Raw genomic sequence first — 57,671 nt, 5'->3', positions numbered from 1 at the left:
CAGGCCGGTCGATATCGGTGCGCTGGTGAACGGCATGGCCGACATCGTCGGCTGCACGTCGGGTCCGCAGATCAAGGTGGCGATCACCGTGGATCACGGCCTGCCAACCGCGGTCGCGGACCCCAATCAGATCGAAATGGCGATCCTCAATCTGGCGGTGAACGCGTGCGATGCGATGCCGCAGGGGGGCACGCTGCGCATTTCGGCTGTCGATGAGATCATTGGCGGCAACCACCGCACCCGGCTCGATCCCGGTCGATATGTCTGCCTGTCGGTCGCCGATACCGGCACGGGGATGGACGAGACGACGATCAGGCGGGCGGTGGAGCCGTTCTATTCGACCAAGGGGGTCGGACAGGGTACCGGGCTGGGACTGTCGATGGCGCATGGCCTTGCCGCCCAGTTGGGCGGTGCGCTGACGATCGACAGCAAACCGGGTGTCGGCACCGATGTTCGTATCTGGCTACCGGCGGTCGTCGGTGATGCGCCGGACGCACCGGACGACGCTGTCGACGCGCCGCCGCCGGGCGCCGCGGTGCGAACGGTACTGCTGGTCGACGACACCGATATGGTCCGCGCGAGCACCGCCATGATGTTGAGCGACCTGGGCTACACCGTCGTGGAGGCGGGGTCCGCCGCCGATGCCCTACGTCTGGTCGAGGATGGATTGCACATCGACGTGCTGGTGACCGATCATCTGATGCCGGGCATGTCCGGCACCGAACTCGCCCGTAGCCTGCAACAGCGGTTCCCGTCGCTGCAGGTGCTGATCGTGTCGGGGTATATCCACGTCGACGATGTCGCGCCCGATCTGCCGCGCCTCATCAAGCCGTTTCGCCAGTCGCAGCTCGCCGCCAGGCTTGCCGAACGGGATGGTTGAGCACCCGCCGGCGATGCCCTCAAGCAAGGCCCGGACCATCGTCGTTCTGCTGTTCGCCGGCATCTTCGCCGTCATGGGCGGCCTGTTCGTGGCATTTCCCCGACCATCCGCCGCCTTTTACGGAAATGCCACCGCCGACCCGGACGCCCTGTTCTATGTCCGGGCGGTCGGCCTGCGCGATCTGGCGTTGTCGGCCTATCTGGCGGGGCTCGCCCTTGCCGGTCAGCGACGGGCGCTGTCGATCCTTTTATCTGCCACGCTGCTTATTCCCATGGGCGACCTGTTTCTGTTGATAGCGTCCGATTCCGCAACGATGGTCCATTATGCGCTGCATGGCATCAGCCTGCTATGCTTTGCCGTTCTGGCATGGTGGCACCGCTGCGGCGGGGCATGGTGAAGGGCGTATCCTTGCCGGTGAGCGCCGTGTCGATCCGGTACGGCGGCGAGCGGACGAGTGGCCTTGTGGTGCGACTTTACGACGGCGAACCTGGACCATCGCGTCCGCCAGCGCGAACCGCCGAGATCATCCGCCGCCCCGCGCGTTGAGAGGGCAAGATGACGCTGCCGCCCGCTGCCACCACCCCCATTCCTGCCGCCACGCTGGTGATCCTGCGCGATGTACCCGGCCGCGCGCCCGACCTGCTGATGGTCGAACGGGCCAGATCGATGGCCTTTGCCGGCGGCGCGATGGTGTTTCCGGGCGGGCGCGTCGATCCCGGCGATCACGCACTGGCGGCGGCGATCGGCGCTGCGGATGACGATGGCGCCGCCCGCATCGCCGCGATCCGCGAGACGCTGGAGGAGGTGGGGCTGGCGATCGGCCTCTCCCCCCCGCCCTCGCCGACCGTGACGCGGCGGCTGCGTGCCGGCCTCCATGCCGGTCAGGGGTTCGCCGGGTTGCTGGCGCAGGAGAATCTGACGATCGATCCGGCGGTCATGGTCCCCTTCGCGCGCTGGTGCCCGGCGCATCGGGTGTCGCGCATCTTCGACACCCGCTTCTATCTTGCGCGGCTGCCCGACGGACCGGCGGCGGCCGAGGTCGACGGGACGGAGAATGCCCGGCTGGTCTGGCTGACCGCGGCAGCGGCGCTGGCCGAGGCGGCGGCCGGGCGGATGACGCTGATCTACCCCACCCGGCGCAATCTGGAACGGCTGGCGCAGTTCGGGTCGTTCGCGGCGGCGGTCGCCGATGCCGGGGCGTATCCGGTGACCATGATCGTGCCCTATATCGAACGACGCGGCGATATCGATCATCTCTGCATCCCGGCGGGATGCGGCTATCCGGTCACCGCCGAACCGCTCGGTAACGTGGTACGCGGCTGATGCGCGGCGTGCGGCGGATCGCCGGCCTGCTGGTGTGGGGCGGTATCGCGCTGGCGCTGCTGTTCGTCGGCTGGGCGATGCTGCGCGGCCGGCCGCAGGATCTGCCGTGGACGGCGCTCGACCTGGGTCGGCCGATCGGGCTGTTCACCGGCCGCAAGCTGACCGCCCTGACCGATGATTTTCCCGCCTGCCGCGTGCTGCTCGACCGCGCGGGGGTTCGTTACACCGCGCTGCCGCCCCGATCGGGAGAGGGGCAATGCGGTTACGCGGATGGCGTGCGCTTCACGGCCGGGGGATCGCGACGGATCGACTTCGCCCCCGCCGGGCTAGGGGTTGCCTGCCCGGTCGCCGCGGCGCTGGCGACGTGGGAATGGCATGTCGTCCAGCCGGCCGCCGAGCAACTGCTCGGTTCACGGGTGACGCGGATCGATCATTTCGGCAGCTATAGCTGCCGTCGCCTCTATGGCCGCGACGCCGGCAACTGGAGCGAACATGCTACGGCCGACGCGGTCGACATCGCAGGGTTCCGGCTGGCCGATGGCCGGCGGATCAGCGTGGTGGGCGACTGGCGCGGCGACGACGCGAAGGCGCGGTTCCTGCACAAGGTGCGCGACGGCGCGTGCGACCTGTTCGCGACGACGCTGTCGCCCGATTACAACGCGGCGCACCGCGACCACCTCCACCTCGATCAGGCGGCGCGGGGGGCGATGGGCTGGCGCGCCTGTCGCTGATCCCCGACTTCACGGCGGCGGTCAGTTCGCCAGTGATTGCCCCGTGTCCACCTTTTCCACCCAATAGGGGAAGAAGGCCGGCTGACGGTTCGACCAGCCCGATGCCGTCGCCGCCGCTTCGCTGATCGACTGGAGCAGTTTGCGCCGCAGTTCGGGATGCAGGTGCGGCAGCGCCGCCGCCGCGCAGAAGGCGGCGGGTAGCCATGGCCGTACCTCGGCCCCGACCAGTCGTTCGTACAGGAAGCGCGCGGCGGAGAAGCTCGGCAATCGCCCCTGCCCCAGATCGAAGGCGACGATGGTGATGAGTGGCGCGATGAACGGTTCGATCGAGTCGAGCCCGCTATCCTCGGGTACCAGTTCGCGCAGCGCCGGGAGCGAACGGTACAGGCGGGCCTGCGCGCGGATGCTGGCCGCTTCCACCACGTCGCGCGACCAGCGGGTCATGGCATCGTCACGGTCGAGTCCGATATCGAGCGACCGGCGGATATATCGCTGGGTCGCTGCGGGAAAGCTGGCGAATTCCTTCATCTCGGCCAATGTCATCGCGCCTTCGGCCGGTCTCTTCCTCGATCCCATCGCATCACCCCGCCCACTGGTTGCATCAACCGGGGGGATCGTGCCGCAAGAATGGTTAACACCAGCCTTCCGGTCCGCTCACCCGGCGAATCACAGGGAACGACGAAACCGGTTGCGCTGCAACATGCGATGCGACGAGCCGAGTGACGCGGGGCCGCGATATGCGGCCCCGCGTCCGGACGATCACTTGTCGGCGGGCTTTTCCGCCTCGTCATAACCCGATGACGGCACGAAATCGCCGCGCCCGTTGGGCTCGGAAATCGCGACGGGATCGCTGCCGTCCATCGTTTCGTCCAGCCCGTTGTCCAGTCGGGCGTCGATGCTGTCGGGGTTCTTCTGGAGGCGCTTGGCGATCGACTTGTCCTGCCCCGCGTCCTGACGGGGGCTGCGGCCTTCGCGTTCGTCGTCGGCGGGGGCCACGGACAGGCTGTCGAGCGCGCGGTCGTCGATGTCGGTCATCTTGGCGTCCTTTCAAATCGTTACCGCTCGAAAACGATCGGAGGACGCCCCCGTTCCTCTCAACCGTCCAAGTGATGCACCGTCACCCGTTGCGCCTGGAAGAAGGCGGTGCCGAATACGGTCATGAACGCGATATCGGTGGCATCCCGGCCGACGCAGATGCGGACGATCTCCTCCACCCGCGCCATACCGGTCGGATCGACCAGCCGCCATGCACCATCCAGCCACAGTTCGACCACGGCATGGAAATCGGGCGGCTCCACCCCGGGCGCATAGGCGCCGACGCAGCGGGCGGGGATTTCCGCCGCCCGCGCCAGCGACACCAGCAGATGCGCATAATCGCGGCACACCCCCATCCGGCTGGCGAAGGTGTCGAGCGCGGTCGTATCCCCCTGACTGACGCCGGAGCGATAGATCAGCGCACCCCTGGTCCATTCCAGCAGCGCCTGCGCCATCGCGCCGCCACTCAAACCACCGAACTCACGCCGCACGAAGCCCTCCAGCCGGTCGGACTGGCAGTAGCGGCTCGGCAACAGATAGGGGATCACCGCGCCGGGCAGCGCCCGCGGGGGGGTAGGCGGCAGCGCCGCGATATCGACCGCGACCCGGTCGACCGTCACGGTCGCGCGGTACTGCGCCATCAACCGGTACTGCGTGCGCGCCCAGCAACGCTGGCCCATCCCCTCGTCACCGTCGGTCGCGGCGATCGGATGATCGGACCAGACCGTCAGCGAACGACTGTCCAGTCGCTGATCGGGCAACGCCGCTGCCTCCAGCTGCAGCAATATGTCGGCGGGTTCGGGTAGCCAGTAATCCAGGTCGGCTTCGATCGCCAGACGGACGGGCATCGGGGATTCCTTGGTCGGAGGCGGCGAAGATCGGGCACATAAGAAAAGAGGCCCGGCGGTCGCCCGCCGAGCCTCCCGATATCAGTCCATCATCCGATCAGTCGCGGCTGGCGCCGAACAGACGCAGGATGAACAGGAACATGTTGATGAAGTCGAGATACAGGCTGAGGGCCGACATGATGACGACCTTGCCCTGCATGTCGGTACCGGCGACCTGCGCATACAGGCTCTTGGTACGCTGCGTGTCATAGGCGGTCAGCCCCGCGAACAGCAGCACGCCGACCGCGCTGATGAGCATGCCGAGCGGCCCGGACTGCACGAACATGTTGATGACGCTGGCGACGAGCAGGCCGACGACGCCGATGATCAGGAACGTGCCGAACGCCGACAGGTCCTTCTTCGTCGTATAGCCATAGAGGCTAAGCGCCACGAACCCGGCCGAAGTCGCGAAGAACGCCTGAGCGATCGCCACCGGGCTGTACTGCAGGAAGATCGTCGAAAGCGACAGGCCCATCAGGACCGCGAAGCCCCAGAACATCGCCTGCATCGTGCCGGTCGACATCCGGCCCTGACCGAAGCTCATCGCGAACACGATCGCCAGCGGCGAGAACATGATGACGTATTTCAGGATGCCGGGCTGCGTGAACACCGTCTCCGCATAGCCGCTCGTCGCGAACAGCAGCGCGACGATACCCGTCAGCAGCACGCCCGACGCCATGTAGTTGTACACGGACAGCATGTATGAACGCAGACCCGCGTCATAGGCCGCGTCACCCGCCCGCGCGCGCGTCGTCCCGAACGGCGCGGCGGTGGGCCGAGGATCAGACCAGTTTGCCATCTGAAGAAATCTCCTTGGTGCCGGCCATATGCCGACTGGTTGCAATATCGCCCTTGCCCCTGCCGTTTTCAAGCGAAAGCGGTCGTGCGGTTTGGCCGTATCGGTGTTAACAACGCTGTCATGATGCGCTTGTTCATCGCGCTGCGCCCGCCGCCGCCGATCCGCGAGATATTGTTCGACCTGATGGACGGCGTGCCGGCGGCGCGCTGGCAGGATGACGAGCAATTGCACCTGACGCTGCGCTTCGTCGGCGAGGTGGAAAGGCCGCAGGCGGAAGACCTCGCCGCCGCGCTGGGCCACGTCCACCTGCCCGCCGCGCCGGTCGTCGCATTGGCGGGGGTCGGATCGTTCGGGCAGCGTGGCCGGGCCGATACGCTATGGGCGGGCATCGCGCCTGCGGCGGTGCTGGCGGACCTTCATGCGCGGGTCGAGCGAGCGTGCGCGCAGGCGGGGCTGCCGCCGGAGCGACGGCGATATCACCCGCACGTCACCGTCGCGCGGCTGGCGCGATCGGCCGGTGCGGGGCCGGCGCTGGACGCATGGCTCGCCCGCCATGCCGCCCTGGCCAGCGAACCGTTCGTGCTGCCGCACCTGATCCTCTATCGCAGCCATCTGGCGCGCGGCGGTGCCGCCTATGAAACGGTGGCGCGCTGGCCGCTGGGAACCGGGGCGACCACCGCTGGTTCGCATCGGTACGATATCTGAGACGGGGAGAAGACGATGCGGACGATGACGACGGGCATGGCGATCGGGCTGGCGGCGCTGGCACTGGCCGGCTGTCAGCGCGACGACGCCGGCAAGGTGGAGATGGGCGAGCAGGTTCCCGGCGGCCGCACCGCCGTCGCGCTGCTGCGCACCGCGGCGGGAGCCGATGTCGGACGGGCGACCGCGACCGAGGTCGGCGGCGGCGTGCGCTTCACGATCGACGGCAAGACGATGCCCCCCGGCACGCATGGTGCCCATGTCCACATGGTCGGCCGCTGCGATGCGCCCGATTTCACCACCGCCGGCGCGCACTGGAACCCGGCCGGCACGCAGCACGGGACGATGAACCCGCAGGGTCCGCATAACGGCGATCTGCCGAACCTGATCGTCGGCACCGACGGGCGCGGCACGTTGGGCGTGACGGTGCCGGGCGCGACGATCGACGGCGTGCTGGATGCGGATGGATCGGCGATGGTCGTCCACGCCAATCCGGACGATCTGAAGACCGACCCGTCCGGCAACAGTGGTGGCCGGATCGTCTGCGGCGTCTTCCGCCAGAGCTGATCCTATATAACTTCCCCTGCCGCCCGTGCCCGCGCCTCGCGCGTGGCCTCGGCGGCGGGGACGAGACGATAGGCGGCGATCGCGGCGGCCAGCGTGATCGGCACGCTGAGCAACAGCGACAGCATCCCGGTCGACAGACTGCCCGACAGCGACGACACCCGCCCGGCCAGATAGGGGCCTAGCGCCAGCCCTAGCAGGGTCGTGCCGATGAAAAAGGTCGCGGTCGCAGTCCCGCGCATCCGGGGCAGCACCAGATCCTGCGTCGTCGCGGCGGCCGATCCCAATGCGCAACTGGCGGTGATCTGCGCCAGGAACAACATCGGATAAAGCATTGCGGTGCTCGACGCGGTGAACGCCATCACCAGGAAAGGGACCGGGACCACCGCGCCGAAGATCACCACGATCAGCCGCCCCGCCGGATGGCGCGCCCGCAACCGGTCCGCGATCATCCCGCCCAGCGTCACGCCCAGAAACCCCGCCAGCGCACCGGTGCCGCCGATATAGAAACCGGCGGTGGCAGGCGACGCGCCCAGCACGCGCAGCGCATAGGGCGCGGCCCAGAAACTGGCGGCATAGGCGAGGAAAGCATTCAGGCCATAGGCGACCACGGTGCAGATGAAGGCTGGCGTCCCGACGATCAGCGCGAACGCGGCAGGGTCGCGCCGCCGCAACGCGCAGGCCCATGAGAAGACGGCATAGGCCCCGATCCCGACCGCGGTCCATTGCGGCCATGGCTCACCGATGGCGATCAGGCCCGATACCACGGCGACGGTGATGCCGGCCGCCAGCAGGTTGACCGCCAGCGCCCGCACGCCGCCCGCCCATGCGCCGATCAGCGTCAGTGGCGGGATGATCGTGACGAGTTCGGCGCCGAACGCGCGGAACGGCGCGGGATGCGGGGCGGGCGGAGGCAGTCCCTCCACCGCGCCGCGCACCGGTTCGCGCAGCGTGGCGATCCACAGCGCGACGATCAGGCCGGGGATACCCACCGCCATGAACGCCGCCTGCCAGCCGACCAGCCCGAACGGCCCGCCGGTCGGCCATGTCCGGTTCCAGTTCTGGACGATCAGCCCGCCGATGAACAGCGACACGCCGCCCCCGACATACAGGCCGGCCGAATAGATCGACAGCGCGGTGGCGCGCAGCCGCTTGGGAAACCAGTCGGAGATCAGCGAATAGGCGGAGGGGCTGGCCGTCGCCTCGCCGATGCCGACGCCGATCCGTGCGGCGGCGAGATCGCCGCCCGATCGCGACAGGCCCGACAAGGCGGTCATCGTCGACCACAGCGCCAGCCCGATCACCATCAGCCGCCCGCGATGCCAATTGTCCGCCAGTCGCCCCAACGGGATGCCGAACAGCGAATAGAAGACGCCGAACGCGGTGCCGTAGAGGAAGCCCAGATCCTCGTCGCGCAGGTTCAGGTCGCGCTTGATATCCTCCGCCAGGATCGAGATGATCTGCCGGTCAACGAAGTTGAGGACATAGACCAGGAACAGGATGCCCAGGACGTACCAGGCATAACGCGAGGCATGGGGCGAAGCGCCCGCATCCGATACGGCGGCGTCGAGGGGGACGGCCATGATCTCTCCCGGTGTTCTTGTTCCACCGAGCATACCAAAGGTTCGAAACGCGGCAAGCGGTTTTGCGGATCAGCTTTCCGGCCGCAGGCCCCGGCGACGAATCGACTCGAACGACACCGAGGGGATCGAGTTCGGATCGAACGCCGACAGGGGCTGATTGAGGTCGGCAGGCAAGGGCCGCGCCCTGGGGGTTGGGGCGGGAATATCGACCGCCGCGATCGGCCATTGCGCGCGCGGCCGTGGCTGGGCGGCGAGCCGGTGCGCCAGTCGGCGTGGCGGCGCGATCGGTCGTCCACGCCGGGCGGGATCGAACACGCCACCCCTGCCCCATAGCAGGTACAGCACCGCCCAGCATACCGCACCTACGATGACGGCCGCGACGATCGCCAGCGTCGTTCGGTCGGGCAGACCCGCCAGCCCCACGATACGGATCATGTCATCCAGCGAAGCCGGCGGCATGGCCACGATACCCATCGCACCGCCACCCGCCCCCGCTACGGCCCCTGCGGCCGGTAACCAGCGGATATATCGGGCACGGGCGGGTCGGGTCATACGATCAGCCTAACGAACGGCTTCAACCAGCCGCTGGTAGATGTCGTTATACCGCATTTCTGTTGACTGCCAAATTCACATTTATCGCCATCATCGGGGAACGGCGTCAGGCGGGCTCGTCGGCCAGTTCCTCGACCAGCGCGTCGATGATCGCGCGGTTGAAGGCGGGCAGATCGTCCGGATTGCGGCTGGTGATGAGGTTGCCGTCGACCACCACCTCGCGGTCCACCACCTTGGCCCCGGCATTCTCCAGATCGGTGCGGATGGATGGATAGCCGGTCAGCGTGCGCCCATCGACCACGTCCGCCTCGACCAGCAGCCATGGGCCATGGCAGATCGCAGCGACGATCTTGTCGTCCTCCATGAACTCCGCGACGATCTCGACCGCGCGCTCTTCCAGCCGCAGCTTGTCCGGGTTGCAGGTGCCGCCGGGCAGCACCAGCGCGTCGTAATCGTCGGTATCGACCTGCTCCAGCGTCAGGTCCGGGGTCGCGGTCTCGGCCTTGTTCAGGTCCTGCTCCATCCCCTGGATGGGGTCGAGGCGGATCGAGGCGAGCGTGACGGTCGCCCCCGCCGCTTCCAGCGCGCGGCGGGGTTCGAACAGTTCCACCGTTTCGAAACCGTCGGCGGCCAGCATCAGCACGCGGGCGTTGGATAGATCGGCCATGGGGCACTCCAGCAATAGGTGAGTGGCTTCAACCCACCGCCGGGGTCGCCTGTTCCGGCGCATCGCCGGAACGAAGCCAGCCGCCCGCGCATTGGCCCGGTCGAAGCGAAGGAGCACCGATGGCCGCGCGGATCGTGTATGCGGACGACTCTAAACCGGGGATCACCCGCCGCAAATGGCGCGACGGATGGGCCTATCACCGGCCGGACGGCGACCGGATCGCCGACCGTGACGAGATCGACCGGCTGAACGCGATCGGCCTGCCCCCCGCTTACGGCGATGCATGGTTCAACCCGAACCCCAACGGCCATATCCAGGCGGTCGGCTGGGATGAAAAGGGTCGCAAACAATATCGTTATCACACCGGTTTCCGCGAGGCGCAGGAAGCGGCGAAATACGAACGCTGTGCCGATTTCGGCCATGCCCTGCCCAAAATCCGCCGCCGCATCGACGTCGACCTGCACGAGCATGGGCTGACCCGCGACCGGGCGATCGCCGCCGTCGTCCGCCTGCTCGACATCGGCCATATCCGCGTCGGCAACGAGGCCTATGCCGCCACCAACCGCAGTTTCGGCGCGACGACGCTGCGCAAGCGGCACGGCGAGGTGAAGGGCGCGACGCTGCGGCTGCGCTACAAGGGCAAATCGGGCAAGGAGCGCGACATGGCGGTGACCGACCGGTCGCTCGCCCGCACCGTGAAGAAGATGCAGGATTTGGACGAACAGCATCTGTTCGCCTGGGTCGATACGGAGGGGGCGGCGCACCCGGTCAGTTCCTCCGACGTCAACGACTATATCCGGCGCGCGAGCGGGCAGGATTTCACCGCCAAGCATTTCCGCACCTGGGGCGCTAGCGTCGCGGCGTTCGAGGCGCTGGCCCATGCCGAACGCGATCTCAGCCTGAAGGCGATGCTGGAACCCGTGGTCGAGCGTCTCGGCAACACGCCCGCGATCGCGCGCAAAAGCTATGTCCACCCCGCGCTGATCGGCCTCGTGAAGAAGGGGCAGTCCGCGTTCCGCCAGGCGCTGCGCCTGCCCCGCGCCAAACGCTACATGTCCCGCTGCGAATGCGGGCTGATCGCCTTTCTGGAGGCGGGCACCCCCGCCGCCGTAACCGCCACGCTCGCCAAAGCCGCCTGAAGAGTCTCACCCATGTCCACTACCACCGCCGCCAACGCGCAGGAGCCGTTGTTCGACGCCGGCGACATCGCCGTCCAGACCCGCGGGATCGTCGCCGCCAGCGGTGAATGGCTGCACACCCACTGGCTACAGATTCTGATCGCCTTCGCGATCGGTGCGACCATCGTCGTCGCGCTGCACGGCGCGCGCCGGCTGGCCGGGCGGCTGGCGGTGCGCGATCCGCAGGGGCGGGCCGGCTGGGCATCGATCATCGGCCGGGCGCTGGTGAAGACGGGCAATTTCTTCATCCTGATGCTCGCCGCCAAACTGGTGGTCGGCTATGCCGGCGCGCCGTCGCAGATCGATACGACGGTCAATTTCCTGTGGACGGTCGCCTCGGTCTTTCAGGCGGCCAGCTGGGCGCGCGAGATCATCCTCGGCGCGATCGAGCATCGCACCCAGTCTGCGCATTATGCGGGCGAGGCGCTGTTATCGGCGATGGGGCTGATCCGGCTGCTTGTCACCGTCGCGCTGTTCGCGATCGCGCTGGTCGTGGTGCTGGACAATGTCGGGGTGAACGTCACCGGCCTCGTCGCCGGTCTGGGTGTCGGCGGCATCGCGATCGGCCTTGCCGCGCAGGGTATCTTCGCGGACCTGTTCGCGGCGCTGGCGATCATCTTCGACCGCCCGTTCCGGCGCGGCGACAAGGTGTCGTACGACACGACGACGGGCGTGATCGAATCGATCGGGCTGAAATCGACGCGCATCCGCTCGTTCGGGGGCGAGATGCGGGTGATCTCCAACCGGCAGTTGCTCGACAAGGAGATCCAGAACATCTCCAACCGCGACCACGTCCGCGTGCCCTTCACGATCGGCGTCGCCTACGAAACCCCGCCCGACACGCTGGCGCGCATCCCCGCCATCCTGACCGAGATCGTCGAGGGCGAAGGCGGCAAGGTGGCGCGTGCCGGGTTCGAGAGCTTCGGCGCCAGTTCGCTCGACTTCGCGTTGCAGTTCGACGTGCCCGGCGACGACTGGCCGACCGCGCACGCCACCCGCGACCGGATCATGGTGTCGCTGCTGCGGCGCTTCGCGGCGGAGGGGATATCGATCCCCTACCCGACCCAGACCACCTTCACCGCCGCGCCCGACGGCACGCTGGTGATGCCCTATCCGTCGGTGCAGCCGGTGACGGTGGAGGATCATCGCCCCGCCCAGGGTGCAACGACATGATACGAATCCCGCCGTCATTGCGAGCGTAGCGCAGCAATCTAGGGCGTCATGCGCAGAGGACTCGATTGCTTCTCTACGCTCGCAATGACGGAACGGGAGTGGTGTCCGTTGCATGCCTTTTGCGGCGGGGGATTGCCACCGTCGCGGCCAGCGCACAGACGGGCATCGATTGCTGGGGAGAATGATATGCCATCGGGTTTGGCCGCGCTGCTGGATGACATTGCCGGGATCACGCGGCTGGCGGCGGCATCGCTCGACGATGTCGGCGCGGCGGCGGGGCGTGCGGGGACCAAGGCGGTCGGTGTGGTGATCGACGATACCGCGGTCACCCCGCGCTATGTCGTCGGGCTCAGTCCGGCGCGCGAACTGCCGATCATCGGCAAGATCGCATTGGGATCGATCCGCAACAAGCTGCTGATCCTGTTGCCGGTCGCGCTGCTGCTCAGCGCGTTCGCCCCCTGGGCGCTGACACCGCTGCTGATGGTGGGCGGGGCCTATCTGTCGTTCGAGGGTGCGGAAAAGGCATGGGAGGCGATCTCCGGCCATCACGCCGCCGAGGATGCGGCGGCCGAGGCGACGACGCCGGCCGAACTCGAAAAACAGAAGGTATCGGGCGCGGTCCGCACCGACTTCATCCTGTCCGCCGAGATCATGGCGATCGCGCTGGCCGAAGTCGCGGGCACCAGCATCGTCGCGCAGGCGGTGGCGCTGGCCCTGGTCGCGCTCGCCATCACCGCGGGCGTTTATGGCGCGGTGGCGATCATCGTGAAGCTGGACGATATCGGCCTCCACCTCGCCAAACGGCCGTCCGCCGCCGCGCAGGCGCTGGGCCGGGGGATGGTGAAGGCGATGCCCGTCATCATGACCGCGCTGGCGACGATCGGCACCGCCGCGATGATCTGGGTCGGCGGCGGCATCATCGTCCACGGGCTTGCCGGGCTGGGCTGGGCCGGGCCGGAACACGTCATCCATCACGCCGCGGAAGCGGTGGCGGGCGCGGTGCCGGGCTTGCACGGCGTGCTGGCCTGGATCGTCACCGCGATCGGATCGGGTATCGTCGGCCTGATCGTCGGGGGCGTGATCGCGGTCGTGGTCCACAAGGTGAAACACCGCCACGCGCATTGATCCGTCCCGCCTGACGCCAGCGGCATCAGGCATCCTGTTTCCGTCATTGCGAGCGTAGCGAAGCAATCCAGAGCCCAGCGCGTGACGCCCTAGATTGCTTCGCTACGCTCGCAATGACGGCAGGGTGGGTTTCACGTCATCATGCCCTGGATTGCCTCACCACGCTCGCGATGACGGCTTCCAAGCGGTCAGAAGAACAGCTTGCGGATCGACAGCCGCACCGTGCGGCCGACCGGGTCCAGATAGTCGGGCTGGTAGCTGACCGGCGTCGTGCCGGTGCCGTCGGTCACGCGCTGGCGCTGGTTGAACACGTTGCTGACCTCGAACGCCACGCGGGCGCCGCGCAGCCACGGGTGCGCCCGCACCCAGTCGATCCGCCCGCCGAAATCGACGAAGAACCGCAGATTGGCGGTCGTCAGGTCGGAAAAGCGCAGGTCGTCGGTGCTCGCCAGCGTCCGCACCTCGGTCGGGCTGCGGTAATTCACCGAGAGTCGGACACCCAGCCCGTTGTTGGTGTAGCCCGCCTGCCCTTCCAGTTCGTGTCGCGGCTGGCCGCCCGTCGCGGTGATCGCATCGCCGTTCAACAGGTCGAGCGACGGGCCGTTCTCCGCGATCAGCACGCGGTTGGTGATATGCCAGGTGTGATAGACGGCGAAATTGAGCCGTCCGCCACCACCCCCGGCACCGCGGCCGCCAAAGCCACCCGGGCCACGCGGCGCGCCGGCACCGCCGCCCGGGGGTGCCGGCCGCTCGCCACCCGCTGCGTTGGCCACCGGTGGCGCGCCCTCCGGCCGCCGCGCCCCGCCGGGCGGGGTCATGCCGGCGAACGGATTGGGACCGGTGCCGGCGCGGAACGCCGCCAGTTCGCGCTGCACCTTCGACTGGAGCGGCTTCGAGAAGTTGAAGCCCCAGCGCAGTTCGGATTCGTTCAGCCGCGCGAAGTTGATCGGCCGCGTGTCGAGCCGCAGCAACTGACCCGACGCATCGCGCACCACCCGATCCGGAAACGCCTGCTCGATCGAGGCGATCGCGGCGGGAAAGTTGCGCACCGCATCGTCGGTCTTGGTCCGCGTATAGCTGGCGGTCAGGACGAGATCACGCTGCGTCCATGGCTTCAGCGTCAGCCCCAGCCGCTCGATGTGCCGCTCGTTGCTCGATAGCAGCGGGTTGCCGCCGCTGATCGTCGTCACCGTCGCGGTGGTGCCGCGGACATAGTCGAACACGCGGGCGTTGGGGGTGATGACGGTCGGCCCGCCCAGTTGCTGCGCGGTCGGCGCCTGTTCCTGATCGGTGACCGATCCGATCAGCCGCAGCCCCTCGATCGGCGACCAGTTGAGCCCGTAGCCGGTGCTGACCAGCGTGCCGAAATCCGACAGCCGGTCGACGCCCAGGTTGAGGTTCGCGGACAGCGAGCCGAGCGCCTCCAGCCCGCCACGCGTGCGGTTGGCGATCGGCAGGTCGATATTGGCCTGCCCGTTGACGATATCGCGCGAGATGCTGCCGGTGGTCGTCGTGCCCAGCCGGGTCGATCGTGAATCGAACTCGCTGGTGCTGGCGCCGATCCGGAAACTGGTCGACACCGATCCCGCCGGCAGTTCGAACAGCGTGCCGTTGACCAGCATGTCGCCGCCGCCCTGCGACGACACCGATCGTGCCCGGTTCTGCAACAACGGCCCGAACAGACCGGCGGTGGCGACGGTGCGGGGATCGAGCGTGGGGTCGAGTGCGGTCAGCCGCGTCTGGACGGCGGTCGTATCCAGCCCGGTATCGGTACGGGTCCGGGTCTCGTCCCGGTCGTAGTTGCCGGTGAACGACCAGCGCCACCGCCCGAATTCACCGTTCAGCGTCGTACCCAGATGCGCGGTCACGCCGGTACGGCGCTGGCGGAGCGGATCGGCATCCTCGACCCGGCGCGTCACCGTGCCCGCCGCGAACGGGCCGCCGGCCGGCACCGTCAACGACACCACCGGCAGGCCGAACAACCCGGTCGATTCGGTCGCCTCGATACTGCCGTTGATCGAGGCGGAGGTGCCGAGGAACGGGCGCGCATAGACGCCATTGACGTTGAGGTTGCGGCTTTGCGGCGACAGGGTGCGGAATGCGCGCTGATCGAACCCGGGGTTGGCGGAATCGTCGCTGGTCGCGGCGAGGATATCGCGCTGCGATTCCAGCAGCGACGAACTCTGCTGATATTCCAGGTGCAGGTTGGTGCGGACGTCGTTGCGGATACGCAGCAGGTCCATCTCCGCCTCGGGTGTGTTGCGCCCGCCATCGGTCGACTGACGGTCGGCCGCTTCGGCGGTCAATGCGCGGAACCGGCGGCGGAGCACGAAATTCACCACGCGCTGGTCGGCCTGATAGCCGTATTTCAGCGCGACCTCCTCGGGCAGGATCTCGACGCGCTGGATCGCCTCGGTCGGGATGTCGCGGATCTCGCGGAAGCCGGAGATGCGCTTGCCGTTCAGCAGCACCACGGGCGGGCCGCCCCGGCCGCTGCGGGTCTGCGGCTCCAGTTCGGCCAGCAGGTCGCTGACCGAACTGACGCCGTAGGAGCGGATGTCCGCCGCGTTCAGGGTCTGGTCGGGCGGGATATCGCCGACCACCGATCCTGCCTGGCGGGTGCCGGTGACGGTGATCTCCTCCTCGCCGCCCGCGTCCTCAGCCGTGCCGCCGCCGCTGTCGGTCGTGCCGGCGGTGGTCGCCGGCGTCGCGTCCTGCGCAGTGGCCGGCGTACCGGGCGCCTGTTGCGCCATCGCCGCCACCGGCATCACGCCCGCCGCCACCATCAACCCGATCGCCTTCATCACGTCTCTCTCCCTGATGGAGCGAGCCGCTATCAGGCAATTGTCGCACAATTGTGCCGGATCAGCGTTTTCCGCGCCAGCCAAGCGCGATCGCGGTGCCGATCAGCGCGACGCCGATCACCCTGCCGCCGCGAAACGCCGCCAGCCCCGCCACGCCGATCCAGACCGGCGAGATCGGAGTGGACGGGCGCGACGCACCCGCCGCATCGTTCGCCACCGTCGCACCGCGTTCGCCCGGCGGACGCGCGGGGCCGGTGGTGGTGTCGACATCGGTCTGTCGTTCCAGTTCGGAATTGAGCTCCGCCCCCAGCAGGAAGACATAGGCGGACAGCGACAGCCAGGTCAGCATCACCACGATCGCACCCAGCGATCCGTAGGTCGCGTCGTAACTGCCGAAATTGGCGACGTAGAATCCGAACCCCACCGTCATCGCGATCCAGATCAGCGTTGCCCCCACCGATCCCGGCGTCAGCCATGCCCATTTCGCATGTGCCCGGTCGGGACCGTAGCGATAGAGCGTCGCCGCCCCCGCCGCGCCCAGACCCGCCAGGATCAGGTAGGAGACCAGCCGGGTCAGCACCAGCACCGCCGGCGGCGCACCGGGAATCAGCGAATCGAGGAACGCCATCATCGCCACCGACAGGATCGCCGCCAGCGCGACGACCACCGCGCCCAGCGTCACCCCCAGCGCCAGCAGCTTCTGCTTCACGAAGCCGCGATCCTCATGCTCCTCATACGCGACGTTCAATGCGGTCACGACCGCCTCCGCCCCGCGCATCGCGCCGTACAGCGCCAGCCCCAGCGCCAGGACCAGGCCGAAGCCCTTGGCGTCCTTCGACGTGGTCACGACCTGCAACAGCTGCTCGCCGATCATCGCCGCCACCTGCCGCGGCATCACCCCGGTCAGCGTCGCGACGTTGGCGCTGACGGTCGAGGGATCGGCGACGATGCCGTAGATCAGCACGATCGCCCCCAGCAGCGGCACGATCGACAGGAAGGCGTAGAAGGCGACGCCCGCCGCGATCAGGCCGATATTGTCCTCCCCCGCCTCGCGCCAGGTCCGCATGAGGATCGCCTTCCACCCCTTGGCGGGGATCGCCCAGGGGTTGTGCACGGCATGGCCCGGCTCCCGTGCCGCACCGCTGGTCCCATCATCTGCCGCTCTCGGCGTTTCGTTCGTCATGCTTCCGGAACGACCGGGTCGCAGCCGACGTTCCGACCGATGAAGCCCGATCGAATCGTCGACGCGACTTCGAAGGGGACTGCCACATGGCCAAGGCCGATCAAACACTTATCGCCCCGACGCGGCGACCGGGGCCGGCGCAGGTCACGCCCGCGCAGGTGCCGGGGCGCGACGGCCTGCTCGGGCTGGCGGTGGGCGTGGTGGTGATCGCCGGGCTGTTCTTCGCCAAGGACGTGCTGATCCCGATCACGCTGGCGATCCTGCTGTCGTTCGTCCTGTCGCCCATCGTCGCCGCGCTGCGCCGCCTGCGCGCGCCCAAGGCGCTGGCGGTGATGGTGTCGGTACTGGTCGCGCTGGGGCTGCTCGGCGGAGTCGGCACGATCGTCGGGATGCAGGGCGCCTCGCTGGTCGGCGACGCGCCGCGCTATGCCCGCACGATCAGCGACAAGATCGACGGCGCCAAGAAATTCGCCGCCGACCGCGCCGCCTTCTTCACGCACGACCGGTCCCCCGCCGCCGCGCCGGTCGCCGGCCCGCCCCAGACCAATACCGAACGCGTGCTGGCCAGCCGCGCCCGCGCGCCGGTGCCCGTCCGCATCGCGGAGGAACAGCCCGATGCCCTGAACGTCGCCGGGCAGGTGCTGGGGCCGGTGCTGGCCCCGTTCGAGACGTTCGTGATCGTGCTGGTCGTCGCGATCTTCATCCTGATGCAGAAGGAGGACCTGCGCGACCGCCTGATCCGCGTGTTCGGATCGTCGGACCTGCACCGCACCACGCTGGCGATGGACGATGCCGGCGCGCGATTGAGCAAGTATTTCCTGTCGCAGCTGGCGGTGAACGCCAGCTTCGGCACCGTGATCGCGATCGGGCTGTGGGCGATCGGGCTGCCGGTGCCCGCGTTATGGGGTATCCTTGCGGGCATCCTGCGCTTCGTGCCCTATATCGGCGCGCTGCTCGGCGCGGCGCTGCCGCTGGCGCTGGCGGCGGGGGTCGATCCCGGCTGGGGCATGGTGATCGCGGTGGCGATCCTGTTCGCGGTGGTCGAGCCGCTGGTCGGTTATGTGGTCGAGCCGCTGCTCTATGGCCACTCGACCGGGCTGTCGCCGCTGTCGGTGGTGGTGGCGGCGGTGTTCTGGACCTGGATATGGGGGCCGGTCGGCCTCGTCCTGTCGATGCCGCTGACGCTGTGCCTCGTGGTGCTGGGCCGGCATGTGCCCGCGCTGGAATTCGTCGACATCCTGCTCGGCGACCAGCCCGCGCTCACCCCGGTCGAAAGCTTCTATCAGCGGATGCTCGCCGCCGATCCGGAGGAGGCGCTGGAACAGGCCGAGGCGCTGCTGACCGACCGTTCGCTGACCACCTATTATGACGAGGTGGCGCTGGGCGGCCTGAAGCTGGCGGCGGAGGATGCCCGGCGCGGCGCGATCGATCATGACGGGGCGAAGCGGATCGTGGGATCGATGCTGACGGTGATCGCCGAACTGGAGGAGCATGACGACGGCGCGGCCACCACCGCCACCCCCGCCCGATCGCTCCATCCGATGCCGCAGCCGCGCGGGATGGCGGACGACACGGCCCCCGCCGGGCCGATGCCCGATGCGCCGGACGACTGGCGCGATCCGCGCAGCATCGTGTGCATCGCCGGGCGCGGCGTGCTGGACGATGCGGTCACCGCGATGCTGGCGCAGTTGCTCGGCCGGCGTGGCTTCGGGGTGCGGCGGGTGCCCCATGCCGCCGCCGGCCGCGATGCCACCGAGCGGGTCGACCTGACCGGCGCACGGCTGATCTGCCTGTCCTATCTGGAGATCGGCGGCACCCCCAGCCACCTGCGCTACCTGATCCGCCGCCTGCGCCGCGAAGCGCCCGACGCCGCGATCCTCGTCGGCCTATGGCCCGAAGGCGAGGCCGCGCTGACCGAGGACCAGATTCAACGCGCGCTGGGGGCGGACGCCTATGTCGGCACGCTCGGCCACGCGGTGGAGAAGGCGCTGACGGTGGCGGGCCGACCGGTAGAGCAGGCAGCGGCGTAGCGCCTGTCGCTACCTCCGTCATCGCGAGCGTAGCGAAGCAATCCAGTGTTCCGCGCGGGTCCCTGGATTGCTTCGCTACGCTCGCAATGACGGAACGTTAGAGGATACGCGCCGCCACGGTCCGGTCGCCGAACAGCGCCGCGATCGAGGTTGCCTCGCCCTCGACATCAAGCGCCGTGTCGCCCCACCAACCGGCTTCCGTCATCGTCGCCAGCCGCAGTCCCACCGCGACCAGCAGCCGCTCGTCACCGGCCGTGCGGACGAAGGCGAGGACATGCCCGGCCCGCTCGCCCGATACCGCCAACGGCCGGTAGTCACCTTCGGCGAACACCGCCGGATGCGCGCGGCGCAGCGCCAGCAACTCCGCCAGCAGCGCCAGCTTCGGCGATCCGCCATCCGCCAGTGCCCGTTCGCGCGCGGCATAGTCCACCGGCCGCCGGTTGTCGGGATCGACGAGGCTGAGGTCGGGCATCTCCGTCCCCTGATAGGTATCGGGCACGCCCGGCACGGTCAGCCGCAACGTCATCTGCGCCAGCGTGTTCGCGCGCGCTGCCGCTTCGGTTGCATCATGCAGTTCGGCCAGATCGGCAAGGAAAGCCGCCGATCGCGCCGGATCGAGCAGCGTTTCGGTCAGGGTCTTGCACCGCGCCTCATACTCCTCCTGCGGCGCTTCCCATGACGAGCGCAGCTTGCCCTCGCGCAGCGCCTTTTCCTGCCATGCGTTGACGCGCTCGGCGAACGCCGACAGCCCGGCGGCATCGTCGGTCGCCAGCCCTTCCGGCCACGCGCCGTACAGCGTCTGATAAAGCATGTACGCATCCGCCGGGTCGACGCCCTCCAGTGCAGCCGCTGCCAGTTCGTTCCAGCGCGCGACATGCGACTGCCACAAATCCGGCACCTCACTCAGCACCGCCAGCCTTGCGCGCACATCCTCGCCTCGTTTGTGATCGTGCGTCGCGGTGGCGAGCAGCGCGCTCGGCCAGTCCCGCGCCCGCGCCGCCATCGCCTCGTGGAACCCGTCGATCCCGCGCGCGAAGACGGTGGCGTCGAAGCCGACATCGTTGCGCGACAGCAACCGGCCGTACCGGTAGAAGGCGGTATCCTCCACGCCCTTCGCCGCGACGGGGGCGGACAGTTGCTGGAAGCGGCGCACCGCCTCCGCCGCCAGATCGCGGTCGCCCGGTCCCTCGCCCGCCAGCCAGGCCAGCACCGCGTCGACCACGAATTCCTCGCCCGGCGGGATCAGCGCATCGACCCGCTCACGCGCCTTGGCCCGGATCGCGGCATCGCTGGCCGGCGCGGAATCGCCCAGTCCGTAGGTGCGATAGACCGGGAACACCCATAGCAGCCGCTCGGTCGCGCGGCGCAGCATCGCCTCGGTCAGGACATTGTGGGGATCGCTGTCGGCCAGTTTCACGAAGGCGCGGACGCACCCACGCAACTGCCCCTCGAACTGCCACGCCAGTTCGTCCTGCCGCGCCTGCAATTCCTCCGGTTCGAACGTCGCCGACCGGCCGCTCAGCGCGGCCCAGGCGGTCGCCAGCGGTTCCTCGCCCGCGGGATCGTGGAGCAGCCCTGCGACCTCCTCCATGAAATCATAGCCGCTGGTGCCATCGACGCCCCAGTCGGTCGCCAGCGGCTCGCCCGCGCCAAGGATCTTCTCGATCCAGATGATCGCGGGTACGCCGTCCGGGCGCGGCATCGCCTCGAACCGGGCGCGCAGGCGGCGGCAATAGCCGACCGGGTCGGTCAGCCCGTCGACATGATCGATGCGGACGCCGTCGATCAGCCCTTCGCGCCACAGGCGGAAATACAACTCGTGGGTGCGCTCGAACACCGCCTCGTTGCCGACGCGCACGCCCGCCAATTCGTTGACGGTGAAGAAACGCCGCCAGTTGAGTTCGTCGTCGGCGGTGCGCCACCACGCCAGCCGGTAATGCTGGCGATCGAGCAGCGCGACCAGTTCGTCGCCCTCGACCGCGTCGATGCCGTGATCCTCGGGCCGCAGCGGAAAGCGATGCTCGCCATAGGCGACGATCTCGTTCCCCTCGACCGCGATCGCGCCGTCCGCCAGCGCCTTGGGCAGCGGATCGCCCAGTACCGGCAGCACCACGGGGGTGCGCCAGTCGATGTCGAACACATCGGCGTGATCGCTGGCCTTGCCGCGTGCCAGCACGTCGTTCCACCACGCGTTCTCACCGCCCGCGACGCCCATATGATTGGGGACGATATCGATCACGACGCCCATGCCATGATCGCGCAAGGCGGCGACGAACGACCGGAACCCCGCCTCGCCGCCCAGTTCGAGGTTGATCGCGGTCGGATCGACCACATCGTAACCGTGCGTCGACCCCTTCGTCGCGGTGGTGACCGGCGACAGATAGGCGTGGCTGATGCCCAGTTTGTCCAGATAGGGCACGATCGCCGTCGCATCGGCGAAGGTGAAGTCCTTGTGCAGTTGCAACCGGTAGGTGGCGCGCGGAGTCATGCGGTTCTCGCTTGGTTGATCGTGGCGATCCGGGCGGCGACATCGTCGTGGCCCAGCAACTCGCCGGTGTCGGCGGGCATCCGCCGTCGCCAGTTGGGGTGTTCGTCGGTGGTGCCCGGCAAATTGGGCTGTTCGATCAGGCCCAGCACATCCTCCATCGGCACCACCGCGATCGCGCACGGGGTGACCCCGACGAAGCCGAGCGCGGCATCGGCCACGAGTGCGCCGTCGTCCGGATCGGGCTGCGGCTCGTGCGCCACGCCGGCGGCGACGAAGCCGTCCCACCAGCCGGTCCGCTCGCGCGCGCGCTGTTCGTCGGCATGGGCACGGCTTTCGCTGCGGGTCGAGCGGCCGAGTTCGTCGATCAGGTCGAGATCGCGCCCCCGCCACCAGCCGGCGACGGTCGACAGGTCGTGCGTGCCCGTCATCGCCGCCGCCTGCGCGTCATACGATGCGGGCGGTTTCAGCCGGTCGCCGTCGGTTTCGAACGGCATCACCCGCATCCCCAGCACGCCGCGCGCGTCCAGCCGGGGGCGGAACCCCTCCGGCACGGTGCCCAGATCCTCGCCAATCACGATCGCCCGCGCCGCCTGCGATTCGATCGCCAGCACACGCAGCATGTCGTCGATCGGATAGGAGAGGTACGCCCCCTCGCTGGCAGGCCGGCCGTCCGGCACCACCCACAGGCGTTGCAACCCCATCGCATGATCGATGCGGATGCCGCCGGCGTGGCGCACCGCCGACCGGATCGTCGCGATGAACGGCGCGAAGCCAGTACGTTGCAGCGCCTGCGGGGAGAAGCCGGTGATGCCCCAATTCTGTCCGTCCGGCCCCAGCAGGTCGGGCGGCGCGCCGATCGACAGACCGGTTATCAGGTCGTCGCGCCGGCTCCATGCATGGCTGCCACCCGCATCCATCCCCACCGCCAGATCGGCGATCAGCCCCAGCCGCATGCCCCTGTCCACCGCCGCCGCCTGCGCCTCGGCCAGACTGCGATCGGCCAGCCATTGGCAGAACAGGTAGAAATCGACATCCCCGGCATGATCCCGCGCGAAGGCGGCGACCGCCTCGCCGGCCGGATCGCGGAACGCAGCGGGCCAGTCCTGCCAGCCCCGCGCGCCCTGTCCGAAGAAATGCGCGTGCAGCGCATCGAAACGGGCATGGCGGACCAGTTCGTCGCCCCCCTCGACCGCGAACGCCGCCACCGCATCGCGGATCGCATCGGTCCGCGCATCGAAGGCGCGACGCAGATGCGCGACCCGCTGCGGGATCGCCGCCTGCCACTCGATCAGGTCGGGCGCGTCCTCGCCCGTGACGGGCAGGCCGACCAGCCCCGGATCGCCGTACAGGATGTTCAGGAACAGCCGGCTCGACGGCGCATAGGGGCTGAACCGGTCGGGATCGGCCGGGAACAGCGCGTGGAACGGGCTGATCGCCATCGCATCCGCCCCCGCCGCCGCAAAGGCGCGCGCGCTGTGGCCCAGCGTGCCGAAATCGCCGAACGCGGTATCGCGACCGTCGCGCAGCGCGGGGATCTGCACCGCCGGTCCCCACAGCCGCCGGCCGGGCGCGGCATCGCCGACCATGAAGCAGCGTGCCGGCGCCACCGCGACGGTCAGCGTGTGATCGCCGATCGTCAGCGTATGATAGCCGGGCCGGTCGATCGCGGGCAGCGCGCCCGCGATGATAACCGTACGCCGCTCGCCATCGTCCAGCACCAGTTCGCCGGTGCCGTCCATCCCGGTCAGCGGGATCGGCTCCCCGACATCGCCCGACACGAACGACGCCGCCCTGCCCGACCGGTCCGCCACCAGCCGGTCGCGTGCCTCGGTCAGACCCGCATCGCTGGCGGTGTCATGGCCCAGCGCGCGCAGCACGCCGGCCAGCGCATCGTCCGACACCCGCTGCGCCTGACCGCCGGCATCGGTCCAGTCGATCTGGAGACCCGCTTCGTGCGCGAGATCGTGGAGCGCGCTCATGCCGGGTCGATCCACGCGGCGGCGCTCGCCGCGTCGCCGGGGGTGCCGACCGCCGCGACCGGCTCATTCGCCGGCACGGTGATCGCCGTATCGCCCAGGTTCAGCGCGATCGTCAGCGTCGCGCCGTCCGCCAGCCGCCAGCGGGCGACCACCGCCGCCTCACCGACCGCCTCCGCGCCGATCGCCGTCGCACCCGCCAGATGCGGCACGATCCGCTCATGGCGCACCGCCAGCAGCCGCCGGTACAGCGCCTGCCACTCGGCGGCCTGCGGGCCTTCCTGTGCGCGGGAGCGATCGAACGTCGCCCGCGCATTGGGATCGGGAATCGCCTCGCGCTTGGCCGGATCGGCGAAGGCGGCGAACTTGGCGAACTCGCCCCGGCGGCCTTCGCGCACCGCATCCGCCAGTTCGTCATGGAAGTCGGTGAAGAACAGGAACGGCGATTCCGACCCCGTGGTGTCGCCCATGAACAGCAGCGGCACCTGCGGCGACAACAGCAGCAGCAATGTCGCCGCGCGCAGCTTCGCGGGCTCGGCCAGCAGCGTCAGCCGCTCGCCCAGCGCGCGGTTGCCGATCTGGTCGTGGTTTTGCAAAAACGACACGAACCGCGTCGGCGGCAGGTGCGCGGACGGGGTGCCGCGCGGCTTGCCGTCGTGATTGGGCGATCCCTCGCCCTGATAGATGAACCCTTCGGACAGGCACCGTGCCAGCCGCTCCGCCGGGCGTTCGGCGAAATCGGCGTAATAGGCATCGTCCTCGCCGGTCAGCAGGACGTGGAGGACGTTGTGGAAATCGTCGTTCCACTGCGCGTCGAACTTGCCCGCCGCCAGCCGGTCGGCGTCGTTGCTCTCGTTCTCCAGCACCAGATGCACCGGCCGCGTCACCCGCTCGCGGATTTCGGCCGCCATCGCATCGAGGAAACCGTTATTGGCGATGGCATGGACCGCATCGAAGCGCAGCCCGTCGATCCGGTAGTCCTCCAGCCACATCAGGGCGTTGTCGATGAAGAAGCGACGTGCCGGCTCCTCGTCCACCGCCACCGCGCCGCCCCACGGCGTCTTCACATCCGCGTGGAAGAAACCCTTGGCATATTCGCCCAGATAATTTCCGTCCGGCCCGAAGTGATTATACACCACGTCGAGGAATACCGAAATGCCCAGTTCGTGCGCCCGGTCGACCAGCGCGCGCAGATCGTCCGGCGTGCCGTAGCTTTCCGCCGGGGCATAGGGCAGCACGCCGTCATAGCCCCAGTTGCGGGTGCCCCCGAACGCGTTGACCGGCATCAGTTCGATCGCGGTGATACCCAGATCGACCAGCGCCGGCAGCCGCGCCGCCACGCCCGCGAAGCCGCCGAGCAGGCCGACATGGACCTCCTCGATCACCATCGCCTCCCAGGGCCGCCCCGCCCAGTCGTCGCTGCGCCAGCGATAACCGGCGGGGTCGACGACCACGCTCCAGCCGTTGACGCCGCCATCCTGCGCGCGCGACGCCGGGTCCGGCACCGCCAGATCGTCCGACAGGCGGAACCGGTACCGGGTGCCGGCCGGCGCGGCGGCAGCGACGGCGAACCAGCCGCCCTCGCCGCGCTCCATCGGCAGCGCGGCCGCATCGTCGATCTCCAGCGTCACCGCGTCGCGATCGGGCGCCCAGAGGCGGAATGTCGTCTGCCCCCCGGCCCCGGGTTCCGGCCCCCAGCGCATCGTCATTCGGCCTCCACCTTCCAGCAGATCAGCGCGGCGCCATGCGCGCCCAGTTCATATTCGTCCTCGAACGCCGTCTCGCCCTGATCGGGCTTCGTGCTGTCGATCAGCACGGTGCGCGTCGCATGCGGGGGCGGCAGGTGGAAAGTGATCGGATCGTCCGAGCCGTTGAGCAGCAGCGACACCGCCTCGATCTCGCCGCTGTCCAGCCTGATCGCACGGCGCATCAGCAGCGCGCGGCCTTCCGGGTTGTTCCAGTCGTCGGACGACAGGCTTTCGCCGCGTTCGTCCCACCATTCGATCGCGCCGATGCCCTGCCCCGGCGAGTCCCCGTCATAGAGGAACGACTTCGCCCGCAGCACGGGGAAACGCCGGCGCAATTCGGTCAGCCGGCAGGTGAAGTCGTAGAGCGACTTGCCCTCCGGCTTCTCCTTCTTCGACCAGTCGAGCCAGCTGATCTCGTCGTCATGGCAATAGGCGTTGTTGTTGCCGCCCTGCGACCGGCCGAATTCGTCGCCCGCGACCAGCATCGGCGTGCCGAGCGACGCGAACAGCGTCGTCAGCATCGACCGCTGCACGTCGCCGCGCGTCTTCAGGATGCCGGCATCCTCCGTCTCGCCCTCCGCGCCCCAGTTGCGCGAGTAGTTTTCGGAATGGCCGTCGCGATTGTCTTCCTTGTTGGCCTCGTTGTGGCGTTCCTCGTACGCGACGGTATCCGCCAGCGTGAAACCGTCATGCGCCGCCAGCAGGTTGACCGTCGCCCAGGGCCGCCGCGCGCGCCGGTCGAACAGGTCGCCCGATCCCGACAGCCGCGCCGCCAGATCGCCGCGCTGGCTGGGGTCGCCGCGCCAGAACTTGCGCACCGTGTCGCGGTACTTGTCGTTCCATTCCGCGAAGCCCGGCGGGAAATTGCCGAGCTGATAGCCGCCCGGCCCGATGTCCCACGGCTCGGTCGACAGCTTCAGCCGCCCCAGGATCGGGTCCTGCCGCAGCACGTCGAAGAACGCATGACCCGGATCGAAGCCGTTCTCCGTCCGCCCCAGCGTCAGCCCCAGATCGAACCGGAACCCGTCGATGCCGAAACTGGTCGCCCAGTAGCGCAGGCTGTCGGTAATCATCTGGATCACCCGCGCCTTGTCGGTGTTGATCGTGTTGCCGGTGCCGGTGTCGTTGATCGAATAGCGGGCGTTATCCTTGACCGCGCGGTAATAGGTGGCGTTGTCCAGCCCGCGCCACGACAGCGTCGGCCCCTTCTCCGATCCCTCGCAGGTATGGTTGTACACCACGTCGAGGATCACCTCGATTCCCGCCGCGTGCAGCTTGCGCACCGCGCGGCGCAGTTCGTCCTGACTGTCGGTCGCGAAATAGCTGGGTTCGGGCGCGAAGAACGCCAGCGTGTTGTAGCCCCAGTAATTGCGCAGACCCTTTTCCTGCAGGAACCGGTCCTGCGTGAACGCCTGGATCGGCAGCAGTTCCAGCGCGGTGACGCCCAGCTTCTTCAAATGCTCGATCACCTTGGGGTGGCCCAGCGCCTTGTAGGTGCCACGCTCCTGCGGAGGCACCAGTTCGAACAGCTTGGTCAGGCCCTTGACGTGCGCCTCGTACACCACGGTTTCCGACCACGGGGTGTTGGGCTTGCGATCGCCCGACCAGTCGAAATGGTCGTCGACCACCATCGCCTTGGGCATCGCGGGCGCGCTGTCGCGCTTGTCGAAGCTCAAATCCTCGCGCTTGTCCCTGACCTTGTAGCCATGGAGCGCATCATTCCATTTGATCTGGCCGACCAGCTTGCGCGCATAGGGATCGAGCAACAGCTTGTTGGGGTTGAAGCGATGCCCGTGCTCGGGCGCATACGGCCCATGCGCGCGGTAGCCATAGACCAGGCCGGGGCCGACATCGGGCAGGAAACCGTGCCACACCTCGTCGGTGCATTCGGGCAATTCCAGCCGCGTCAACTCGCGCTTGCCGGCGGCGTCGAAGATGCACAGTTCGATCTTCTCGGCATTGGCGGAGAAGACGGCGAAATTCACGCCCTCGCCCACGCAGGTGGCGCCGAGCGGATAGGGCGATCCGGCGTCGAGCCGGTCGGGCAGTGAACTCAAGACGGAACCCCTCGTTTGGATGCGAGAGGTCAACCGTCCGCCGGAGGCGGTGTTCCCGGTACGGACGGTTTATATGAACGGATGCTGCATTGCGGCATCGAAAGCGTGGCGATGCGCCGGGCGAGCGCGATGTTGCCGAAATGTTTCCCGGAAGAAACATTTCTCCGTCTATGAGCAACGGGACTATCGAACCGGGATCGCCCCCCCCCTTCTGCGTCATTGCGAGCGTAGCGAAGCAATCCAGTGGCGCCGCGCGGAACACTGCATTGCTTCGCTACGCTCGCAATGACGGTAGATGGTAGTTGGTCTCTACTCCCCCACCAGCCGTCGCCCGGCGCGGAACAGACCGTCAACGGGCACCTCGATCCAGTCGGGGCGGTTCGCCGCCTCGTACCCGACCTCATATGCCGCCTTGGCGACGAGCAGCAGGTCGAGCAGCGCCGCATCCGGTTCGGCATCGCTGGCGGCGCGGTAAGCGTCGAGGAACGTCTCGCGCGCGCGGTGGCAGAAACGGGCATAGCGGTGCTCGGCACGCAACGCCTCCGTCTCCGGGCCGGGCGGGCGCGAACGGTCGGCGACGGCGGTGGCATAGTCGAACGAGCGCAGGATGCCCGCGACGTCGCGCAGCGGCAGGTCCTTCGCCCGACGTTCCGAAAGCGGCTTGGCCGGCTGTCCCTCGAAATCGATCAGCATCACGTCGCCGCCGGTCACCAGCACCTGTCCCAGATGCAGGTCGCCATGGATACGGGTCAGCGACTGGCCCGCCGCACCGTGCGCCACCGCGTCGATCCGGGCGAGCAGCGTGTCACGGTGCGTCGCCAGCCATTCCGCCGCCTCGCCGGTCAGGCCCGCCGCGTCGATCCGCGCCAGCGCCCGTTCGACATCGCCGCGCACGTCGGCGGCCAGCGCCGCGGTATCGTCGGCCGCGAGCGTCGTCGGTGCGAAGGCGGGATCGTCGCTCGGCCGCGCCAGCACTGCGTGCATCTCCGCCAGACGCCGGCCCAGCGTCTCGGCGAAGCTGGCATAGTTGGCGAAGGTGGCGTCGTCGGCAGTGGCGAGCCGTTCCAGCACGCCCAGCGTCCAGCTCCAGGCATCGCCCTGGTTATGGACGAAGCGCTGCGCCAGCATCAGCAGCGTGTCGTCGCCGGTGCGCCGCACCTCGCCCAGGATCGGCGGCACCGCCTCGAAGCCATGGGCGGTCAGGTAACGGACCATCTCCGCATCGGGATGCACGCCGGCCTCCAGCTTGCGCAGCAGTTTCAGCACCACCGATTGGCCCAGCACCATCGAGCTGTTGGACTGTTCGGCGGTCAGCCATTCCAGTTCGGCCTCCCCGTCGATCTCCAGCCCGTCCGCCGAAAAGGCGAGCGCATCCTGACCGTCGCCGATCACCGTGCCCGCCTGCATCGCGGCCGTCACGCCACGCGCGAATTCGGTGACCGAGAAGCCATCGGTCAGCAGCCCGACCCGGCGGCCGCGCCGCACACGCGCCAGCGCCAGCCCGGCGGCGAACCGGCCCTGCACGTCACCCTCCCACGCGATGCCGAGCGGCAGCGCATAGCGGGTGGCGGCACGATCGGTTTCCACCTCGATCTCCGCCAGCAGCAGGTCGTCGCTGCCGGGCAGCGGATCGAGCCGCAGCAGGCGCACCGCGCGCAGCGCTTCGTCCTTGCCGCCGAACCAGCGGCGCTGGGCGATATAGGCGGGCAGCAGGTCACGTTCGAGCACCAAGCGGTTGGCGCCGACGCCGATATCGGTCAGGTCCGGCCGCAGCACGAAGGTGAAGCGTTCCGCTTCCAGCGCGGCGGGCGGGGTCGCCCAGACGGGGGCATCCGCCTCCGCCGACAGCGCGAACCACGAGAAGCCATAAGGCGGCAGCGTCAGGACATAGGGCGTCGTCCCGATCGGCGGGAACGGCGTGCCGCCGGTCAGTTCGATCGGGGTGCGGCCATCGAACTCGGCGAGATCCAGCTCGACCGCCTGCGCGGTGCGGCCGAGGTTGAAGACGCAGAGGATCGTATCGCCCTCATGCTCGCGGACATAGGCGAGGATCTTGCGGTTGGCGGGGCGCAGGAAACGCTGCGTGCCGCGACCGAAGGCGGGATGTTCGCGGCGCACCGCCAGCATCCGCTTGACCGCGTTGAGCAGCGAATGGCCATCGCGCTCCTGCGCCTCGACGTTCACCGCCTGATAGCCGTAGAGCGGGTCCTGGATCGGCGGCAGCGTCAGGTTGGGCGGATCGGCGCGGCTGAAGCCGCCGTTGCGATCGGGCGACCATTGCATCGGCGTGCGCACCCCGTCGCGGTCGCCGAGATGGATGTTGTCACCCATCCCGATCTCGTCGCCATAATACAGCACCGGCGTGCCCGGCATCGTCAGCAGCAACGCGTTCATCAGTTCGACCCGGCGCCGGTCCCGCTCCATCAGCGGCGCGAGGCGACGACGGATGCCGAGGTTGATGCGCGCGCGGCGATCGGCGGCATAGGTGTTCCACAGATAGTCGCGTTCCGCGTCGGTCACCATTTCCAGCGTCAGCTCGTCATGGTTGCGCAGGAAGATCGCCCATTGGCAGTTCGCCGGAATATCGGGGGTCTGGCGCATGATGTCGGTGATCGGGAAGCGATCCTCCTGCGCCACCGCCATGTACATGCGCGGCATCAGCGGGAAGTGGAACGCCATGTGGCATTCGTCGCCCGCCTCGCCCGCCGCGGCGCTGTCGCCGAAATATTGCTGCGTATCCTCGGGCCACATGTTCGCTTCGGCCAGCAGCATCCGGTCGGGATATTCGGCATCCAGCGCGGCGCGGATTTTCTTCAGCACGTCGTGCGTTTCGGACAGGTTCTCGTTCGAAGTGCCGTCGCGTTCGATCAGATAGGGGATCGCATCGAGGCGAAGGCCATCGACCCCCAGATCGAGCCAGAAGCGCATCACGTTCAGCACCTCGGCCAGCACCGCCGGGTTGTCGAAGTTCAGGTCGGGCTGGTGCGAATAGAAACGATGCCAGAAATAGGCGCCCGCCTCCTCGTCCCACGTCCAGTTCGATTTCTCGGTGTCGAGGAAGATGATGCGGGTGCCGCTGTACAGCTTGTCATCGTCCGACCAGACGTAGAAATCGCGTTCGGGGCTGCCCGGCGGCGCCTTGCGCGCGGCCTGGAACCAGGGATGCTGGTCCGAGGTGTGGTTGATGACCAGTTCGGTGACGACGCGGATGCCGCGCGCATGGGCGGCGGCGATGAACGCGGTGGCATCCTCCATCGTGCCGTAATCGGGCGACACGTCGCAATAGGCACCGATGTCGTAGCCGTCGTCGCGGCGCGGGCTGGGGTAGAAGGGCAGCAGCCAGATGCAGGTGACGCCAAGGTCCGCGATATAGTCGAGCCGTTGCAGCAGCCCCTGAAAATCGCCGATCCCGTCATTGTTCGAATCGAAGAAGGATTTGACGTGGACCTGATAGATCACCGCGTCCTTGTACCAGAGCGGATCGTCGCCGATGCCGCTGGTGGTCGTGGCGTTCGTATCGATCGTGTCGTTCGTCACCGCTGTTCCGTTCATGCGTTGGTGGCTGGCGTCAGGCGCCAGATGCGATAGGGCTGGTCGGGAGCGATGGTGATCGTCTGGTCCTTGCCGTACCAGCGGAAACGATAGCCTTCGCCAAGGTCCTCCACGTCGACGCTGCCATCGTCGTCCAGCCCGAACTCCCACAACGGCACCTGGAAGGCGCAGGACTGTTCGTTGTGCGGGTCCATGTTGACCATCACGCAGATCATGCCGGTCCCGTCCGGATCGGGCTTGCCGTACCAGATGATGTTGTCGTTTTGCGCGACATAGAACTTCGTGTTCAGGTGCGTCTGCAACGCCGGGTATCGCCGCCGGATGCGATTGAGCATCGCGATGTCCTGCACGATGTTGCCGGGGCCGTTCCAATCACGCGGCTTGACGATGTACTTCTCGCTGTCGAGATATTCCTCCTTGCCGGGCACCGCCGCCGCCTCGCACAGCTCGAAGCCGGAATAGACGCCGAACAGGCCCGACAGCGTCGCCGCCAGCACCGCGCGGATGCGGAAGCCGGGACGGCCCGAGGTCTGGAGGAAGACCGGGTTGATATCGGGCGTGTTGACGAAGAAGTGCGGGCGGTAGAATTCCTTCGGCGCGGTGGTGGTCAGCTCGGTGATGTAATCGGTCAGTTCCGCCTTGGTGTCGCGCCACGTGAAGTAGGTATAGCTCTGCGAGAAGCCGACCTTGGCGAGGCGGTACATCATCGTCGGCCGGGTGAACGCCTCCGCCAGGAAGATCACGTCGGGATGCTGCGCACGCACGTCGCCGATCATCCATTCCCAGAAGGGCAGCGGCTTGGTGTGGGGATTGTCGACGCGGAAGGTCTTCACCCCCTGTCCGACCCACAACAGCACCACGTCGCGCAAGGCCAGCCACAGATCGGGCACCGCATCGGGGCCGTAGAAATCGACGTTGACGATATCCTGATATTTCTTCGGCGGATTCTCGGCATATTTCATCGACCCGTCCGGCCGCCAGGCGAACCAGCCGGGATGCTCGGTCAGCCAAGGGTGATCGGGCGAACACTGGATCGCGAAATCCAGCGCGATTTCCAACCCATGCTCCCGCGCCGCCTCCACCAGCCGGGCGAACGCCGCGAAGCCGCCCAGTTCGGGATGCACCGCCTCGTGCCCGCCATCGGCCGATCCGATCGCATAGGGGCTGCCGGGATCGTCGGGCCCGGCGATCAGGCTGTTGTTCGGCCCCTTGCGGTTGGTGCGCCCGATCGGATGGATCGGCGGGAAATAGAGCGTGTCGAAGCCCATGTCACGAATCTGCGGCAGGCGGCCGATCACATCGTCGAACGTGCCGTGCCGGTCGGGATCGATCGTGATCGAACGGGGGAAGAGTTCGTACCATGACGAGAAATGCGCCGCGGTCCGCTCCGCATCGATCAGTTGCCGCGCCGAGCGCAGCGCGAACGGCCGGCGGTCGGCCCGGTCCATCAGCACGGCGAGATCGTCGTCGAGCAACAGCGCCGCGCCTGCCATATCGTCGGACGCCGCCTTCAACCGCTTTACCCATGCCTCCAGCGCCTTGCGCTGCGACGGGTCCGCCTGTGCGGCGGCAGCGGCGACGAAGCCGCGTCCTTCCTGATAATCCACCGGCTGCGCGACGCCGGCATCCAGCTTCTTGCGGAAATCGCGGCGGAACCCGCCATAGATGTCCAGCCAGCCCTCGACCGCATATTCGTGGCGCCCGAGCCGTTCCAGCACCAGTTCCGCCTGCCAGCGATCGGTGGGCAATGCCGCCATCCGCACCCGGCGCCATTCCGCCTCGTCCACCGCGCGCCACAACAGGTCGACCGCCAGTTGCTCGTGGCCATCGGTGAAGACGGTGGCCTCCACCGCCACCGTCTCGCCGACCAACCGGCGCACCGGATAATCGCCGCCGTCGACACGCGGCGACAGTTCCTCGACCACCAGCCGCGGGGCGGCGGTCGAGGTGTCCGGATCGGGAATGGCGGCGAGGATGGCCGACGTGGTGGGGGAAAGAACATCGGCCATCGGGATCGTTCGCCTTATTTCGCGGTCTTGGTCTTGCGGGGTCGGTTCGACGCGGGGGCGGCGGCCTTGCCCGCCGGCTTCACCGGCGCGACGGGGGCGGCCGGCACGGCCGTTTCCGCCTCGACGATGCTGGCGCCGTTGCCGCCGTCGCCTTCGGCCGTATCGCCGAACGTGGTGCCGTCGGGCGCCACCGCATTGGGCGCGGGCGCGTCACCCGCACCGTCGATCTCGCCGCTGGCCTGATGCCAGTGATCCCGATCGCGGCCGTGATCGCCGCCACCCTGTTCCCACAGTTCGTAGGCGCGGCGGCGGATGGACTGTTCGCGTTCGTCAGACATGGCTTCTTCTCCCTCGGCAACGGGCGCTCATGTTTCCCGCTGCCGCAACCCGTGGCACGTCACAGCGACAACCGCCACGGCCGCCACGGGTTGCATCGATGCGACAAGATTGCGCACCTGCGCGGCCGATGACGGTGCCAGCGTCGATGCCGTCAGGCCTCGACGGCGGCGGTCAGCGGCGGGGTCTGCTGATGCTGCACCACCAGCCAGTCCTCATGCGCGCGGCGGCGATAGGTGGAGGTGCAATGCGCCTCGTACGTCTCGTCGCCCTTCGTCGCCCTGGCGTGATAGGCGACGACGATCAGCCCTTCCTCGGGCCGGGCGACCTGCCGGCCGGACAGCTCGACCGACGACCAGCGCGGCGTGGCGGCGACCGCCTCGATCGCCTGCGCGCCGCTCATCACGAAGGGGGGCTGCGGCAACACCATCAGGCATTCGTCGTCGATCGATTCCCGGTAATGGTCCGCATCGGCGGTCCACAGGCTTTCCTCGAAAGCCCAGACGCGTTGGTCGTCCATCGTCACTCTCCGCTGATTGGTCGGCGAGAGAGCGGACGGCGGCGCGGATCGTTCCCGCACGGGCGTCCTAAAGCTCGATGACGTGAAACCCATCCATTCGTCATTGCGAGCGTAGCGAAGCAATCCAGGGCGTCACGCGCCGGGCTCTGGATTGCTTCGCTATGCTCGCAACGACGGAGCGGGTCAGGCCGATATCATCCCGTCCTATAACTGGCGGAGCGCGCGCGCCGGCCGGACGGACAAGATCGGCCACGCCCCCGCCAGCCCGATCGCCACCACCGTGCCCAGCCCGACGAGCAACGTCGTCAGCACCACCGCCATGTCGGGCGCGAAGGGGAAGTCGAACAATTGCGTGACGACGTACCAGCTGCCGCCCAGCCCCAGCGCCAGCGCGACGACCGCCAGTACCGATCCCAGCAGCGCATATTCGATCGCCTGACCGGCCAGCAACTGCCACCGGGTCGCACCCAGCATCCGCAGCACCACCGCGTCATAGGTCCGCGCCTCGCGTGCGGCGGCGATCGCGCCGATCAGCACCGCGATCCCCGCCGCCACCGCGACGCCCGCCGCCGCCGCGATCGCGGTCGCGACCTGACCGACGATGCCCTGCACCTGCGCCAGCACCCCGCGCACCTCCACCACCGACACCGAGGGGAAGGGTGCGAGCAGCGCCCGCGTCACCGCCCCCTCGCGCCCCGGCGGCATGTCGATCGTGGCGGCCAGATTGTGCGGCGCGTCCTGAATGGCGTTGGGGGAGAAGACCATGACGAAGTTGAAGCCCAGCGTGTCCCACTCGATCCGCCGGAACGACGCCACCTTCGCGCTGCGCTCGATACCGAGCAGCGCCACCGTCAGGCGGTCGCCCAGTTTCAGGTCGAGCGCCCTGGCCAGCCGTTCGTCGATCGACACCAAAGGCTCGCCGCGATAGCCGCGCGGCCACCAGGTGCCGGCGGTCAGGCTGCTCCCCTCCGGCAGGGTCGCGGCATAGGTCAGGCCGCGTTCGCCGCGCAGCGCCCAGGCGCCCTCGGGCAGTTCCTTCAGATCGGCGACGCGGATGTCGCGGTAGCCGGTGATGGTGCCGCGCATCAGCGGCACCGTCTTCACGATCGCGCGCGGTTCGATGCGGGCGACGGTGGCGCGGAACGCCGCCTCGCGCACCGGCGGCACGTCGAGCGCGAACAATGCGGGGGCGCGGGCGGGGATCGTGGCGGCGACGGCGGCGTCGATGCTGGTGCGGATGCCGGCCAGCAGCACGAACAGCGTCAGGCCCAGCCCCAGCGCGACCACCAGCGCCTCGGTCCGCGCACCCGGCCGGTGCAGCGCCGCGACCGCAAGACGAAGCAACGGCCGGCGGGGGCGCGGCATCTTTGCCAGCGTCCACCGGATCGCCCGGCCGATCCCGGCGAGCAGCGCCAGCGTCGCCGCCACCGCGCCGAGGAAGCCGGCCGCCAGCCATGGCTGGTCCGCCGTGCCGATCGCCAGCGCCAGCGCCGCGCCGCCCGCGATCAGCGCGGGCACCCAACCGCGCCGGCCGCCGCTGCGCATCGGCGCCAACGCACCCCGCAGCAGCCCGGCGGCGGGGGTCGCCCCGGCGCTGGCCAAGGGCGGCGCGGCGAAGGCGATCGCGACGAGCAGGCCATAGAGCGCGGCGCGGACCAGCGGCCATGGCTCCAGCACGAACCCCGGCGCGACCGGCAGCACCGACCGCGCCGCCGCGACCAGCGCCGGCACCGCCGCCGCGCCGACCAGCAGCCCCGCGCCCACCCCGACCAGCGCCGCCGCGCCGACCTCGATCGCGACGATCCGGGCGACATCGCCGCTGGTCGCGCCCAGCACCTTCAGCGTCGCCAGCGCCGGTCGCCGCTGCGCGAGGAACGAGGCGACGCCGCCGCCCACCCCGATCCCGGCGATCGCGAGCGAGGCCAGCCCGACCAGCGTCAGGAACTGCCCCATCCGCCCGACGAAGCGCGAGGCACCGGGCGAGGCGTTGTCGCGCGTCCGCGTCGCCCAGCCGCCCGCCGGGAACGCCGCCTGGAAGCGTTTCGCGACACGATCCGGCGACAGGCCGGGATTCAGGCGGAGGCGATAGCGGTATTCGTACAGGCTGCCCGGCTGCACCAGTCCGGTCGCGGGCAGCGAGGCCATCGACACGAGCGCCACCGGCCCCAGCGTGAACCCCTCACCCAGCCGGTCGGGTTCGTCGGCGATGACGCCGCCGACCCGGAACCGCGCGCTGCCGATCCGCACCTCGCGCACGGCCCCGAGGCGATCGGCGAGCGCGGGGGCGATCCATGCTTCGCCGGGGGCGGGGGCGCCGACCTGCCGGTTGCCGCGCAGGGTGACGCGGCCGACCAGCGGATAACGCGCATCGACCGCCTTCAGCTGGATCGGCACCACCGCCTCCCCCGCGACGGCGTTCGCCTGCATCCGCACCGTGGTCGATACGGTGCCCGCCCGCGCCATCGCAGCACGTTCGGCCGGGTTGGCGGGACGCTGCGACACCGCCAGTTGCAGATCGCCGCCGAGGACCGCGGCACCCCGGTCGGCCAGTTCGCGGCCGATCGCATCGGCAAGGCTGCCGATCGCCGCGAGCGCCGCGACGCCGAGGAACAGGCAGACGACCAGCAACCGCAGGCCCCGGAAGCGCCAGTCGAGCTCGCGCCGGGCCAGCCGCCACGCCAGCGGCCATTTTCCGGATTGGCCGCTCAAGCGCGCATGTCCGACAGGATGCGGCCATCCGCCAGCGTGACGATCCGGTCGCAGCGATCGGCCAGCGCGGGATCGTGGGTGACGATCACCAGCGTGGCACCGGTCGCGGCGCGGCGATCGAACAGCAGGTCCATGATCTGGGTGCCGGTGGCGGCGTCGAGATTGCCGGTCGGCTCGTCCGCGAACACCAGCGGCGGACGCGGCCCCAGCGCGCGGGCGATGGCGACGCGCTGCTGCTCGCCGCCCGACAATTGCGAGGGATAATGGTCGAGCCGGTGGCCGAGGCCGACCGCGACCAGTTCCGCCGTCGCGCGATCGGCCGCGTCGGCGATACCGGCCAGTTCCATCGGCACCGCGACATTCTCCCGCGCGGTCATCGTCGGCAGCAGGTGGAACGCCTGCAACACGATGCCGATGCGACCACGTCGGGCGCGGGCCAGCGCATCCTCGTCCAGCGCGCCCAGATCGAGCCCGGCGACGCGCACCTGCCCGCCGCCCGCGCGCTCCAGCCCGGTCAGCACCGCGAGCAGCGACGACTTCCCCGATCCCGACGCGCCGAGCAGCGCGAGGCTTTCGCCGCGCGCCACCGCCAGGTCGATGCCGTGCAGGATGCGCGTCTCCCCCAGCGCGAGCGTGACTTCGCGGACATCGATCACCATATCGGCGGCAGGTTCATGCATGGAAAAGGACGATCGCGTTGGCGGGACGGATGATGCGCTATGCGGCAGTGGCCGCCCTTCTCCAACCCCTTGCGCTGCCACTGGCTTTGGGCGCGTGCGACCGGGCGCCGTCGACGACTACCCCCGCCCCGACGATCGCCGCCAGAAAGGAACCGCAAGTCGTCGGCCCGGAACGGCTGGTGCTGGCGTTCGGCGACAGCCTGTATGCCGGTTACGGCCTCGACCGGGGGCAGAGCCTGCCCGATGCGGTGCAGGCGCGGTTGCGGGCGGGCGGCGTGAACGCCACCGTCGTCAATGCCGGCGTGTCGGGCGATACCAGCGCGGCGGGGCGGCAGCGGCTGGCCTTCACGCTCGATAATCAGGCGCGCAAGCCCGACCTCGTGCTGCTGGGGCTGGGCGGCAACGACGTGTTGCGCCAGATTTCGCCGGCCGAAACCCGCGCGAACATGACCGCGATGCTCGACGAACTGAAGCGCCGCGATATCCCGGTGATGCTGACCGGCATGAAGGCGCCGCCCAATCTGGGCGTGGATTATGTGGCGCGGTTCGATTCGATCTGGCCCGATCTGGCCAGGACCTATCACGGCACGCTGTATCCGTTCATCCTCGACGGGGTGATCGGCGACCCCGCGCTGATGCAGGGCGACCGGGTGCATCCCAACGCGGCCGGTGTTGCGAAGATCGCCGACCGGGTGGCGCCGCTGGTGAAGGAGCGGCTGGCGGATTGACGTCGGGCGTTCGTGAGGGCGCGAGAAAGAAGGTTTGTTCGCGCGGAGGCGCGGAGACGCGGAGATTTCGTGCGCGGCGGCGGTAGCTCTTATCGCGCAGCGGCTTTTCTATGCCGGATGATGGGAGAGAAGGGCCGCTGACGCGGGCGGAACATCCTCCGCGTCTCCGCGTCTCCGCGCGAACTCCCTTCTAAGCGTTTTTTACTACTGTCTGCAATGACTTACCGGGGTCCTCCCAACTGGGCCCCGGCCTCCGCCGGGGAACAGGAGGGGGAAGCGGCGGCGTGGAAAGTCACACCGGAAAGTCACGAAGGTCGCATCCTACAGGGGGTGATCGCAGATGGACGAAGCGGGCGGTCAGGTAGTGGCGGCAGGTGCGGGACGGGCATAGTCCCATGGCGACGTGTAGGACAGGGGCGGTGCGCAGGACGGCGGCGGATCACCAGTCGGTGCGGGCGCGGAGCGACAGGGTGCGGGGGCGGGCGCTGTAGAGCTGGCGCTCGCCAAACGCGCTCGATTGCAGGCGGACGGGGGCGATCGCGTCGAACAGGTTGTCGACATTGGCGTCCAGCCGCCACCGCCCCGCCTGCCAGCCGGCATGGGCCGCCACCTCGATCCGGGCGCCGGTGTGGCGATAATAGGCATTGCCGGCGTTGAACCCGGTCGGCGCGGCGTCGTTGCCGCTGACGTCCGCGCCCAGCGTCCATGGTCCCAGCCGCGCCTCGCCCGACACCAGATACGCCCATTGCGGCAGATTGGGCAGCCGGTCGCCGCGCCGGCCCATCCCCTCGGTGGTGCCGAGCAGCGTGTCCTCGCCCAGCCGCGCGTCGGTGAAGCTGGCCGCCGCCGCCAGCCGGAACGGCCCCGCGACCATGCTGCCGCGCACCTCCCCGCCCCGGATCGCGACGTTCGACAGGTTGACGTTGTAGACGAACGCGCCGTTGGCGCTGGTGACCGCGAAGGTCGCGGCGCGCCAGTCGATCCGGTAGGCCGCCGCCTCGATGCTCCAGCGGCCGCGCCCCGCCTTCGCGCCCAGTTCGTAGTTCCACAGGTGATCGGCGCCGAAGGTGCGCTCGTCGGCGGCCAGCCCCGGCGTCACGTTGATGCCGCCGGGCCGGAACCCCTCCGACACCAGCGCATAGACCAGCGGCCCGCCGGGCACGCGATAGGCGAGTTCGCCCTTCAGATTGCTGCCGCCCGCCGAGCCGGTGTAGCGGTCGCCACCCGCCATCGCGCTGCCGGTGATGATGTTGGGCACCGGCACGGTGCCCGATCCCTGCCGCCGGTATCGGTAGAGGCGCAGCCCCGCCGTGGCGGACAGGCGCGGGACGACGGCATGGGTCGCCTCCGCGAAGACCGCCTGCTGATCGAACCCGGTCGCGATGGTGCGCAGGCCGATGATGTCGAGCGGATGCACCAGCCGCCCGTCATCCGCCCCCGCCCGCGCCGCATAGCTGTCGACCGCGTCGCGCCGGTCCTCGACGAACGCCCCCAGCGTCCAGGCGAAGGCGGCGCCGGCGGGGGCCGCCACCCGCACCTCGCCGCTGATCCCGGTCAGCCGGTTGGGCTGATAGAGGATCGCCGGCAGGCGGGCATCGACATAGGCCTGGTACGCGGTCCGCGCGGCGGCGTCGCATGCCGCCCCCGTCGGCAACCCGGCCAGCCGCAGGCATCCCGCCACACTGTCGCGCTGCCGCGCCAGCACCTCGGTATAGTCGATCTGGCGGACGATCCGCCGCCGCAGATACGATCCCGTCGCGGTCACCACCGCCCCGTCGAGCGTGGCGTGCAGCGTCGCACTGGCCAGATCGAGGCGATCGCTGTTGGGGGTCAGGGTCGGCTGCGCGACGCGGTAACGGCCCAGTGCCGGGTCCCAGAAGCCGCCATCGTCCAGCCCGGTGCGCTGATGCAGGTACAGCGTGTCGAGCCGGACCGCCTGATCCGGTCGCCACGCCACCTGTATCCGTACCCCTTCCCGCTGCAACTGCCCACGATCCGTCGCGTCGAGCCGGTCGTTGTCGATATAGCCGCCCAGCGTGCGGCGATACGCCACCAGCCGTGCCGCCAGCCGGTCCGGCACCAGCACGGGATTCGCCATCGCCACCAGCGCCCCGCCCGCCCCGCCATGCGCGACCAGATCGCCGCGCGCCTCCACCCAGGCGCCCGACCGGTCGAGATCGACGCCATGGGGCAGGATGCGCAGCGTGCCGCCCATCGAACTGGCCCCGTAGAGCGTGCCCTGCGGCCCCTTCAGCAGTTCGATCCGCTCGATATCGACCAGATCAATGTCGGGGGCGGACGCGCCGGGATCGGCACCGGTGCCCGAGGGGCCGGCGATCGGGCTTTCGCCGTAATAGACCCCCACCGTCGCCTCGCCCGTGGCGCTGACGCCGCGCACTGCCAGCCTTTGTTGCAGCGCGCTGGTGTTGAACGCCGCCAGCCCCGGCAACAGTCGTGCCGCCGCCCGCAGATCGGTGACGTTGCGCGCCTCGATCGTCGCGGCGGACAGGGTGGCGATGCTGAGTTCGGTATCGTCGAGCGGGGTGGCGCGCTTCAGCGCGGTGACGACGATCTCGTCCTCGACCGCGACCGGCGGCGGCGTCGCCGACGTCGACGCCGGGCGCCGGGGCGACGCGGCCGTCACGATGATGAACACGCCGCCCGCCAGCCGCCGCGCCTTCAATCCCGACCCCGCCAGCATCCGGGCCAACGCGCCGGCGGGATCGGTGGTCGAGACGATCGCCCGCGTGCGACGATCGCCGACCAGTGCCGGATCGAACAAGATTTGCCACCCGGTCGCCGCCGCCAGGCGCCGCAGCCCGGCATCGAGTCGACCGGCCGGCACCGTGACCGCCCGGGCGGGCACCCCACGCTGCGCCAGCGCCGCGCCGCAGCCGAGCCAGCCGACCGCCAGCGCCGCGCCCCAATGGGCGATGCGGGGGCCGGGACGGCGAAAGGCGGGCGGCGGGGCCATGGCGGGGCGGGGCATCTCCCAGAAGCGGACGGATTCGGGTGGTGGCGACCGTCACACCAATGTCACCCTTGACGGCCGTTCGGCAACATGGTCCGTTCCGGTTAAGAACCTCGGGAGGGGGTGCCGACGCCCGGTGACGGAGTGACGGATACGATCATGCTTTCGATTCAGGCATCTGCCGACCCGACCGACCTGGCGGGCACCGGCTTCGTCCGGCATCTCGGCGCGATCCGCCGCTTCTTCATGAAGCGCGCCCCGATCGCGGAGGTCGACGATCTGGTCCAGGATGTCGCGATCCGGATGCATGCCCGCCGCGACGGCCGCCCGATCGACAATATCGAGGGATATCTGTTCCAGACCGCGCACAGCGTGCTCGCCGATCGCGGGCGGCGCGCCGGCAGCCGGTGCCAGTCGCAGCACGAATCGCTGGAGGATCGTCACCACCCGGTTGAGGACCGGTCGCCCGCGCGCGTCCTTGAAGGCAAGGAGCAATGGACGCTGCTGCTCGCCGCGATCGAGGAACTGCCTGACCGAAGCCGGCAGGCATTCATCCTTCACCGGTTCGAGGAGATGCAGTATGCGGCCATCGCCCGACACATGGGCATTACGGTGAGCGCGGTGGAAAAACATATCATGAAGGCAATCAGGCATCTCGCGGCGGCGATCGCGTAGATGACCGTGCCGCACCGCGACGACGCCGCCGCCACGGCGGCGGCGGGCTGGTATGCCCGTCTGCGCGCCGACGACGTGGACGAGGCGGATCGCGCCGGTTTCCACGCGTGGCACGACGGCGACCCTGCCCATGCCCGGTCGTGGGCGACGATCGGGCGGGTCGGCGACGGGCTGGACGCGCTGCGCGGCGACGATCGTCTGGCAGCGATGATCGCGACGGCGAAGGGCGACCGCGCGGCCGGATCGACGCGACGTTTCCCGATGTCGGGGCGCGGGCTGGCGCCGAAACTGGCGATGGCCGCGGCACTGCTGCTGACGCTGGGCATCACCGGCGGGGTGATCGCGGGCCGCACCGTGCCGCCGATGCGGCAGGCGATCGTCGCCACCGCGATCGGCCAGGTGCGCCAGGTGCGCCTGCCCGACGGATCGGTGATGACGGTGGACGCGCAATCGGTGGCGATAGTCGATGCGCCGGAGGCCGAACGCCGGGTGCGGATCGATCGCGGACGGGCGATGTTCGCGGTGGCGAAGGATGCGGCGCATCCCTTCGTGGTGACCGCGGGCACCGCGTCGGTCCGCGCGCTCGGCACGCATTTCTCGGTGGAGGTCGAACCGGGGCGGCTGACGGTCGCGCTGGTCGAGGGATCGGTGCGCGTCGACCTGCCCGGCCGCAGCCGGCAACTGGCGCCGGGCGACGTGCTGACCCTGACCGACGGGGCGATCACGGTGCGCGCGGGCGCCGCCGCGATCGGGACGGAATGGCGGACGGGCACGCTGACCTTCGATTCGCTGCCCCTGGCGGAGGTCGCGGCGCGGCTGAACCATTATTCGGCGCAACGGATCGTGATCGCCGATCCCGCCCTCGCCCGCCGGCCGTTCAGCGGCGTGCTGGATACCGACGGGGGCAGCGACGCGCTGGTCGCCGCGCTGGCCGCCTATCGCACGGCGCGGGTGACGGAGCGGACGCCGGACCACATCACGCTGGCACCGTTCTGATCGGCATCCGCCGCGACACCGACGCGCTTCCCGGCGGCAAGCGTGATGGCGTGGACCCTATCCGTCCGTCGTTGCGAGCGTAGCGAAGCAACCCGGGGCGTCGCGCGCCGGGCGCTGGATTGCTTCGCTCCGCTCGCAACGACGGCGGAGGTTGTCTCGGGACCACGTCACGCTGGCGCCGTTCTGGGGCGGTCTGGTGCCGTCGTGCATAGCGCCGGCTGCAAAACCGGCACCCTCCCCGGAAACAAGCGTGATGACGTGGAACCTACCCGTCCGTCGTTGCGAGCGTAGCGAAGCAATCCAGGGCGTCGCGCGCGGGGCTCTGGATTGCTTCGCTGCGCTCGCAACGACGGGATAGGTCATGCTCCGGACCACCCTGCCCCGTTCGTACCGAGCGACGTCGCTCAGGACGAACGGGACGGGAAGTTCAGAGGTTCACTCCGCCGCCGGGGCCTTGCGGTAATCCAGCGGGGGTTTGCGGTCGCCCAGCATCGCCTTGTAGGTGAAGCCCGGTCCGCGCTTCTGTTCGAACTCCGCCTTGGCCGCCGTGATCGTCGCCGGGTTGCGGAACAGGTCGGCGGCGGCCAGCGCCAGCGTCTTGGCGGCCAGCACCGCGCCCTTGGCGCCGATGCTGCTGCCCGCCGCCGCCACGTTCTGCCAGCTATGCCCCGCCGATCCCGGCACGAAGGTGGCGGTCGACAGGCCGACCGTGGGCGTCACCCAGCTGACATCGGCCACGTCGGTCGATCCGCCCAGCGCATCGTCGACCAGTTGCGCGGGCTGGATTTCCCCGACGCTCGCCAGCGGCGGCGCATCGGGGCCGAGCGTCTTGCGGATACCCTCCGCAAAGGCGGTTTCCTGCGGCGTCCAGGTGATCGCGCCGGCGGCGTGCAGGCTGCGGTCCATCACCGCCATCAGCGCGTTGTTGGGAAGCAGGCTGTAGACGCCGCCGGTCGTCTCGAAATCCATCGTGGTGCCGGTGCCCAGCGCCGCGCCCTCCGCCGCCTTCTTCACCCGGTCCATCACCGACACGACCACCTTCGGATCGACGTGACGGACGTAGTAATAGACCTCCGCCTCGTCGGGCACGACGTTGGGCGCCTTGCCGCCGTTGGTGATGACGTAATGGATGCGGGTACGGTCGGGAATATGTTCGCGCATCAGGTTGACCATCGCGTCGAGCGCCTCGACCCCGTCAAGCGCGGAGCGGCCCTTGTCGGGATTGCCGGCGGCGTGGGCGGAGATGCCGTGGAAGCGGAACTTGCCGCTGATATTGGCCATCGACGGCCCCTGCGACGCGCTGTTGGTGTTGCCGGGGTGCCAGTGCAGCACGGTGTCGACATCGGCGAACAGGCCGTCGCGGACCATATAGACCTTGCCCGATCCGCCCTCCTCCGCCGGGGTGCCGTAGACGCGGATCTCGCCCGCCACCTTGTTGCGGGTCATCCAGTCCTTCACCGCGATCGCGGCATAGGTGCTGGCGGTGCCGAACAGGTTGTGGCCGCAGCCATGGCCGGCGATGCCGCCGACCGACTGCTTCACCGGCGACGCCGCCTGCGACAGGCCGGGCAGCGCATCATATTCCGCCAGCACGCCGATCACCGGGCCAGCGCCGTTCCTGAAGCTGGCGACGAAGGCGGTCGGCTCGCCCGCCACCCCCGCCTTCACGGTGAAGCCCGCCGCCTTCAGCCGCGATTGGAGCAGGGCGGAGCTTTGCTGTTCCTGATAGCCGACCTCCGCGAAGTTCCAGATCTGGAGCGCGGTGTCGGCGATCGGCTTCGCCTCCGCATCGACCTTGGCGAGGATTTGCTGACGGTCGGCGGGGGCGAGGTCCTGCGCCGTCGCGGGGATGGCGGTGCCGGCAAGCAGGGCGGCGGTGAGGATGGTGCGGATCATGTTCGTCGTTCCCTTGTCCATGTCGATCAGAAACGCTTGGTCGCGCCGAGGAAGAAATAGCGGCCGATCACGTCGTAGTTCTGCGCGTCGAACGTGCCCTCGATATCGCCGACCTGCGGCGGTGCCTTGTTGAACAGGTTGGTCACGCCCAGCCGGAACTCGGTCGTCTCCCCCGCCTCGAACCGGGCATTCAGGTCGAAGACATTGTATTTGTCCACCCCGCGCGTCGTGCTGGTCAGGCTGACCACGCGCGCCGACGCCTTCATCGCCGAGATGTAGCGCCAGCGCATCCCGAGACTCGCGCCGCCCAGCGTGTAGGTGAGCGAGGTGATCGATTTCCAGCGCGGGTGCGACGTCCCCGCCGTCGTCTCCACGCCGGTGCCGATGCTGCCGGCATAGTCGTAGGTCGGGGCGCCGGGCAGCGCCTGGATCTTGAACTGGTCGGTGTAGCTGACCGCCGCGTTGAGCGCGATCTTGCCCGCGTCCACGCCCAGCCCCAGCGAGTCGAGCCCGAACCGCCAGTCGAACTGCACGTCGATGCCGCGCACCTTGAACGTGCCGAGGTTGAGCAGCGGCTGGAGCGGGTTGATCGGCACGCCGCTCGCGGTGTTGCGGGTGATGAGCGAGCAATAATAGTTGGTCGTGCTGTAATTCGGGTTGTTGCCGCCCGAATTGAAGCAGAACTGGAACGCCTGCGCGATCGACAGCGGGCCGACCGCATCGCCGATTTTGATCTGGTAGGCATCGACCGACAGCGACATGTTCTTGAACATCGCCGCCTCGATCGGCGACTGGATGACGCCGCCGATCGAATAGGTATCGGCGGTTTCCTCCTGCAATTCCGGATTGCCGCCGGTCAGCGCGAAGACCTGCGCGGTGCCCAGCTGATAGCTGTCGATGATCCCGGTCGGCACGCCCTGCGCCAGGCAGAGGGCGCGCACCTGCGTCGCGGCGCTGCCACGACGGTAGGAGGAGCGGGTGTCGCACGGATCGCCGTTGGTCGTGGTCGCCGACGCGGTGCCGATCGCGACCGAGCCGGTGGAGACGGGGGCGAACAGCTCGCCGACGCTGGGGGTGCGGATCGCGCGGTTGTAGCCGCCGCGCAGGCGCAGCCCCTCGAACACCGTCCACGACGCATCCGCCTTGTAGGTGTGGACGCCGCCGACCGTGTTGTAGTGCGAATAGCGATAGCCGAGATCGAGATCGAACTGCTGGATCAGCGGGATATCGTGGAGCAGCGGCACGAGCAGTTCCGCATAGACCTCGCCCGTGTCGACCGAGCCGCTGGCGGGGCGCAGCACGCTGTAGCCGAGGATGTCGCTGGTGCCGTCGGGCTGCGCCAGCGCCGCGTCGGGCGTGAAGCCGTAGCCGTTGAAGCGGTAGTCGGCACCGGCCGCGAACCGCACCTCGCCCGCGGGCAGGCCGAACAGCCCGCCCTGCACGTTACCCTCGACGGTGCGCTGCTTCAGCTCGTTGGAATTGACGGTGCGGCGCGAGATGTAATCGATGCACGCCTGCGACGGCGTGACGTTGCCGAACGGGTTGAAGCCGCCCGCGCACAGATCGGTGCCGCCGGTCGGGCTGTTCAACAGGCGCGCGGTGGCGCTGGCGCTGGCGCCGCCGGTCTGTGCGTTGACGAACTTGGCCTTGCTGACGCTGCCGTACAGGTCCCACGTCCAGTCCCTGATCCCGACCTTGCCCGACAGGCCGGTGGTGATCTGATAGACGTCGTAATCATAGGACTGGTAGCGCGGCCCGAGGATGTTCAGCGCCTTGTAGAAGGTGAACGCCCCGCCCGGCGTCGGCCGCGAGGCGAGCACCTGACGGAAGGCGGCGGGGATGAACGGGTTGGTCACCGGCACGGTCAGGCCATAGACGTTCGACGCCAGCGTCGGGTTGGTGATGCCGAGCGAGGTGTAGCTGGTATAGCCGAACTGCACGAACGCCTTGATCGTGTCCGTCACGTCGTAATCGATCTTGCCGAACACGTTGTAGCGGCTGAGATTGGCCTGCAACGAACTGCCGTTGAAGCCGAAATTGACCTGCTGGCTGTTGGTGCCGCTGTTGACGATATACGCCTCGTCGGTCTGCGGATCGCGGAAGTTGAGCACCGGCACGCCGACCGCGGAGAACAATGTCTGGTCGGTGTTGAAGCCGATCTGGCCGGTATAGCGCCCCGCCGCGTTGCCTGGCAGCGCCGCCGTGCCGTACTGCCCCTGGAAGATCGAATTGACGACCGCGAGCGACGGCAGGTTCGCGCCGAACAGCACGGTGCCCTGCGGGATGGTCGACAGGCCCGGCGTGGTCTGGCGCGCGGTGTAATAGGACCGCTCGTTCTGGAGCGCGCGCTGACGCTTGGTGTAATCGACCGAGATCACCGCGTGGCCGCGCCCCTCGTCGAAGGCGCCGCCGACCGTGCCGGTCAGGCGATAGCTGTTGCCGTCGCCATAATCGCTGACCCCGGTCTGGCCGCCGATCTCCAGCCCCTTGAAGTTGCGGCGCAGGCGGAAGTTGACGACGCCCGCCGTCGCATCCGAGCCATAGGTGGTCGACGCGCCGCCGGTGATGACCTCGATATTCTCGATCAGCGCATCGGGGATGATGTTGAGATCGACCGAGCCGTCGGGGTTGGACGGCTGGATACGCCGCCCGTCGAGCAGCAGCAGCGTGCGCTTCGACCCCAGCCCCCGCAGCGAGGCATAGGCCTGTCCGCCGTTCAGCCCGGTCGAGGTGCTGCCGCCGTTCGCCGCGCCGAACGCGCCGGCGAATTGCGGCATCTGGGTCAGCGCGCTTTCCACGGTGACGCGGCCGGTGTTCTGGATCGTGTCCTGCGACAACGAGACGATCGGGCTGTTCGCGGCATAATCCTGCCGCGCGATCCGCGATCCGGTGATGAGGATTTCGTCGGCGGGCGGCGGTGCGGTTTCGGTCTGCGCCTCCGCGATCGCCTCGGCGGCGGCGGGAGTGGGATTTTCGGGTGTCGGCACGCCGATCTGCGCGGCGGCGTGGCTCGCGGTCAGCGCCAGCGTGGCGCAACCCGTGGCGAGCAGGGAACGGATGAGAATGCGTCGTACCATGATGTCAGCCCCCGATGGTGGCCGCTTCGTCGAGCGGCTTCATCGGGGAAGACGCGGGCGGTGGGCGCTACCTCACTCCACCGACAAGAAAAAGTTCCGGGGGATGCTTTTTCTGACGGCACCCGGGACATGAGACATCCAGCCACCCCGGCGGAGGCCGGGGTCCCGTTGGGTGAACGACCGTGATGACTCATGACGGCCTTCCCAACTGGACCCCGGCCTCCGCCGGGGGGCGCTGGAGGATGGCGACGCGGACCCTGTCCTGCCGTCATGGCGAGCGTAGCGACGCAATGACGGATAGGCGACGGATGGGTAGGTTCACGTCCTCCTGCTTCAGCCGCCTGCCGTCAGCGCGTCGCCGCGACGGCGGGGCCGTAGAGCAGGCCGTTGAACAGCAGCTTGAACGTCGCATAGGGCTGCGCGCGCTGCGTGACCTCCGGTCCCATTGCGAACAGCTTGCCGCGACCGAGATCGAGGTCGGCGACCGCGATCGTGCCCTGCAGTTTCTCCTGCCCGACCGCCCAGCCGCTGCGCAGCGGCCGGGGGTTGTCGAACCAGGCGACGCGGGCGCCCGCCCCGTCCGCCAGCCGGAAGGGCTGGCTGTCGTCGAAGAACATGTCGACCGTCGCGGTCATGCCGTAACCCAGCGGCTGGCGCGGATCGACGCTGGCCTGCACGATCGCGCCGGGGATGTAGAAGGTCTTGTTGTCGAGCGCCGCGAGCGTGCCGTCCGCCTTCTTCGTCACCAGCGCGGGTTGCAGCGATGGCGCGAGCAGGCTGGCCAGCCGGTTGGCGCTGCCCACCGTCAGCACGGTGCCGCCGCCTTCCGCGAACGCCTTCACCGCCGGCAGGGTGGTGTCGGTCGTCACCTCGCCCAGCCAGCTGCGATAGGCGGCCGGGATCGCCGCCGGCTTGGGCAGGTCGAACCGGTAGCCGCCGGGATAAGGGCCGCCGCGCACGGTCGGCACGGTGCCGTCGGCGAACAGCAGCGCATCGTATTTCGCGTTGAGATTGCCCGCGTCCAGTTCCTGCGGATAGACGACGGTGAACGGGAATTCGAACTGTTCGAGCAGGAAGCGCGTCCACCCCGCCGGCATCACGCCGCCATAGCGATCGACCAGCCCGATCCGCACCGGCTTCAGCGCCAACGTCGCGGTGGGCGCGCGGCCTTGCGCATAGGCGTCGATCCCCAGTTCGGCGACCGAACGGGACAGCACGGCTTGCGCGGCGGCGGACGCGGGTATCCAGATCGCGCCGGGCGCCAGCGTGCGGCCGCCGGCCTTCGTCTCCGCCTTCACCCATGCCACCGGCACCCCGGCCTTCAGCAGGCGGTTGGTCAGGATGAAGCCGTTGTTGGTCTCGTGCCCGACCAGCCAGCCGGCGCGGCCCGACCCGGTGATGCGGCCCGGCGCCGGTGCGATCAGGTCCGCCACGCGTTCGGTCGGCGCGGTGAAGCCATCCAGCACGCGGTCGAACCCGACCCCCATCTGATACGCCAGCGTATAGCCGGTGATGTCGTAGGGCGCCTTGGGCGGGCCGCCGGGATATTCCAGATCGTGGGGGTGATCCTGCGGCTCGAACATGTCGAGCACGTGCGGGCGATAGGCCTGGCCCGTCTTCACGACATAGGAGCCGGCCGGATAGCGCTTGCCCGCCACAGTGAACGCCGTCGTCGCCCGGTCGACATCGACGCCGTTCTTGATGAGGGTGTTGAGGAACGCGATCGTCGTCGGCAGGTCGCGCTGGTCGGCGGACAGGATATAGCCGCGCGGGTCGCGCTTCGCCGGATCCTGCAACACCGTTTTGTAGAGGTCGGGGGCGACCATGCCTTCGCGGGCGCGGCTGTTGGAGCCGACAAAGCCCTCGTCCGCCTTCTTCGCCTTGCCGGCTTCCTTCAGCGCGTCGACCTCGGCCGGGGTGGTGGTCCAGCTGTCGCGGTTGCCGCGCCGGATCGCCTGATCGCCCATCCGCCAGATGTTCAGCAGCAGGCGCTCACGATTGCGCGCGGCGTAATCCATCACTGCGCGGTCGAGCGACCATTGATATTCCAGACTGTCGCGCAAATGCCATTCGCGCGGGGAGATCGGCAGCGGTTCGTCGCTGCGCGCCAGTTGCGTGTCGGCGATCAGCGGAATCTTCTCAGGCGTCGGGCCGCCGATGATCTCGGTCAGCAGGCCGATCGAGTTGTGGAAATAGGCGATCGAGCGGACCATGCCGTTGTGCCAGGTCGAATAGGGCGCGGCGCTGCGCATCCCCGCCCCCGCCTTCTCCTCGGACACCAGCCGGCTGTGCATCGCCGCGCCGACCTCCTGCAATTCGGTCATCACGATCGGATTGTAGTTGTAGTTGAACGGGTCGCGGAACGGCGGCACGAACACGACCATGCCGGCGGGGCCGGTCTGGTGCTGGTTGAACACGATCTGCGGAAACCATTCGCGGAACAGCACGCGGTTGATCGCCGCCGTCTCCGGCATCTGCGCCATGAAGCTGTCGCGGTTGTTATCGTGGCCGACATATTTCTGGTACAGACGCGGGATGGTGCGGAATTCGCGGTCCTTGGGGTCCTTGTTCCGCATGTACCAGTCGGCCACCAGTTGCAGACCATCGGGATTGTCGTGCGCGAACAGCACGATCGTCTCGTCCAATATCCGCATCGTTTCCGCATCGGTGCCGGTCAGCATCCGGTAGAGGACGTGGATCTGGCTCTGCGTCGTCACCGTCTCGGTCGCGTGCAGCCCGGCATCGATCCAGACCACCGCCTTGCCCTCCGCCGCCAGCGCCTTCGCCTGCGCCTCGGTCACGCCGTCCGCCTTGGCGAGGCGGCGGGCGATGTCGCGGTAACGGTCGAGCCTGGCGAGATTGGCGGGGGTGGAGACGATCGCCATCCACATCGTCCGCCCTTCGGCCGACTTGCCGATATCGACCAGCTTCATCCGGTCCGACTGCGACGCCAGCTGCTTCAGATACGCCTCATAGGCATCGTAATTGGCGAGATAGTAATCGCTGCCCGGCTCGGTCGGGAAGCCTTGCGAGGGCGCGGTCACGCCCGCCACCGGCGGGGTGATGACCTGCGCCGGCAACGCGCCCGCGGTCGCCAGCATCGCCGTGCCCGTCAAGAAACCGATCGTCTTCATCTCGCCATCCCCCATCATCCGTACCGGACATCGCGCCCCTGTGTGCAATGACGCGGGGGATGCGCGCAACCGCACGTCATCCCTCGAAATTATTCCGCCGGCAGCAGATCGAACGCCACCGTCAGCCGCGCCGCATCGCCCGTGAACGGTTCGGTGCCGTGCCACAGCCAGGACGGGAACAGCACCAGTTGCCCCGGCCGGGGCCGGATGTGGCGAAGGGGCCCGAGCGTGGGCCGGGTCGGCACGCCGGGACGCCCCAGCGCCAGCCACCCCGCCGGCTCGCTCGCCACCGCATCGGGCAGATCGACATAGAAGGCGGAGGACAGCCAGCCGCGCGGATGGACATGATCGCTGTGGAAGCCGCCGGGCGTCAGCCGCACCGACCATGCGCCCGCGAAGCGGTAATCGCCGGACAGGCGCCGCCGCACCGGATCGTCGCCCGCCCCCAGCGCGGCGAGATGCGCGGCGATCGGCGCGTCGAGCGCGGCGAACAGCGCGCGCAGCACCGGCACGTCGAGCCGGGCGAGATCCTCCTGCGTCTGGCTGCCGTGGCGGACCGACTGTTCCAGCGGATGCGTGCGCCAGCGATGCCGCGTCGCCAGATCGGCGGCGAGATCGGCGAGGAAGGCGGGCAGGTCCGGCCAGCCCGGCGGGGTCGGGATCGTCGCGGCGGACACCAGGGCGGGGTCCTCGCACCAGGCGGCATGGCGCGGATCGCCGGTCAGCCGCCACGCGGTGCAGGCCAGCGCGATCGCGCCCTGATCGTCGGGTATGGCCGCGATCAGCCGCTCGGCCAGCGCCGCCGCCTCGCCCGCGCGGCCGGTGTGGAGCAGCGCCTCGACCGCCGCCTTCGCCGCTTCGGCCGATCCCGGCGCCAGCGACAGCGCGGCGGTGGCATGGGCCAGTTGCGCGGGCGCATCCCCCTGCCGCCCGCAGGCCGCCGCCGCCATCAGCCGCAGCGCCGGATCGCCGGGTCGCGCCGCCACCGCCCGCGCCAGCAGCGTCGCGGCGGCGGCCCCCTCCCCCGCCTCGGTCAGGACGGTAGCGTGGACGCGGATCAGGTCCGTCGTCGCAGGCGCCGCCGCGAGCGCGGCCAGCGCATGGCGCATGTCGGCGGTGCGCATCCAGCGCAGTTGCGCCAGATCGCGGTGCGCGACCGCATAGTCCGGCCGTCGCGCGATCGCGGTCGCCAGCGCCGCCTCCGCCTCGTCGAGCCGGGCGAGCCCCTGCAACGCGCGGCCGCGCACCAGCCATGTCTCCGCCGCATCGCCGCCCTTGGCCAGCGCCCGCGCGGTCGCCGCCTCCGCCCCGGCGAAATCCCCCAGATCGCCGAGGGCGGAGGCGAGGTTGTGTTCCGCCACCGCGCTGTCCGGACGCGCCGCCACCCCGACCCGCGCCCGTGCCAGACGTTCCTGATCGGCCGCCGTCGCCGTTTCCGTCCCTTGCCGCATCGATCCCCGCCCGATAGCCCCTGCGCCATGGATAGCCCGGCACAGCGCGACCGCAACCGTCCGGGTGGGGCGCCGCGCGGCCGGCTGGTGATCGCGCTGCTGGCGGTGATCCTGCTCGGCTGGATGACCGGGCGGCTGATCCAGCGCGCCGCGCCGATCGGGCGCGATGTCGGCGGCGATCCGGCGGCGCAGGCGATCCTGCGCGACCGCGACGCGCCGATGCAGGACGTGCCGGGGGCGACGCTGACGATGGTGGTCTTCACCGATTACCAATGCCCCGCCTGCCGCGCCGCGCACCCCGCGATGACCGCCGCCGTCGCCGCCGACGGGCATGTTCGCGTCGTCTGGCGCGACTGGCCGATCTTCGGCCCCCGGTCCGAACGGGCGGCGCGGGTGGCGATCGCGACGGCGCGGCAGAGCCTCTATCCCGCCGTCCACGATGCGCTGATGACCGGGGCGGTGCCCGTGGACGATGCGGTGCTGCGCGCGGCGGTGGCGCGGGCGGGGGGCGACTGGGCGCGGGTGACCGCCGATCTGCGCAACCATGACGGCGCGATCACGGCGCAGCTGATCCGCAATCAGGCGGATGCCCGCCGGCTGGGCCTGCCGGGCACCCCCGGCTATCTGATCGGCCCGCGGCTGGTGACGGGCGCGATTGACGCGGCGACTTTTCGCGCGGCGTTCGCGGCGGCGCGAGGGTGAGAGAAATTGGAAGAAGAATTTGGTTCGCGCAGAGGCGCGGAGGACGCAGAGGTGTTCCGCTCCAAGTCCAATCGGAAGACCGATCAGCAGCCGACATGATTGCTCGGGTCGTGGAGGGACAGATCGGTTGCCTCGAATGGGGCCCTCCGCGTCCTCTGCGCCTCTGCGCCTCTGCGCGAACCCAATCCCCTTCACGGCATTTCAGGGATCGTCACTTCCCCGGTACGGTGAAATCCAGCTTTTCGCCGGCCGCATACCGGTCCCAGTCGGCGCGGCTGCGGATGTCGCCGACACCCCGACTCCACGCCGCGCCGGTGTAATAGACGAAGGGCTTGCCCGGCATCACGCGCAGGATGACCAGATGATTGTCGGCATCGTCGCGCACCTCGGCGATCATCGCCGGATCGACGCGGATCGCGATCCCCATCGCGCCGTGCCCCGGATCGTCCGGCCCCCAGAACGACAGCAGCCCGCGCGCCCGGTCGACGGTCAGCTTGCCGCCGTCCCCGGTCGCGCGCTTGCCGATGCCGATGCCGACCATCAGCGGTTCCGGCCGGTCCGACCGCAGCGTCGACACCTGCCGCGTGAACGCGGTGCCGAGCGGCAGGGTGAAGCGTCGCGTCTCCCACACCTTGCGGCCGACATCGACCGGCCATGGCGCGTAATCCACCTCGAAATCGGCGGCGTCGGGGCCGTTCCTCAGGATGCGGTGCGCGGCGAAGTTGCGCGAGGTCCACAGCTTGTTGTCGTGCCAGATGCCGAGGCCCCCGGCCCCGCGCGCGCTGCCGACATTGTAGAAATCCAGCCCTTCGCCGTGAAAGCCATGCTGGTCGCCGGTGCGCAGCTGCCGGTCCATGAACGGCCACGCCACGTTCTTGCCCCATGCATCGAGGCCCGACCCCGATGGCGGCTCGGCCGCCTCCAGCGCGTGGCCGTAGATGCGGTGGGCGGTGCGATCATTCTCCCACAACAGGTCGTCGTAGCGGTAATCGGCGAGCATCACCGTCGCGCGCGGGGTGCGTGCGGCCCCGGTGGGGGCGGGCAGCGTCTTTGTCGCCGGTGCCTGCGGTTGCTGCTGCTGCTGCTGCTGCTGCTGCCGGGCCATCGCGCCCGTCGCCAGCAGGGTCAGGCCGGCGATCGCCATGCCGTGCCGCCGCCACGATCCCGTCATCGGTGCCATTGTCGCCTTTCCTCCACTCGCCGTCCGGATCGTCGTGCCGGGATCGACCTTGCCATCGAACGATGCTAGATTCATCATACAAGAGCCGCGCCGCCATACAAGGTACGCGGATCGGACGATCGGGGGAGAGCGCAAGTGGTGGAGCGGACGACATCGTTGACCGACGATCTGTTCGTGAAGCTGGAGGCGCGCATCCGGTCGGGCGCGATGCCCCCCGGCTCACGCTTCCCGACCCAGAAGGACATCTGCGCGGCCGAAAGCGTCAGCCGCACCGTGGTGCGCGAGGCGGTGGCGCGGCTGGCGGCACAGGGGCTGACCACGTCGCGGCAGGGATCGGGCGTGTTCGTCGCCGAAACCGCCGCCTATCGCGCGTTCCAGGTGACGCGCGACGAACTGAGCGAGCTGGCCGACGTCATCAAGCTGCTGGAGATGCGGCTGGCGGTGGAGACGGAAATGGCCGCGCTGGCCGCCGCGCGCCGGACCACCGCCGATATCGGCCTGATCCGCGAGGCGTTGCAGGAGATGGCCGATGTCAGCCACGATCCCGCCGCCGCCGCCCGGGCCGACATCGCGTTCCATCTGGCGATCGCCCGCGCGACGCAGAACGATTATTATGTGCGGCTGATCGACTTCCTCGGCCTGCGCCTCGTGCCGCCGCGCAGCCTGTATCTGGAGGGGCAGTCGGACGCGGCGCATGCCGCCTATGCCGCGCTGGTCCGCGCCGAACATGATGCCATTCTGGAGGCGATCGTGCGGATGGACCCGGAACGCGCCCGCGCCGCCGCGCGCCGGCACATGCAGGAAAGCCTGAGCCGCCATACCGAATTGAGCGAAACCAGAAGGTTGCGCGAAAAGGCCGGTTGACGCCCCCGATATTGATATGACAACATTACGGTGATGCGGCGTCAGCCCGCCGAACGCCGACGGAGGATGCCATGCAAGGACACCGGGACCCACCGGCCATCCCGGGGGCCGCCCCGGCGGCCACGCCAGCGGCTAACCCGGCCGATACCACCATCGCCGGCGCCGCGCGCCGGGCGGGATCGTATCGCTGGGTGATCTGCGGCCTGTTGTTCGCGGCGACCGCGATCAATTACATCGACCGCCAGATGATCGGCGTGCTGAAACCGTCGTTGCAGGCCGATCTGGGCTGGAAGGAAAGCCAGTATGCCGACATCGTCTTCTGGTTCCAGGCCGCCTATGCGATCGGGTTCCTGACGGTCGGCCGGTTCATCGACGTGGCGGGCGCGCGGGTCGGCTATGCGGTCGCCTTCACCTTCTGGACGCTGGCGCACATGGCGCACGGCTTCGTCGGCAGCATCACCCAGTTCGCGATGGTCCGCTTCGCGCTGGGGCTGGGCGAATCCGGCAATTTCCCCGCCGGGCTGAAGGTGGTGAGCGACTGGTTCCCGCAGCGCGAGCGCGCCTTCGCGGTCGGGCTGTTCAACGCGGGCGCCAATGTCGGCGCGATCGTGACACCGCTGCTCGTCCCCGCCATCGCGCTCGCCTATGGCTGGCGGATGGCGTTCATCGCGACGGGCGCGTTCAGCGTCGTCTGGCTGATCGCGTGGCTCGCCCTCTATCGCCGGCCCGAGGAGCACAAGCGCGTCTCGGCGGAGGAGCTGGCGCTGATCCGCAGCGATCCGGTGGTACCGACCGGCGTCATCCCGTGGCGCCGGCTGTTCTCGGTGCGCGAGACCTGGGCCTATGCGATCCCCAAGTTCCTGACCGATCCGATCTGGTGGATGTTCCTGTTCTGGCTGCCCGATTTCCTCGGCAAGCGATATGGGCTGGACCTCAAGAGCTTCGGGCCGCCGCTGGTGGTGATCTACGTCATCTCCGATCTGGGCAGCGTGATCGGCGGGTGGGTATCGTCGCGGATGATGCGCGCCGGCCGCTCCGCCAACGCCGCGCGCAAGCTGACGATGCTGGGCTGCGCGTTCCTGATCCTGCCGATCGTGACGGTGCAGTATATCGACAATCTGTGGGTCGCGGTGCTGCTGATCGGGCTGGCGACCGCGGGGCATCAGGCGTTCTCCGCCAACCTGCTGACGTTGCCGTCCGACCTGTTCCCGCGCGCGGCGGTGGGATCGGTGGTCGGCATCGGCGGCACCGCCGGGGCGATCGGCGGGATGCTGATCGCCAAGTTCGTCGGTTACGTCCTCGACCTGTCGGGCAGCTATGCGCCGATCTTCGCGGTCGCGGGCGGCGCCTATTTCGTGGCGCTGGTGGCGCTGCACCTGCTTAGCCCGCGCCTGACGCCGACGCGCGCCGGGCTGGACACTTCCCTGCCGGAGACCGTGTGATGATCGTCCGTTCCCTTGCCGCGCTGGCGGCCGCGCAGTTGCTGGCCGCGCCCCTCGCCGCGCAGACCCCGCCCGCCGCGACCGCCGCGACCACCAGTCCGCAGGCCGCGATCGACGCGGCCACCGCGCTCGCCCGCTGGCAACTGGCGCGGATGACCGACACCGCCACCGTGTCGCGCGCAACCAGCGAGACGCGCAACCCGCGGGCCTGGGAACAGGGCGTGTTCTGGGCGGCGATGACCGTGCTGGCCGATGCCGGCGGCCGATACCGCGTCGGGCCGGAGATCAAGCAGGCGATCCTGGCGATGGGCCGCGCCAACCGGTGGCAACCGGGGGCCAAGCCCTATTTCGCCGACGATCACGTCATCACCCAGGCCTATCTGTGGTCCGCGCGCAACGGCGCCGGCGCGGCGGCGCTGGCCCCGGCCAAGGCGACGTTCGACCGGGTGGTGAACGATCCGGCGGTCACCACGCTCGCCTTCGTCGTGCCCCCCGCCGGTTACGGCGCGACCGAGTGCCTGACGCGGTGGTGCTGGTGCGACGCGCTGTTCATGGCGCCGCCCGCGCTGGTCGAGCTGTCGCGCCAGACCGGCGACCCCCGCTACCGCGACTTCGCCCTGCGCGAATTCTGGGCGACGACCGACTTCCTGCTCGATCCGGTCGAACAGCTCTATTACCGCGACAGCCGCTTCTTCGACCGCCGCGACGACCGGCAGCGCAAGCAGTTCTGGAGCCGGGGCAATGGCTGGGTCTTCGGCGGCATGGCCCGCATCATCCCGATGCTGCCCAAGGGCAGCGCCGACCGGGTGCGGATGGAGGCGCTGTTCGTGCGCATGGCCGACAAGCTGGCCGGATTGCAGAAGCCGGACGGCTATTGGGCGCCGTCGCTGCTGGCCCCCGAGAACGCGCCGCCGGAATCGAGCGGCACCGGCTTCTACACCTATGGCATGGCATGGGGGATCAAGGCGGGCCTGCTGCCCCGCGCCCGCTATGAACCCGTCGCGCGCAAGGGCTGGGCGGCGCTGACCCGCGCGATCCAGCCCGATGGCCGGCTCGGCTGGGTGCAGCAGGTGAGCGACCGCCCGGAAAAGGTCGAGGCGGGCGACACGCAATATTACGGCGTCGGCGCGTTCCTGATGGCGGCCACCGCGATCGCCGATCTGGGGCCGGCGCGCTGACCGTCCGGCGCGGCGTTTCCCGGCCGGAGCCGCCGCGTCACCGGAAGATCAGCCAGCCGATCAGCAGCATCAGCGCCATCGCGCCC

The 57,671-nt window shown here is 69.2% G+C and carries 43 protein-coding genes (2 of these 43 running past the window's edge); 17 read left to right on the top strand and 26 right to left on the bottom strand.

The genetic code is table 11. The features are described from left to right. From IFT82_RS05620 to IFT82_RS05605, 4 genes are all read left to right on the top strand, one after another. Window positions 1-880, top strand: partial view of a PAS domain-containing sensor histidine kinase gene (locus IFT82_RS05620; RefSeq protein ID WP_192125348.1) — the 3' portion only. The gene continues 635 nt to the left of window position 1, outside the view; the window shows 880 of its 1,515 coding nt (coding positions 636-1,515); the start codon falls outside the window, past its left edge; its stop codon occupies window positions 878-880. Between the two features lie 13 nt (window positions 881-893). Next, on the top strand, window positions 894-1,277 hold the full coding sequence (locus IFT82_RS05615) for a DUF4267 domain-containing protein (protein WP_192125347.1): 384 nt from the start codon (window positions 894-896) through the stop codon (window positions 1,275-1,277). 158 nt (window positions 1,278-1,435) lie between these two features. Then, on the top strand, window positions 1,436-2,203 hold the full coding sequence (locus tag IFT82_RS05610) for an NUDIX domain-containing protein (protein WP_192125346.1): 768 nt from the start codon (window positions 1,436-1,438) through the stop codon (window positions 2,201-2,203). After that, window positions 2,203-2,934, top strand: a complete 732-nt coding sequence (locus IFT82_RS05605; RefSeq protein WP_192125345.1) for an extensin-like domain-containing protein — start codon at window positions 2,203-2,205, stop codon at window positions 2,932-2,934. The genes IFT82_RS05610 and IFT82_RS05605 overlap by 1 nt, the downstream gene beginning before the upstream one ends. Before the next feature lie 21 nt (window positions 2,935-2,955). Here IFT82_RS05605 and IFT82_RS05600 read toward each other — a convergent pair whose 3' ends face one another. The 4 genes from IFT82_RS05600 to IFT82_RS05585 form a co-directional block, all read right to left on the bottom strand. After that, window positions 2,956-3,510, bottom strand: coding sequence for a hypothetical protein (locus IFT82_RS05600; protein ID WP_192125343.1), 555 nt, complete (start codon window positions 3,508-3,510; stop codon window positions 2,956-2,958). Between the two features lie 183 nt (window positions 3,511-3,693). Further along, window positions 3,694-3,969, bottom strand: coding sequence for a hypothetical protein (locus IFT82_RS05595; protein ID WP_192125341.1), 276 nt, complete (start codon window positions 3,967-3,969; stop codon window positions 3,694-3,696). 59 nt (window positions 3,970-4,028) lie between these two features. Continuing rightward, window positions 4,029-4,817 carry a transglutaminase-like domain-containing protein gene (locus IFT82_RS05590; RefSeq protein WP_192125340.1) on the bottom strand — a complete coding sequence of 263 codons (789 nt, stop codon included), beginning with the start codon at window positions 4,815-4,817 and terminating at the stop codon, window positions 4,029-4,031. A gap of 97 nt (window positions 4,818-4,914) precedes the next feature. After that, entirely contained in the window at window positions 4,915-5,655 is a 741-nt protein-coding gene (locus IFT82_RS05585) for a Bax inhibitor-1/YccA family protein (RefSeq protein WP_192125338.1), read from the bottom strand. 120 nt (window positions 5,656-5,775) lie between these two features. Between IFT82_RS05585 and thpR the strand changes: the two genes are divergently transcribed. Together thpR and IFT82_RS05575 are read left to right on the top strand one after the other, a co-directional pair. Then, the gene (gene thpR, locus IFT82_RS05580; protein WP_192125336.1) at window positions 5,776-6,360 is read left to right on the top strand and encodes an RNA 2',3'-cyclic phosphodiesterase; all 585 of its coding nucleotides are present in this window, start codon (window positions 5,776-5,778) and stop codon (window positions 6,358-6,360) included. Window positions 6,361-6,375: 15 nt separating this feature from the next. Continuing rightward, entirely contained in the window at window positions 6,376-6,924 is a 549-nt protein-coding gene (locus IFT82_RS05575; RefSeq protein WP_192125334.1) for a superoxide dismutase family protein, read from the top strand. 2 nt (window positions 6,925-6,926) lie between these two features. Here the strand turns inward: IFT82_RS05575 and IFT82_RS05570 are convergent, their stop codons facing one another. The 3 genes from IFT82_RS05570 to IFT82_RS05560 form a co-directional block, all read right to left on the bottom strand. Further along, window positions 6,927-8,504 carry a spinster family MFS transporter gene (locus tag IFT82_RS05570; RefSeq protein WP_192125332.1) on the bottom strand — a complete coding sequence of 526 codons (1,578 nt, stop codon included), beginning with the start codon at window positions 8,502-8,504 and terminating at the stop codon, window positions 6,927-6,929. 69 nt (window positions 8,505-8,573) lie between these two features. Next, entirely contained in the window at window positions 8,574-8,939 is a 366-nt protein-coding gene (locus IFT82_RS05565) for a hypothetical protein (protein ID WP_192125330.1), read from the bottom strand. A 223-nt stretch (window positions 8,940-9,162) separates the two neighbouring features. Further along, window positions 9,163-9,723: a type 1 glutamine amidotransferase domain-containing protein gene (locus IFT82_RS05560; protein ID WP_192125328.1), complete on the bottom strand. Its 561-nt coding sequence runs from the start codon at window positions 9,721-9,723 to the stop codon at window positions 9,163-9,165. Window positions 9,724-9,842: 119 nt separating this feature from the next. Here IFT82_RS05560 and IFT82_RS05555 point away from each other — a divergent pair, with 119 nt between their 5' ends. The 3 genes from IFT82_RS05555 (at window position 9,843) to IFT82_RS05545 (ending at window position 13,199) form a co-directional block, all read left to right on the top strand. Beyond that, the gene (locus tag IFT82_RS05555; protein WP_192125326.1) at window positions 9,843-10,862 is read left to right on the top strand and encodes a DNA topoisomerase IB; all 1,020 of its coding nucleotides are present in this window, start codon (window positions 9,843-9,845) and stop codon (window positions 10,860-10,862) included. Between the two features lie 12 nt (window positions 10,863-10,874). Next, the gene (locus IFT82_RS05550; protein ID WP_192125324.1) at window positions 10,875-12,074 is read left to right on the top strand and encodes a mechanosensitive ion channel family protein; all 1,200 of its coding nucleotides are present in this window, start codon (window positions 10,875-10,877) and stop codon (window positions 12,072-12,074) included. A 186-nt stretch (window positions 12,075-12,260) separates the two neighbouring features. Further along, window positions 12,261-13,199, top strand: a complete 939-nt coding sequence (locus IFT82_RS05545; RefSeq protein ID WP_192125322.1) for a DUF808 domain-containing protein — start codon at window positions 12,261-12,263, stop codon at window positions 13,197-13,199. Between the two features lie 188 nt (window positions 13,200-13,387). Here IFT82_RS05545 and IFT82_RS05540 read toward each other — a convergent pair whose 3' ends face one another. Then, complete coding sequence (locus tag IFT82_RS05540; protein WP_192125503.1) at window positions 13,388-16,003, bottom strand: TonB-dependent receptor; 2,616 nt, start codon at window positions 16,001-16,003, stop codon at window positions 13,388-13,390. A gap of 61 nt (window positions 16,004-16,064) precedes the next feature. Further along, on the bottom strand, window positions 16,065-17,117 hold the full coding sequence (locus IFT82_RS05535) for a YihY/virulence factor BrkB family protein (protein ID WP_342355056.1): 1,053 nt from the start codon (window positions 17,115-17,117) through the stop codon (window positions 16,065-16,067). Between the two features lie 155 nt (window positions 17,118-17,272). Here IFT82_RS05535 and IFT82_RS05530 point away from each other — a divergent pair, with 155 nt between their 5' ends. Further along, a complete protein-coding gene (locus IFT82_RS05530) occupies window positions 17,273-19,216 on the top strand; it encodes an AI-2E family transporter (RefSeq protein WP_192125318.1) in 1,944 nt (647 codons plus the stop codon). A 97-nt stretch (window positions 19,217-19,313) separates the two neighbouring features. On the opposite strand, the gene treY is transcribed toward IFT82_RS05530, so the two are convergent. From treY to IFT82_RS05480, 10 genes are all read right to left on the bottom strand, one after another. Then, window positions 19,314-21,704, bottom strand: coding sequence for a malto-oligosyltrehalose synthase (gene treY / locus IFT82_RS05525; protein ID WP_192125316.1), 2,391 nt, complete (start codon window positions 21,702-21,704; stop codon window positions 19,314-19,316). Next, window positions 21,701-23,683 carry a 4-alpha-glucanotransferase gene (gene malQ / locus IFT82_RS05520; protein ID WP_192125314.1) on the bottom strand — a complete coding sequence of 661 codons (1,983 nt, stop codon included), beginning with the start codon at window positions 23,681-23,683 and terminating at the stop codon, window positions 21,701-21,703. The genes treY and malQ overlap by 4 nt, the downstream gene beginning before the upstream one ends. Continuing rightward, a complete protein-coding gene (gene treZ / locus IFT82_RS05515; RefSeq protein WP_192125312.1) occupies window positions 23,680-25,389 on the bottom strand; it encodes a malto-oligosyltrehalose trehalohydrolase in 1,710 nt (569 codons plus the stop codon). The genes malQ and treZ overlap by 4 nt, the downstream gene beginning before the upstream one ends. Then, window positions 25,386-27,485 carry a glycogen debranching protein GlgX gene (gene glgX / locus IFT82_RS05510; RefSeq protein WP_192125310.1) on the bottom strand — a complete coding sequence of 700 codons (2,100 nt, stop codon included), beginning with the start codon at window positions 27,483-27,485 and terminating at the stop codon, window positions 25,386-25,388. The genes treZ and glgX overlap by 4 nt, the downstream gene beginning before the upstream one ends. Before the next feature lie 309 nt (window positions 27,486-27,794). Then, window positions 27,795-31,022: a maltose alpha-D-glucosyltransferase gene (gene treS, locus IFT82_RS05505; protein ID WP_213014360.1), complete on the bottom strand. Its 3,228-nt coding sequence runs from the start codon at window positions 31,020-31,022 to the stop codon at window positions 27,795-27,797. Between the two features lie 11 nt (window positions 31,023-31,033). Further along, window positions 31,034-33,046, bottom strand: a complete 2,013-nt coding sequence (locus IFT82_RS05500) for an alpha-1,4-glucan--maltose-1-phosphate maltosyltransferase (RefSeq protein ID WP_192125306.1) — start codon at window positions 33,044-33,046, stop codon at window positions 31,034-31,036. A gap of 14 nt (window positions 33,047-33,060) precedes the next feature. Next, window positions 33,061-33,384, bottom strand: a complete 324-nt coding sequence (locus IFT82_RS05495) for a DUF2934 domain-containing protein (protein WP_192125305.1) — start codon at window positions 33,382-33,384, stop codon at window positions 33,061-33,063. Between the two features lie 152 nt (window positions 33,385-33,536). Beyond that, window positions 33,537-33,902, bottom strand: coding sequence for a DUF4440 domain-containing protein (locus tag IFT82_RS05490; protein WP_192125304.1), 366 nt, complete (start codon window positions 33,900-33,902; stop codon window positions 33,537-33,539). A gap of 204 nt (window positions 33,903-34,106) precedes the next feature. Next, window positions 34,107-36,611, bottom strand: coding sequence for an ABC transporter permease (locus tag IFT82_RS05485; RefSeq protein WP_244646532.1), 2,505 nt, complete (start codon window positions 36,609-36,611; stop codon window positions 34,107-34,109). After that, window positions 36,608-37,291, bottom strand: coding sequence for an ABC transporter ATP-binding protein (locus tag IFT82_RS05480; protein ID WP_192125303.1), 684 nt, complete (start codon window positions 37,289-37,291; stop codon window positions 36,608-36,610). Before IFT82_RS05480 ends, IFT82_RS05485 begins: the two co-directional genes overlap by 4 nt. 29 nt (window positions 37,292-37,320) lie before the next feature. On the opposite strand from IFT82_RS05480, the gene IFT82_RS05475 reads away from it, so the two are divergent. Further along, window positions 37,321-38,019: an arylesterase gene (locus IFT82_RS05475; RefSeq protein WP_446740944.1), complete on the top strand. Its 699-nt coding sequence runs from the start codon at window positions 37,321-37,323 to the stop codon at window positions 38,017-38,019. Between the two features lie 439 nt (window positions 38,020-38,458). On the opposite strand, the gene IFT82_RS05470 is transcribed toward IFT82_RS05475, so the two are convergent. Continuing rightward, complete coding sequence (locus tag IFT82_RS05470; RefSeq protein ID WP_207105739.1) at window positions 38,459-40,993, bottom strand: TonB-dependent receptor domain-containing protein; 2,535 nt, start codon at window positions 40,991-40,993, stop codon at window positions 38,459-38,461. Window positions 40,994-41,149: 156 nt separating this feature from the next. On the opposite strand from IFT82_RS05470, the gene IFT82_RS05465 reads away from it, so the two are divergent. After that, window positions 41,150-41,665 carry an RNA polymerase sigma factor gene (locus IFT82_RS05465; RefSeq protein WP_192125301.1) on the top strand — a complete coding sequence of 172 codons (516 nt, stop codon included), beginning with the start codon at window positions 41,150-41,152 and terminating at the stop codon, window positions 41,663-41,665. After that, window positions 41,666-42,661, top strand: a complete 996-nt coding sequence (locus tag IFT82_RS05460; protein WP_192125300.1) for a FecR family protein — start codon at window positions 41,666-41,668, stop codon at window positions 42,659-42,661. A 435-nt stretch (window positions 42,662-43,096) separates the two neighbouring features. On the opposite strand, the gene IFT82_RS05455 is transcribed toward IFT82_RS05460, so the two are convergent. From IFT82_RS05455 to IFT82_RS05440, 4 genes are all read right to left on the bottom strand, one after another. Further along, window positions 43,097-44,557, bottom strand: a complete 1,461-nt coding sequence (locus tag IFT82_RS05455) for an amidohydrolase (protein WP_192125298.1) — start codon at window positions 44,555-44,557, stop codon at window positions 43,097-43,099. Between the two features lie 26 nt (window positions 44,558-44,583). Beyond that, the gene (locus tag IFT82_RS05450; RefSeq protein WP_192125295.1) at window positions 44,584-47,634 is read right to left on the bottom strand and encodes a TonB-dependent receptor domain-containing protein; all 3,051 of its coding nucleotides are present in this window, start codon (window positions 47,632-47,634) and stop codon (window positions 44,584-44,586) included. Window positions 47,635-47,981: 347 nt separating this feature from the next. Beyond that, window positions 47,982-50,768 (bottom strand): M14 family metallopeptidase, encoded by a 2,787-nt coding sequence (locus IFT82_RS05445; protein WP_244646531.1) that lies wholly within the window; start codon window positions 50,766-50,768, stop codon window positions 47,982-47,984. A gap of 89 nt (window positions 50,769-50,857) precedes the next feature. After that, complete coding sequence (locus IFT82_RS05440) at window positions 50,858-52,219, bottom strand: 2OG-Fe(II) oxygenase family protein (protein WP_192125293.1); 1,362 nt, start codon at window positions 52,217-52,219, stop codon at window positions 50,858-50,860. Window positions 52,220-52,246: 27 nt separating this feature from the next. On the opposite strand from IFT82_RS05440, the gene IFT82_RS05435 reads away from it, so the two are divergent. Then, window positions 52,247-52,921: a DsbA family protein gene (locus IFT82_RS05435; RefSeq protein WP_192125291.1), complete on the top strand. Its 675-nt coding sequence runs from the start codon at window positions 52,247-52,249 to the stop codon at window positions 52,919-52,921. Between the two features lie 211 nt (window positions 52,922-53,132). On the opposite strand, the gene IFT82_RS05430 is transcribed toward IFT82_RS05435, so the two are convergent. After that, the gene (locus IFT82_RS05430; RefSeq protein WP_244646530.1) at window positions 53,133-54,179 is read right to left on the bottom strand and encodes a DUF4861 family protein; all 1,047 of its coding nucleotides are present in this window, start codon (window positions 54,177-54,179) and stop codon (window positions 53,133-53,135) included. A 78-nt stretch (window positions 54,180-54,257) separates the two neighbouring features. On the opposite strand from IFT82_RS05430, the gene IFT82_RS05425 reads away from it, so the two are divergent. The 3 genes from IFT82_RS05425 to IFT82_RS05415 all read left to right on the top strand — a co-directional run bounded on the left by IFT82_RS05425 (window position 54,258) and on the right by IFT82_RS05415 (window position 57,585). Beyond that, window positions 54,258-54,965 carry a FadR/GntR family transcriptional regulator gene (locus tag IFT82_RS05425; RefSeq protein WP_199860346.1) on the top strand — a complete coding sequence of 236 codons (708 nt, stop codon included), beginning with the start codon at window positions 54,258-54,260 and terminating at the stop codon, window positions 54,963-54,965. 71 nt (window positions 54,966-55,036) lie between these two features. Continuing rightward, on the top strand, window positions 55,037-56,407 hold the full coding sequence (locus tag IFT82_RS05420) for an MFS transporter (protein WP_192125287.1): 1,371 nt from the start codon (window positions 55,037-55,039) through the stop codon (window positions 56,405-56,407). Beyond that, window positions 56,407-57,585 (top strand): glycoside hydrolase family 88/105 protein, encoded by a 1,179-nt coding sequence (locus IFT82_RS05415; protein ID WP_192125284.1) that lies wholly within the window; start codon window positions 56,407-56,409, stop codon window positions 57,583-57,585. Before IFT82_RS05420 ends, IFT82_RS05415 begins: the two co-directional genes overlap by 1 nt. Window positions 57,586-57,622: 37 nt before the next feature. Here IFT82_RS05415 and IFT82_RS05410 read toward each other — a convergent pair whose 3' ends face one another. Next, a protein-coding gene (locus tag IFT82_RS05410) for a hypothetical protein (protein ID WP_192125282.1) crosses the window boundary here: on the bottom strand, window positions 57,623-57,671 show its end. Its footprint extends 485 nt past the window's final position; only the last 49 of its 534 coding nucleotides appear in the window; its start codon lies off the right edge, out of view; it ends in the stop codon at window positions 57,623-57,625.

Origin of the sequence: Sphingomonas sp. CFBP 8760, assembly GCF_014841615.1 — a bacterium.
Lineage (GTDB): Bacteria > Pseudomonadota > Alphaproteobacteria > Sphingomonadales > Sphingomonadaceae > Sphingomonas.
The sequence above is the reverse complement of the archived record's forward strand: the minus strand, read 5'-3'. Positions and strand labels throughout refer to the sequence as shown.

Excerpts from the sequence above, each read along its gene's own strand:
- IFT82_RS05610 (WP_192125346.1), top strand. The coding sequence starts at position 1,436 with ATGACGCTGCCGCCCGCTGCCACCACCCCCATTCCTGCCGCCACGCTG.
- IFT82_RS05465 (WP_192125301.1), top strand. The coding sequence starts at position 41,150 with ATGCTTTCGATTCAGGCATCTGCCGACCCGACCGACCTGGCGGGCACC.
- IFT82_RS05555 (WP_192125326.1), top strand. The coding sequence starts at position 9,843 with ATGGCCGCGCGGATCGTGTATGCGGACGACTCTAAACCGGGGATCACC.
- IFT82_RS05480 (WP_192125303.1), bottom strand. The coding sequence starts at position 37,291 with ATGCATGAACCTGCCGCCGATATGGTGATCGATGTCCGCGAAGTCACG.
- IFT82_RS05540 (WP_192125503.1), bottom strand. The coding sequence starts at position 16,003 with ATGAAGGCGATCGGGTTGATGGTGGCGGCGGGCGTGATGCCGGTGGCG.
- treY (WP_192125316.1), bottom strand. The coding sequence starts at position 21,704 with ATGACTCCGCGCGCCACCTACCGGTTGCAACTGCACAAGGACTTCACC.
- IFT82_RS05605 (WP_192125345.1), top strand. The coding sequence starts at position 2,203 with ATGCGCGGCGTGCGGCGGATCGCCGGCCTGCTGGTGTGGGGCGGTATC.
- IFT82_RS05550 (WP_192125324.1), top strand. The coding sequence starts at position 10,875 with ATGTCCACTACCACCGCCGCCAACGCGCAGGAGCCGTTGTTCGACGCC.
- IFT82_RS05440 (WP_192125293.1), bottom strand. The coding sequence starts at position 52,219 with ATGCGGCAAGGGACGGAAACGGCGACGGCGGCCGATCAGGAACGTCTG.
- IFT82_RS05435 (WP_192125291.1), top strand. The coding sequence starts at position 52,247 with ATGGATAGCCCGGCACAGCGCGACCGCAACCGTCCGGGTGGGGCGCCG.
- IFT82_RS05590 (WP_192125340.1), bottom strand. The coding sequence starts at position 4,817 with ATGCCCGTCCGTCTGGCGATCGAAGCCGACCTGGATTACTGGCTACCC.
- malQ (WP_192125314.1), bottom strand. The coding sequence starts at position 23,683 with ATGAGCGCGCTCCACGATCTCGCGCACGAAGCGGGTCTCCAGATCGAC.
- IFT82_RS05565 (WP_192125330.1), bottom strand. The coding sequence starts at position 8,939 with ATGATCCGTATCGTGGGGCTGGCGGGTCTGCCCGACCGAACGACGCTG.
- IFT82_RS05415 (WP_192125284.1), top strand. The coding sequence starts at position 56,407 with ATGATCGTCCGTTCCCTTGCCGCGCTGGCGGCCGCGCAGTTGCTGGCC.
- IFT82_RS05595 (WP_192125341.1), bottom strand. The coding sequence starts at position 3,969 with ATGACCGACATCGACGACCGCGCGCTCGACAGCCTGTCCGTGGCCCCC.
- IFT82_RS05455 (WP_192125298.1), bottom strand. The coding sequence starts at position 44,557 with ATGATCCGCACCATCCTCACCGCCGCCCTGCTTGCCGGCACCGCCATC.
- IFT82_RS05585 (WP_192125338.1), bottom strand. The coding sequence starts at position 5,655 with ATGGCAAACTGGTCTGATCCTCGGCCCACCGCCGCGCCGTTCGGGACG.
- IFT82_RS05530 (WP_192125318.1), top strand. The coding sequence starts at position 17,273 with ATGGCCAAGGCCGATCAAACACTTATCGCCCCGACGCGGCGACCGGGG.
- IFT82_RS05575 (WP_192125334.1), top strand. The coding sequence starts at position 6,376 with ATGCGGACGATGACGACGGGCATGGCGATCGGGCTGGCGGCGCTGGCA.
- IFT82_RS05500 (WP_192125306.1), bottom strand. The coding sequence starts at position 33,046 with ATGGCCGATGTTCTTTCCCCCACCACGTCGGCCATCCTCGCCGCCATT.
- IFT82_RS05570 (WP_192125332.1), bottom strand. The coding sequence starts at position 8,504 with ATGGCCGTCCCCCTCGACGCCGCCGTATCGGATGCGGGCGCTTCGCCC.
- thpR (WP_192125336.1), top strand. The coding sequence starts at position 5,776 with ATGATGCGCTTGTTCATCGCGCTGCGCCCGCCGCCGCCGATCCGCGAG.
- IFT82_RS05470 (WP_207105739.1), bottom strand. The coding sequence starts at position 40,993 with ATGGCCCCGCCGCCCGCCTTTCGCCGTCCCGGCCCCCGCATCGCCCAT.
- IFT82_RS05560 (WP_192125328.1), bottom strand. The coding sequence starts at position 9,723 with ATGGCCGATCTATCCAACGCCCGCGTGCTGATGCTGGCCGCCGACGGT.
- IFT82_RS05475 (WP_446740944.1), top strand. The coding sequence starts at position 37,321 with ATGATGCGCTATGCGGCAGTGGCCGCCCTTCTCCAACCCCTTGCGCTG.
- IFT82_RS05615 (WP_192125347.1), top strand. The coding sequence starts at position 894 with ATGCCCTCAAGCAAGGCCCGGACCATCGTCGTTCTGCTGTTCGCCGGC.
- IFT82_RS05600 (WP_192125343.1), bottom strand. The coding sequence starts at position 3,510 with ATGGGATCGAGGAAGAGACCGGCCGAAGGCGCGATGACATTGGCCGAG.
- IFT82_RS05420 (WP_192125287.1), top strand. The coding sequence starts at position 55,037 with ATGCAAGGACACCGGGACCCACCGGCCATCCCGGGGGCCGCCCCGGCG.
- IFT82_RS05460 (WP_192125300.1), top strand. The coding sequence starts at position 41,666 with ATGACCGTGCCGCACCGCGACGACGCCGCCGCCACGGCGGCGGCGGGC.
- treZ (WP_192125312.1), bottom strand. The coding sequence starts at position 25,389 with ATGACGATGCGCTGGGGGCCGGAACCCGGGGCCGGGGGGCAGACGACA.
- IFT82_RS05545 (WP_192125322.1), top strand. The coding sequence starts at position 12,261 with ATGCCATCGGGTTTGGCCGCGCTGCTGGATGACATTGCCGGGATCACG.
- IFT82_RS05490 (WP_192125304.1), bottom strand. The coding sequence starts at position 33,902 with ATGGACGACCAACGCGTCTGGGCTTTCGAGGAAAGCCTGTGGACCGCC.
- IFT82_RS05445 (WP_244646531.1), bottom strand. The coding sequence starts at position 50,768 with ATGAAGACGATCGGTTTCTTGACGGGCACGGCGATGCTGGCGACCGCG.
- IFT82_RS05450 (WP_192125295.1), bottom strand. The coding sequence starts at position 47,634 with ATGGTACGACGCATTCTCATCCGTTCCCTGCTCGCCACGGGTTGCGCC.
- IFT82_RS05430 (WP_244646530.1), bottom strand. The coding sequence starts at position 54,179 with ATGATGAATCTAGCATCGTTCGATGGCAAGGTCGATCCCGGCACGACG.
- IFT82_RS05495 (WP_192125305.1), bottom strand. The coding sequence starts at position 33,384 with ATGTCTGACGAACGCGAACAGTCCATCCGCCGCCGCGCCTACGAACTG.